Consider the following 57,671-nt stretch of genomic DNA (forward strand, 5'->3'; position numbering starts at 1 on the left):
TACGCAAATAAATATGAATGACATCACGAATCTCTCGGTCATCATCAACAACAAGAATGGTCATACTCATCGGAATCATCCCTCTCGGTCATTTCACAACATTCTTATTCTGTAATAATAAACCATATTCTGCCGAGGGAAGCAACCATTTATCCACCACAAGGGTCAGCAACTCCGATAATAGAATCGCGCCAATAAGATCAAGCAGAACATGCTGCTTCACAAACAAGGTCGATAGAATAATGGACCATGATGTTAAAGTAATTAGCCACTGCGATGTTCTAGATAACCCCGTACAGGCAGCCAATCCCTTAATCATCAAATAGCTGGTTAGTACGTGAATACTCGGGAAGCAATTATAGGGGCCGTCAGTGTTATAGATGAATTGAACAAGAGAGTCAAAGACACCTTGGCTAGTAATCACGGGACGCGGTACGGTAGTTTGAAAAAAGTAGTAAATGATATAACAGCCAATCAGACCCAGACAGAGTGTGAGAAGTGTTCGATAGTATGCGCGTCGACTCTTTACAAACAAGACAATCAATATCGTAAATATAAAGGGATACCAAATCACATAAGGAACGATAAAAGCAGGTACGAAGGGAATTTGTTTGTCCAAGTCTGTCATAAGACTAGCGACATCACTTCCCCCATGATTCAAGAGCCCATAACAGATATTCAAGATGGGGATCGCCAGCAGCCCTAACAAAGGCATCAAGCCTCTAACTGATATTCTCATGATCGTTCCACACTTTTCTTCTTTTTACAAACATAAACAAAAGCTGGTGGGACATTGAGAGGTACAAATTGAATGTCAATGACATCAAAATGTTCTTCCAGCTGCTTCTTCATTTGCTTAGAATATTGAAAGGCAATAAACCATCCCTCATCCTTCAGCGATTCAATGATCTGCTCCACTAGTTTATCGCGAATAGCTTGAGGAAAATTATAAAAGGGAAGTCCACTGATGATACAATCCACATGCGAGAGTTCTTCGAGCTTCAAGACTGTCTGCAGCTCCTGACAATCCTCATAGCACGAGAAATTTCTATATTGTTTTTGCAGCTCCTTGCGGAGATGGGTATCTTTCTCAAATAATAACACCCTTGTGTGGATCCGTTTGGCAGCATGAATGTACTTGGTTATAGCTCCTGTACCCGCACCTAATTCAGCCACACTATAGACTTCATTCCATGGTACGGCATCAACCATCTTCTTCGCCAGAAACTTTGAGCTGGGTGTTACACTCCCGATCTGTCCAGGTGTTTGCAAGAATCGATAAAGAAACAACAGCTTCTCCTGGAAGCCTGATTTTTTCGTCTTCGCTAACATATGAATCCCCTCCTTTAACTAACAAATCTAATCTTACCGAATAGATCTGATGATTAAGGTAGGGGAAATCTGAATTAATTCTGAAGAAATCGATGAACATAAAAATGACCCTCAACATGCAATAGTCGCAGAGACTATAAACATCCTGAAGGCCATTATTATTAAGAACGGGTCTGACGCTTAAAGAATCGAATTAGTTTAGAAAGTAGCTTAGTGCAATTTCTACCTCTTCAACCGAGACATCATTAATTCCTTTATCACTATTCGTCTTCCAAGTCTCGTACTCATCTTTCTCCATATAAACACAAATACTAAATTTCCCCATCTTGAACGACACCTTATAGCCTACGAATTTATCATTCAACATTTTATCCTCACAACCTCTTATATCTGTCTATTTTATCGATCTCATCTATAACCACTATAGCTCTGATTTGGGCGAAGGACAATGACTTATTTCACCATCGGCAGCTATAACACTATATGCGACAATTAGCGCTTTACGTTCTTTCTTATATGGAGCGCAATGACTTTCTTTCCAAACACCTTTCCACAGATTAAAGCTCGCATGCGGAAAATAAGGATGATGACAAGTCCTTTTTTTCTGTTTATTGCTTTTGGAAAATCCGTCCAACAGTTATAATGATTTATTGGAAAGGGGTACGAAAGATAAGATGACAAAAAAAATATTTGTTGTGTGTTCCATATTCGTTACTATATTATCGGCGGTCTTCATAACTTCTATTTGGATTAACAAAGAAGAAAAGGGGAATCTTGTGTATGTCTTCGATAAGAGTATATTAAATGACTATAAAATCGGAGCTGGACTTGTTTCGTTTAATTGTACCATTGTGGTGAAAAATAACTCAGATGATAAGCTGCACTTTTCAATGCATCCAGATTGGTCTAATGAAATAGGCTTAGTTTCGGAAGCTTATGAGCAGGAAACTATTAGCCGTTTTGAGAAGGTTCATATTATTGAACCCAATGCAGAATCAAGCTTTGCCGTCAATTTCACGGTTCCTTTCGGTGGTAATAAAACAAAGAAAGATAGATTGCCTCCAAAGAAAATTGATTTCATACTCTATGACTATAAAATACTTGAGAAGGATGCGGACGTCTTGAGAAAGGATCTGCAAGAACATACTTCTCCCCGTTTCCAATAACCAAATCTAACACTTGATCAAATGTAAATTGTGCACGCTTAACACGCTTTTTTAACCTCACAAAAAACGACCACATGTACGATATTAGCGGTCTAATATCGTACATGTGGTCGTTTTCCACAATCCTCCAACACCAATTCCGAACTGCTCATCACCTTAGCTATCGCAATAATCAAGAATAGTTAATCGCTGAGAAACATTGATACTACGCAGTTTCTTACAATTAACATTCCCCAGCTTCAGCCGGTTTCCCCGCATCCGCAGCTGTACGGAAGCTCGATCCACATCCGCATGTTGCAGATGCGTTCGGATTATTGATGGTGAAACCGCCGCCCATAGCCGACTCCTTGAAGTCGATTTCGAGGCCGTTCAAATATTTGATGCTGTCGGTATCAACGACAACCTTCAGTCCGTCAAATTCCAATGCTTGATCGGTATCATGCTGCTCATCATCAAAGCCCATACCGTAGGAAAATCCGCTGCAGCCGCCTTCTTTAACGCCAATGCGTAAAAATAAGTTCGGTGTATCCTCAGCATCAAGCATTTCTTTTATTTTCTCATTCGCGTTTTCGCTAATGTTAATCATACGTTCCCCTCCTAAAGGTTTTCGTAGAAAACTCCACTCATCACAAGCATTAAGACGTGTTACTTACTTTTTATTATACTCCACTTTATTCATTGTCTCAATACGTACGCCGACCTACCAAGGCAGAATGTACAGTAATATCGCAAAGAAATGCAGAATAGAGCCACCAAGGACGAATAAATGCCAGACCGCGTGATGATAAGGAAAGCTCCGCCACATGTAGAAAACGGTACCTAACGTATATAACAAACCGCCCGCGATAAGCAGCTGAAGACCATGCGGTGCAAGATGTGTACTGAGCGGCCCCCATGCGAACACGATCAGCCATCCCATAAGAATATAGAGAATCGTCGATGTGAATAAAAACTTGGATGCGAAGAATGACTTAAATATGACGCCGCAGACTGCAACTCCCCATACAATACCGAACAGTGTCCAACCCTCAGTACCTTGAACCATATGAAGAAGAATCGGCGTATACGTCCCTGCGATGAATAAGTAAATACAGGAATGATCCATAATTTCAAAAACATTCTTTGCTTTCCCTTCTGGGAAGCTGTGTACAAGTGTAGAACTGATATAGAGCAGCAGCATCATGGTTCCATAAATCGTGAAGCTTACCACATGAGAGGCATTTCCTTTTATCGTTGCAAAAACAATTAACAGCACGAGCGCAGCTACGCTGAGCACCGCTCCAATACCATGCGTAATGGCATTCGCCACTTCTTCCCTGCGTGTATACGTATGAGTATTCGCCATTGTTCACCTCATTATTTCAGCTTCATATGCACCAGTCAGACTTACTTCGTTTCTATTATACTTCAATTCGTTCTACGACAAAAGAAAACGAAGCCAAACGCTGCCCAAAATGAGCGTGCTCGACTTTACTCGACTTTTATGGTTGCCGCTCTCGGTACAGACGTTTATAATAAGGACAGTTCAATAGTTGTGATTGCCCAATACAGATCGATCAAGTTCCTTTTTTCACAAAGTTTGGAGCCGATTACTATTATTCGCGAAATCGGCTGTAATCTGGCTCATGCGCGACAACATTATACCATATAATCCGGACCCTATTTAGACAGTGCCCGGCGGACTAGGAGGAAGCCGTCATGAACATCGCAATACAAACCGAAGATATCCAAATGCAGCATATCGTTGAGAAAGTTCGCGCAGGCGAACGCTTAACCCAAGCAGACGGCGAGTTTCTATACCGTTCCGACGATCTGCTTACGATTGGACAGATGGCCAACGAAGCGAATCTGAAGAAGAATGGCCGCAAGGTTTATTTTATCGAGAACATGAGCTTATATTTCACGAACGTCTGTGAAGCCCACTGCGCATTCTGTAATTTCCGTAAAGACCAGGGTGAAGAAGGCTCCTACACACTATCAGGTCAAGAAATGATTGCTTATGTCGAGCAGCATATTCACCCAGGTGTCCGTGAGTTCCATATCGTTGGCGGTCACAATCAGCATGTTCCATTTCAATACTACGTCGATTCTCTAAAAGCGTTGCATGATAAATATCCCGATGTCGCGCTTAAAGCTTACACAGCGGCTGAAATTGATTTCTTTTCTCGGATCAGTGGGCTTTCTTATAAGGAAGTTATTCAAGAGCTGATGAAGGCGGGGTTACAAAGCCTTACTGGCGGAGGCGCCGAAATTTTGTCGGATGAGTATCGCAAAAAGATGAAGGTCGACAAAGCCGATGTTTCACAATATCTTGATGTTCACCGTACTGCACATAATTTGGGATTGCGTACCCACACTACGATGCTTTACGGTTCTGTTGAGAAACATGCGGATCGCATTCATCATATGGTTCAAATTCGCGAGCTTCAAGATGAGACGAATGGCTTCCAAGTATTCATTCCTCTTTCCATGCAGCCGATCAGCCCAAAAGCCGGTATTCGTCGACGCAATTCTGCATTCGAGGATCTCAAAACGATCGCGATAAGTCGCCTAATGCTTGATAATTTCCAACATATCAAGGCTTATTTCATTAACATTGGTACGCAATTGACCCAGGTTTCCCTTACTATGGGCGCATCTGATGTACACGGAACAATGGTCAAAGAACGAATTAGCCACTCAGCAGGCGCATTAACACCAGATGGCATTACGCGTGAGGACTTAATTTGGCTTATTAAAGGCGCAGGTCGAATTCCTGTTGAGCGTGATACGTTCTATAATGAAGTAAAGGTGTACGAATAATTTATTTTTCCAGCAAGACAACCAAGATCGGGCATCATGGCTGAGAAGTATTTCGCGCATACTACTCATATAAAATGACGAAGCACGGCACTATTTTAATGCATAAGAAGGTTGGGATTCTCCATGAAGCGTTTTGTCATTCTTGGCGGTGGCTACGGCGGACTTACAGTTGCGCAGCAGCTGCTCGAAGGTGATCTACCCGAAGACACAGTTATTGTTCTTATTGACCGCATGCCTTATCAAGGTTTAAAAACAGAATACTATTCATTAGTTGCAGGAACGGTAGCAGATATTGACCTCCGTGTTGCCTACCCTTCCGATCCGCGTCTTATTGTCACTTATGGTGAAGTAACCGACGTCGATCTACACACTAAGCAAGTTATCATGGCTGGTCAGGAACCGCTTGAATACGAATGGCTCGTTGTCGCACTTGGCTGTACGGACAAATACCACGGTATTGAAGGCGCAGAACTGTTCTCCAACAGTATTCAGACCTTCTCTGCCAGTCGAAAAACGTATCAAGCACTGAATGATGTGAAGCCATATGGACAAGTTACTATTGTTGGTGGCGGGCTAAGCGGTGTTGAGGTTGCTTCTGAGCTGCGGGAAGGACGTCCGGATCTTAATATTCGTATTATCGATCGTGGACCTAGTATATTATCCGCATTCCCGCCGAAGCTTCAGGCTTATGTCTCGTCGTGGTTTATCGAGCATGAGGTTGAAATGCGTGGACATGTCGCGTTGTCTCGACTTGAGGAAGGTGTTCTATATGACCAAAATAACCCAGCCTCCATCTTGACCGACGTAACTGTCTGGACTGCAGGTATTCAGCCTGTGGCCCTCGTGCAGCGGATGGACCTGCCTAAAGATAATCAAGGCCGTCTCATTATTAATGAATTCCATCAATTGCCTGATCATACTGATGTATTCATCGTTGGAGACTGTGCCTCCCTGCCCTTCTCCCCAAGCGCGCAAGCGGCTGAAGGACAAGGTAAGCAAGTGGCAGAGGTTATGCAAGCGATATGGAAAAACAAAACACCGAAGCTTGGTAAAATCAAGCTTAAAGGTGTACTCGGATCACTTGGTAAAAAATCCGGCTTTGGGTTAATGGGTCGCACCCCCCTTATGGGACGTGTACCACGCGTTCTCAAAAGCGGCGTACTTTGGATGTCCAAGCATCACCTTGGCTAACGTCCTTCTATAGGCCTCTTAGCTTGCTCTTATGATTAAGCTTTACATGTCGTCGATGAGGCGATCCAGCGCTTCACGTTCGGCTTGTTGTCTCTCTATGGCTTCCATAATGAGGGACTCCAGCTCTTCTACGGTTGAAGCGGCAATAATTTCACCATCAACAAGCCCAAAAGGCGCTAAATAACATTCTCCACAATTGCCTAAACACCCATATTCGATTACATCAAAGTCTGGGTTTTGCTCTAATTTTTTCATTAACGAACCAGTGCCATGATGCATATTACTTGCGCAAAATTCTATAATTGGCTTCAACATGTTGATTTCACCTAGCCTTGCGTATTGATATCCATTTTCAATTGCTGTACTTTGTACTATAATAGGGGAGAAAGGAGTGGATTGCAATGAGTGAACAAGTACAAAGCACGATGTATGATGAAGTGTTGGATGTTCTCGATAAACTGCGTCCCTTTCTACAACGCGATGGCGGCGACGTCGAGCTCGTAGATGTAGAGGATGGTATCGTGAAGCTTCGTTTAGTGGGCGCTTGCGGCAGCTGCCCAAGCTCGACAATTACACTTAAAGCAGGCATTGAACGCGCTCTGCTTGAAGAAGTCGAGGGCGTACAAGAAGTTATGCAAGTATTCTAAACAAAGCCGTTCAAGAATGGTTTTACAATAAAGAGTCTTACTGGAGTTCCGATGCCTCGAGGCAAGGAATCACCAGTAAGACTCTTTTTCTGTCCCCATGTACATGACTATGTAGGCATAATGCTTGTTTTAATGGGATCAAAGCCACCCGTCACATCAACGATATTGCCAGTTAAATAATCGGATTGCGGTAAACAAAGAAAAGTAATTACGCGTGCGATATCTTCGCCACTCCCAGGCCTGCTGCGCGGTGACTCATCGTCCCGCTCATCTTTCACCTCTGCAATGGAGCGTTCTTTATTATCGCCCCTTATATCACCAGGACAGACCATATGAACGGTAATGCCATTCCCCGCTTCCTCAACCGCTAATGTCTTCGTAAAGGAAACAAGACCGGTCTTAGCTGATGCATATACTGCTCTTTGCGGCCATGCTCTTCCTTCTCCGGCGTGTCCAAAGCCAAAATGTATAATCCGTCCCCATTGATGCTCACGCATCTGAGGGAGCAGCTTATGATCGAGCAGCATGACGCCAAGGAGGTTGCCATGTAAAAGGGTAATAATGTCCTCTACGTCGTAATCAGTAAATAATCTACGTTCTCTTATGAAAGGACCTGCATTATTGATGAGAATGTCTATTGTGCCGTTATGCGACCAAGCCTGTGCTTCAGCAGCAAGCCTGTCAACATGATCCCGTTTTGCGATGTCTGCACAGATGGCGGTTGCCCTTACACCGCTCTGCTGCTGAATCTCTTCCACAAGCTTGTTTGCTGCCTGCTCGCTAGTCACATAATTAATCACGATATCGCAGCCCATTCGTGCAAGCGCAAGTGCCGACATTTTCCCTAAACCTTTGGCACTGCCAGTAATTAAAGCCGTTTTCCCCTGTAGCTCCATTCGACCCTCCCAAAAGTTTTGCTATTTCCTTATCTGTCTAATCGCATGTTCAAAGGTGTGCAGCAGGATCTCCATCACCATCTGAATCCCCTGTGCCAAGTCATCGGTTTGTTGCGCTAAATTTTCTAATTTATGAAGCTCACCGTAAGCATCATGGTTCTGCTTCAGATCATCCTGCAATTCCGCATTCATATAATGAATCTCTGCATTCCGGCGTTTGCGCAGCCGAGCCATAGGCTCCTTGTAATCGTCCTTAAGCTTCGTTAACGCTCTCGTTAGCTCAGGATAAGCATTGCGTTGATACATGCTGCGCAGCACCGTAAAGTAAGAAAAATGTGCTTTTAACCGTTCCGTCTGCAAATGAAGTAAATCGTTCATCAAGGTTCCCAGCTTATCAAGGATAGAGAATACACGGATAAATGCATTTTTGTCATAATAAACATGCCTATGATAATTAAGTAGCTCTTCCGGAGACATGGCACCAACGGAGGCCGAGGTAACCATTGCCCCAAACTTGCGAGCAGCGTATTGGCTCTGCTCTAACTCATCAAGAGAATAAAGCAAACCTTGTGTCCAAACTTCATATTTACGCAGCTTATGATCCAAATCATGATTCTCAGCAATTTGTTTATGAACAATAGCAATCAATCGTTCCATCGTTTGCATGGTTTCAAGCAGCTTACCCTCCGGCTTACGCGGGGGTTCACCAAATAACATACGAAGCATCGTCTCATCCTCCCCGAACCATTACCTTATCTTAACTTATCTCCCTTAGGCTCGGCTATAAACTTTAGGATTCCCCATTAATCACTGGCTCAAGCGTCAGGTATCGGGCGGTTAAAGTTAGTCGGGTGGTCTAAAGTCCCGAGCAATTACGACTTTTCCCAAAAAGAAGCCGCATACGCTGTATTTTTAGCGTCTACGGCTACCCTTTATTTTGAAACAATGAATGAAAAAACGCAATCGGTTTAACAATTACTTACTTACGTTCGCCCTTCTCGCCTTTTCCAAGAACGAATCAACATATCCGCCAGCACCGCGAAGAAAGCAGAAACAATCATATTATGCAAAATGCTCGTAAATACGAGCCAATCTGAATTGTTCAATGTAGCCGTTAGAACCGCTCCGCTTAAAACTTGGCAGCAGATGAGGATAAAAGCCAAATTTGCCGATTTGCGAAGCTCAGGTACGTTCGAGCAATATCGTTTAATATGCAGCCAGATACCAGCTATAAAGAACAGAAGAACGGCTGCTGCTACTCGATGAATAAATACATAGAGCGTTGCCCCTTCCAAGCTCGGGACTAATTGTCCATTACACAGCGGCCATCCCATACATCCCCCGGATGAATGCGTATGACGGATAAACGCACCGATATAGATGACTATATACGTATAAACAAGGGCAATTAGCAGCAGTACAACAACTGAGCGAGGTATAGGCCTAGAAAGCCTGTCCTCCTTGCCTCCGCTTCGCCTCATCCGATCAGCCCAAAGCAGCAGCAGCAGCGTACTTGTGAATGCCAAGATTGAGATACCAAAGTGTAAAGCCAAAACTGCTGATGATTGTGGCCAAACGACAGCAATTGCGCCCAGCACAGCTTGCAGCACAGTAAAGAATCCAGCGCTTGCAGCATAAATAATCGCTTCACGATAACGACGGTAAGACACAATGGTCATAATAAAGGTAGCTAGAACAAGTAATCCAACAAGACCACTTATCAGCCGATGTGAATATTCAATTAACGATTCAACTGTATAAGCGGGAATAAATTTGCCATTGCATAGCGGAAAGTCATCTCCACAACCACGACCAGAATTGGTGTTTGTCACGAGTGCGCCGGCCAGCAGCACGAGAAGCATTCCGATGCACGTCGCTAAAGCGAGCGTACGATACCGGCTAGTTATCAAAGTCATCACCCTACTTCTTGGAATAATCAATCTCAATTATAACGAACAAGAACGACAAATACCATGTTGAAACTGTGAACACAACATGGTGTCCATTTGCACTTATCGTTCCACCACCTCCATACAGCAAAACACCCGCAAGCTGCCTCAAGGCCGCATACGGGTGTTTACATAGAATAAATTCAATCTTACAGCGCTTCTGATACTTCAAGAGCTCGATCTAGAAACTGCTCGATCTCCTCACGCGATTTGCGAAGCTTATTCACAAAACGTACAAGCTCACGTCCATCTCTAAAAGCAATGAAGCTTGGAATACCAAGAATATTCAGTTCACTACACAGGTCAGGAAGATCATCGCGATCCACCTGAATGAATTGAATTCGTCCCGAATAAGCCGCTTCTAGATCAGGCATAAAAGGCTCGATATAGTGACAATCTTTACACCAAGTTGTCTTAAAAACAGCGACTGTCATTTGATGAGAAGCAATTGTTTCGCGAAACGCCTCATCGGTTTGTATGATTCTCAAGCTTCAGCCACTCCTTTAGTCATCTACACATCTTCTTATGGTTCGCGGGAGATGACAATCCTATTAAAGTTCACGTCAAGATTCTCCCAAGCGACAGTGGCACCAAGCGCCTTGGCGAAATCACGAACAGGTACATAAGTCACTCCGCTGACTACTGTAGTCGGGAAAGACCAAGTTACTGTTTTGCCATTAATAACGGCTACCTTGCTGTTAACCTTCAAATTAACAGTCGTAGATGTAGCATCATCATACACGCTAATCGTACCCGATCCAGGCATTCTGGTCAAAGTAGCACCAAGTCTATCCGCTGCCTTGCGTAGAGGAATTAGCGTTACTCCTGCTGGTGTCAAGATCGGCTCGCTCTCTTCCTCATCCACATAAAAAGCTACAGATTGATGAGAGATGTGTGCTTGGTTACGAAGCAGGCCATACGCAACGGAATCGCTCTTGAATTGGCGAAGTATTTCGTACCCTTGCATATCCTGCAGTTTCTCTGTATCAACAGCCTGTTTAGGCTCAACCGCAGCTTCTGGTGTTATACTGCCATTCACGTTAGACATCTCATTCGTTAACTTTAACCAAATGCCTTCGATTGGAGAATCTGCAAGCATCTCTTCGTAACCGTAGCCACTCTCGTCATTGGTACTTGAAGTGGCAGCAGGCGTAGTTGCAAATTTTGGTTTAATTGTCGCTTCAATCGTTGATTTGCGAATATCAAGCTTGCTATCGACGAACACATTCGCTTTGATCGAAGTCTGATCATTGAAGATTTGATCAATCGACGCCTGATCTTCTTTCTCCGCTTGTTTCATTTGATCCCTATAATCCGTAAGCATTTTGATAAGGCTGTTTGTCGCCTCATTCACGGAATCCGCCTTATCATCTTCCTCTGGGATGGAGCCAAATATACTTTCTCCACCAACAGATTGGGCTAGGCCAGACTGACTTTGCATAATATCAAACAGTCCGGAAAGCATTGTTTTGAGTCCTGCTTTATCATTTATGAGTGCATCCAGATATGTTTTGATCCATGTCCATATTTCTTTACCGCTCAATTCAGCCTTAATATTCATACCCGTCACGGTTTCGCTGCCAACAGTTTCTTGACCTGCATCAACGGACAAGTGAGTCGGATTCGGCAAATTATTAATGGCAAACCCGCCAAATGTTTCTACTATTTGTCTTCCTGAATCCACTAGATTCGCATCACTAGAAGCTGCTGAATCTACAGCTCCCGATGGATCAATGGCTTCTTTGAGATGCAGCACAAATGGACTTTTCGCCCCTTCAAGCTCAACAACCGCAAGATCCTCATTCATTTTTAGTGAGAATCCGATGCTCTTCGCGCCAAGCTCTAGCTTGCCATTCATGGACATTTGGCCAGCTTTGGCTACTTTCATACTGCTTAATTGCAATTTGATATGCGAGAATAGATCCATGATTTCCGCTTCTTCTGCAGGGATATCCTTAAGTGCATCCTCTTTGAGCAGAAGCTTGAATTCCATAGTTTCATTGCCTTCAAAAGACGTCACTTTAATAGCCTGCTTGAGCATTTGATTGAAATCAACGCCCCCCATTGCTTGACAGCCCGCCATGATCACAAGCATCACCGCTAGCAGCAGCAAACCAGCTGTTCTCTTACTCCATCTCCATTGTTTCAAAACGAAAAAACCCCTCTCCTAGGCAAAAAGACTAGTGTCTATTCTACCATGAAGAGGGGAATTTTGGAAGATAAATGATTATCTAGAATCGCTCTTAGAGCGCATTGTTAAACGTATTAATGGGCTCAACAGCTTACGCAGAGGTCCCGGGAATTGACGTACATCTTCAGCCGTTACCACCTTGAGCAGGATCAATAGCGCCAAGTATAGCCCAAATGATACCATTCCTGCTGCTAAAGCGGAAATTAAAAAGCCAACTCTTGGTGTTAAGCCTTCCAGCCAGCCTCGGACTAGTATGTCTGTCATCCAGCCAGCACCTGCTGAGATAACAATCGTTACACCGTAACCAAGCCAGCGAGCGCCTAGGACGCTCAGGTTAACTTCCTTCTTTATGACTCGCAAATTTAACGAGGCAATGGTCACGAAGCACAGTGTCGAAGCTATAATCAGTCCATATACCCCAAGTAACGGAGCTAATGCTAAGCTCGCAATCACTTTTACAACTAAACCAATAAGGGTATGGCGCATGGGAACATTCGTCTGCCCAAGCCCGAACAGGATCGAGTTGCTTGTCATCATCGTAATTTGAAAAATTGTTCCTGCTGTAAGAGCTGCCACTATCCCGCTTCCGCCCGCATTAGCATCACCAAACAAAAATCCCGTAACCGATACTGCTGCGACCGTTAGCGTAAGTGCTGCTGGAACGCCTGTAAAGACGACAATACGCATGACAAGGGAGGTTTGTCTTTCTACTTCCTTCATGTTCCGAACCGAAAAGGCTGAGGATAGCACCGGTATAATGGATGTGCTCAACGCAATAGCAAGAATCGGAGGTATGCCAGCGATACCTTGCGCTCGAAATGCAAGCCAGTTATGAAATTGTTTGGCTGCTTCTTTCGTTTCATAAAAGGAACCTGTCAGACGATTAAACAGCATCGTATCAAAATTGTATACGAACTGAACCGTCATCGCAGCAATAACGATAGGAATCGAGATCGCAAACAATTCTTTGTAAATCGAACGATAGGATGATTTCACTTGTGAAGAAGCTTCCACTACAAGTTCACTTTCACCTGTCTGCATACTCGAAACTTGTCCAGACAGCGCAGCCTGCTCCTGCCGATCCTGCCTTTTGAGCTTCCTGGCATAGTAGAGCATGACGCCGAATGCGCCTATGCTGCCTAGGACACTGCCGAAGGTAGCAACTGCTGCCACTTTTCGATCTCCCATATCCCACGATACAACAAGCATGACTAACCCAACTGCTGTTATGACTCGTAATATTTGTTCAACAATCTGGGACAATCCGCCAGCCATCATCATCTGACGGCCTTGGAAGTACCCCCTCATCATCGCAATAATCGGGAACAATAATAGCGCAGGAGCAATTGCTCTTATCGAAGCATCTAATCCAGGTTCAATAGAAATATTCGTTGCGATAAAAGGAGCAAACACGAATAACAGAACCGATACAATAACACCGGTTACCGACCCAAACCAAAGTGCGGCCCTGTAAATACGCTGAGCTTCCTCTGGACGACCAAGGGCATACCGCTGTGAGATCATTTTACTGATCGCACTTGGTATGCCTCCTGTAGCAATAATTAAGAGCATGAGATAAATATTATTCGCATCATTGAAGTAAACGCCGCTTTGCGTAGACATCAGGTTATCCAGCGGTATACGCTGGAAGATCCCGAGGAACCGGGCTACCAGCGCAGCTGCCGCTAGAATAATCGTGCCTTTTATTAAAGAATCCTTTTTAACCATGAGCTAGCTTGATTCCCCTAGTCTGTCGCTTATTTCGCTTTGATTTCTTCCAGAGGCTGATGATTGCCGCGAACTGGCGCTGCGGCTCCCGATGGTGCTGCCCAGCGAATGCCGTTCTTAATAACTTGGAGCACATTCTCATTATAATAAGTTGGGTATGTTTCATGACCCGGACGGAAATAGAATACTTTACCTTGACCGCGGAAGAACGTACAACCGCTGCGGAATACCTCGCCGCCTTCAAACCAGCTAACGAAGATAAGCTCGTCCGGTGCAGGAATGTCAAAGTGCTCGCCATACATTTCTTCCCGTTCCAGCTCGAAGTACTCAGGGATACCCGCTGCGATTGGATGAGCAGGGTTAACCGTCCAAATCCGTTCCTTCTCGTCAGCTTCACGCCATTTGAGGTCGCAGCCTGTGCCCATCAGCTTCTTGAAGATCTTGGAGAAGTGAGCCGAGTGAAGCACAATCAGACCCATGCCATTCATGACTCGTGCATGCACACGTTCAACAATTGCTTCTTCTACTTGATCATGTCCCATATGTCCCCACCAGATCAGAACATCCGTATTAGCGAGCACCTCTTCTGTTAGTCCATGCTCGGGCTGATCAAGTGTAGCTATACGAACCTCGAATCCATCCGTGCCAATCCCTTTTGCAAGCGCGTTATGTATACCATCTGGATATACGTTACGTACTTCATCATCTTGTTTCTCATGCAAAAACTCATTCCATACCGTCACTTTAACCATTGTTTATCTGCCTCCTCAAATTAGATCCATATAAAGAATAGAACAATCATTGCAACCTGCAGAATGACCTTAACGACCATACTGGAGAATAGCCCAACTACGGAGCCTAATCCGACTTTCAGCGCCAGGTTCAAATTCGATCCGACCAACAATTCGCCGATAATCGCACCAAGCAGAGGGCCCAGAATGAGACCGAAAGCGGGAATCACAAATGGACCGATGATAATACCGATTGTGCTGCCTATGACAGATGCCCTGGATCCACCGTATTTCTTGACTCCCCAAGCACTTACGGCATAATCGGCTATGAATAACACGACTACAATAAGGGTCTGAATGGTCCAGAACCAGAATCCAAAGGGTTGGAAGGAAATAAAAAATCCATAGGCGAAAAATGCAGCATAGATGGCAAGCGCGCCCGGCAATATGGGAAATATAGCACCAGCTAGTCCAACGGCGAATAATAGGATAACGATAATCCAACCGGCTATCTCCACCTTCTACTCACCCTTTCAGAATATAATCCCGAATGAGATGAGCAACAGCATCCTCATTATTCGTGACTGTAACCGCATCGGCAGCCGCTTTGACCGCATCCTGCGCATTCCCCATTGCAACACCAAGTCCAGCTTCGCGAATCATCGCAATATCATTCAAGCTATCCCCCATGGCCGCAACCTGAGACATGTCAATATGCAGCAATTCACAAAGCTCACGAATGGCACTTGCCTTCGTTACCCCTTGCGGGTTCATCTCTAGGTTCCAAGGTGATGAGTTTGTGATCTCCATCCCGCCCCAACTGGCCGTTTCTTCCAAAATAAGACCACGAGTAACTTCATCCTCGGTGTAATAACCGAATTTTAGCCAATGATGCGCTTCATAGTCATCAACAGGCTCCAACCATTTCTCTTTGTTGTAAATATCTTCTACCGTATAAGCCCAGAACCAGCATTCCTCATGTTGAAGCGCCAGTTCATGAAGTCGCTTAATCGTTGCTGCCGGCATGAGTGAGCGTCTATGCAGCACGCTAGGGCGTCTCCAAATTTCACCGCCATTAACCGTAATCATAGGGGTATCTAGTTTCAGCTGCTCGGCATACGGCAATGCACTTTGATACCCTCTTCCGGTCGCAAAGCAAACGGTGATACCTGCATCCAAAGCTTTTTGAATCCATTTGGCATTCTCACTGCTAATCTCTTGTACTTCATTCAGCAGCGTGCCATCCATATCTAGCGCAATTAACTTAATCGATCCCATATGCAATTAGTGCCTCCTGCAAGCGTGGCTTTAACTCTGATAAAGCAATTTTAGCACATCTCAAGCTGAATCCAAACCCGCCGCAACTAGAAAGTAATTCATTGGGTACGATTCTCATTATAAAGAATTTTTCCTGCGCGTGCGCTTCTCATTCTTGTTCACTTTGTGTTGCATCTTGCTATTAAAGCAGTAAGGAAGCTGTCAAAAAGAAAAGGGTCCAAAACCATCGGCGAATAGATGCGCTTGTTCGATGACGCATAGACAATTCCCCCTTCATCAAGATGATTGCATGCACTTTCTTTATCGTATGCAAATATGTTTCCTTTGTGCAACTCAATCATTCTTGATTATTGCTTGATTAGTAGCGCATACTTCACCCTACACTCCTGTACAAATAAAGCTCCCCGTTAGGGGAGCTTCGCTTTATAAAAGAAAAATAATAACCGAGCTTATGGCGTTCCAGTTCCTGTAGTCCCAGTTCCCTTAGCCCCAGTTCCGATAGTTCCGGTAGTTCCGGTAGTTCCGGTAGTGCCGGCAGCTGTCGCATCTGTACCTGCTGTGCCTGTTGAAGATACCGGCTTCTTCGGTACCCCATTCAATCCGATGGCATCATCATAAGCATCGAATATTTTACGAGCGATCGGCGCTGCTCCGTTCGCACCAAAGCCGCCTTCAGGTACAACAACGGCCACTGCCAGTACAGGATCCTGTGCTGGTGCATAGGCAATAAATACCGCATTATCAACAGTTTTTCCGCTAACCTGCTGCTCAGACGTACCCGTCTTTCTTAACACTTTGTAAGAAGCACCATCAAATGCATTCACCTTTACATTAGCCATTCCCAGCTCAATCTCTTTCCAATAATTATCCGGAAAAGTTATTGAGTTGAGCACTTCCGGCTTGAAGGACTGCACGATATTCCCGTCTGAATCCTTGACTTCATTCACAAACTGCGGCTTCATCCGTTTGCCATGACTTGCAAGCGTCGCTGTATATTGTGCCAGCTGGAGCGTTGTATAACGTCCCATTTGACCAAATGACGCGAATATCAAGGCAGATTGGGAACTAGCTGCTTCTCTCTCATGGAAGTAGCCAATAACACCCTTGCTTTCATTTGGTAATCCACTTCCAGTGGACACACCCAGACCGAACTGCTTTACATAATTATCCCAGACATCGACACCTTTACTTCCATCTTTCAAGTAAAGCGCATTTCCCACCATCTTAGCCATAAAGGGGTTAGACGATCTGGTTATCGCTAGAGCGGGATCAAGTAAGCCATAAGCATGGCCTTTCGCGTTACCGATCTTACGGCGAGTGGATGAACCCTCTTTACCATAGTAAAAGGCTCCCGTATCATTCCATGTGCTTGAGGTCGTGAACAGATTCTCGTTCAAACCAATCAGAATCGACAATGGTTTCATCGTTGAGCCGAGAAACACCACTGAGGAAGGATGCTTACGCTGTTCCTTAGGATCTGTATAAGGCCCAATAACCGAGCTGATGGTTCCATTCTGCAAGACATTGGCGATGGAATTATAATCATCTGTACTGATTTTTCCACCTTCCCAAATATTGGGATCATAGTCTGGCATACTTGCCATTGCTACTACTTTTCCAGTCTTTACTTCCATAGCAACTGCATAACCAGTCTTCGCATTATCTTGACGTATACTTCGATCAGACGTTGTTCGAAGGAGATGAAGCTGATCCATGATCGCTTGCTGGGTCTTAGCCTGAACATCACGATTGATAGTCAGATACAGATTATCGCCCTTCTCGGGCTTCGTAATTACAGGCGGGCCAATGATACGGCTGGCCGCATTCACGGGATAGGTCTTAAGACCATTCTTCCCACGAAGAATATCCTGGTACATATACTCGATGCCATCGTACCCAACGTCTTCCTGCTGCAGATATTTAAGTCGTGGATCTTGAGTCTTCACACGGTCTTTATATAAATTATTCTCCGCACCGCCGCCATATTTCTTCAGATAGCCCACAAGCTGTACAGCAAGCGTGCTTTTATCATAATGCCGTATGCTTTCCTCCACGATATCGATACCTGGGTAGAGCGCCTCATTTTCCATGAAATACGCAATCTCTTTGGAGGATAGGCCGCTCTTGATTCGGCGAGGAACCGTTACGGTATTTTTTTTGTAGTCAAGATCCATGTTCTTAATGATATCAGCTAGAGATATCGCGACATTAGGATCTCCATTCTTCTGAAACACATCGAACAACTTCTTGGCTGTTGCAATCGAATCCGCTTTCTTCGTTCCTGGCTCAATGCTGTAAGTGAGCGTCTGCGTCGAGGTCGAATAGGCAAGTGCATGTTCGCTTGAATCATAGATATTCCCGCGTATCGGCGGAATTAGAACATCTGTATGCCCCCTTCTCGTCTCTTCATCGCGAAGCGAAGGTCCTTCAACAAACTGCAGAATAGCCAGCCTAACAATAAGCACACTAAATACGAAAAAAGTAACAAAAAAGAATAAGTTCAACCGGAACGAGAAATTCCTCCGATTCTTAATCTCCCGTTTCTGCGGGTCATCCTCCACAAACCATTCTCCTCGTATAGTATTTCTTGAAGCTATTTGAATGCCAGTTTCCAGCCCCCGAGGGGGCTGGAAGGCCACTTCAAAATTTCCAGCAAATCGCACCTTGAAAATTAAAAAGGGACTGGACTTTCCGGCATGCCTCTGGACAATGGAACTTAGGGTCCATTCGGGGAAATTCTTATTTCTCCTGTAGCACTGTCTACTCTCAAAGTCTGTTTCTCCGGTATTCGTTTGAACTTCTTACCCGCTGGCTGTTCCCTTCGGTAGCCCATGCCCGGTTTTAGCAGGTCCGGGGCAGCTCATGGACCGAAGCGTGTTCTTATATGCGAGGGTGATTGATCTGCGAGTGCGCCGGAGGCATCCCGGAGAGTCCGTTCCCTGGATCCCCTGTAGAAAGGAGGAGATTCCACTTGAAGCTATTTGTCGGTATTGACGTTAGCTCGCAAGAGCTAGAAGCGTGTTTTATGAACTCGGACGGCGATAAGCTGGAATCGTTCAAAGTGAAAAACGACTTGCAGGGGGCTTCCCATCTGCGTGATCGTATCGTCATTGCGGTGGACAAGCATTCGTCTTCGGAAATACACATTGGGCTAGAAGCCACCTCGGTCTACAGCTGGCATCCCGCCATGTACATGCATGAAGATCCAGCGCTGAAAGAGCGAAAGACCAAAGTCTTTACGATCAATCCGAAGCTCGTCAGCAAGTTCAGAGAGGCTTACCCCGACCTAGACAAGACCGACCGTCTCGACGCATGGGTCATTGCAGACCGGCTTCGCTTCGGCAGACTGACGACCACCATCGTCATGCAGGAGCAGTATGTCGCACTTCAGCGCCTAACCCGGATGCGGTTTCACATGGTTCACAACTTGACTCGTGAGAAGCAATACTTCCTGCAGAACTTGTTCTACAAATGCAATGCCTTTACTACCGAAGTGGATAGCTCCGTTTTCGGCCACGCTCTCATGGAAATGCTCTCAGAGAAGTTCAGTCTAGATGACATCGCAACGATGGACGTCACTGATTTGGCTGACTACTTGCGAGATAAGGGACGCAATCGCTTCCCAGACCCAGAGAATGTCGCTCGCTGTATCCAGAAAGCCGCAAGAGCTTCTTACCGACTCTCAAAGGTTGTCGAGGATTCTATTGATCTTGTGCTCGGCACATCCATTCAAGCTATACGGAGTATCCAAGCCCAGCTCAAAGATCTCGACAAGGCCATAGAACGCATTCTTGAAAGCATGCCGGAGTCTAAATGCTTGCGCTCCGTTCCTGGCATTGACCGCGTTTACGCCGCCGGTATCCTCGCTGAAATCGGCAACATAGACCGATTCAACGACCAAGCCGCTGTGGCCAAGTACGCCGGTCTCACATGGCGCAGACACCAGTCCGGCCCGTTTGAAGCAGAAGACACTAAACGCATTAAATCCGGCAACCGTTTCCTTCGCTATTACCTGGTTGAAGCTGCCAACTCGGTGAAAAACCGCGATGATGAATTCGGTGAGTATTACCGGAAGAAATACAAGGAAGTACCCAAGCACCAACACAAACGCGCCCTCGTCTTAACGGCAAGAAAACTTGTGCGTCTGGTCGATGTACTGCTACGCAACGGCCAACTCTACACGCCTAGAAGGAAGGTGAATAGCGCGAAGGATTAACGCCTCCTTTGCCAAGGTCCTTCATTAATTCCCAGTAAAAATATGGTAATTAGACGTTTTTTCTACTGGGTTAGGTTTGATGCGCCCATTTTTCCTGGCTGAAACGCTTTATAGCCAAGATAATTTCCAATTCGTAAGAATCATGGGCTTGACATCATACCGCTGGACTTTCCCATTTACAACCTTTACGTTTCCCGCAGGTGTGTACTAGAAAATCCACTCGGGTTAAACCAATTCCCTGAAGAAGCCCATGTGGCATCAAGCGGAATCCAGCCTCCGCCTTGATCAGCGAGTCTAACTTCATTCCATGCATGAGGACCGTAGTCGCCCTTACCTGTGGCTCCTAGCCCCGTTACCACACGTACCTCTAAACCTACCGAACGTGCCATCACAGCATATAATCGGGCTACATCTATACAGACGCCTTTATGGGTATTAAAAGTTTCAGCAGGGGTCTGTTCTTTCCAAACTCCATTGTCCTCATAATTATTTGCCTTATCCCAGTCGTAGGCAATACGTGTTCCTACCCAATCATAGAGGGCACGCGCTTTTTCCTCATCAGTACGCGCTTTTTTGGTCACTTTTATGGCTGCTTGTTCAATATTAGCCGGTACGGCAGAGTCGATCACTTCATACTTACGCTGCAGGACACGGCGGAATTCTGCTGCAACCGCGTCAGTAAATACAGGCCCGCGAGTTAGTACATCCCCTGCAACCGGGCTCAGCAGCTCACTGGCAGTCTTGGCATAGAAAGCTGAAGAACGAATCGATTCTGTTAAAGGTCCACTCGGCAGCATCGATACATAGACGAATAGAATAGCGATGACTACAAATGCACGGCCCGCTCCAAGAAGAGCACCTATCATAGCACCCGTCGCTCTGCTCGCTGTACCCGATAACAACTTGTCCCCTACTGATCTCCGATTCTCGCTGATTCGTAATACGGAATCATAGAACAAACCGAATAGCGGCTGCAGCCAGCCAAGCAAATATCGAAAAATCGTATAGGTAATTAGAAAGATAAGACCAAAGCGAAGCAAATCAAAATCTCTAAGACTCGTCACAATTGTGTACCAAATCTGCTTGAACGTGCTAAGCTCATGCTTGGGTACTTGAATATTCCGGCTGAGTAGCCAATCCCGCACAAGCGGTGAGAGCCGTTCCGCCGCACGACCAGCCAACAATAAAGAGAGTACGACAGAGACAGCCTGCCAAATAAAAAAGAAAAGGTGCTTCGCAGAACCCGATGCACCTCTTCTCACGCCTTGAATAAGCGAGCCAATTAAGATGAGCAGAACCATCACCGCAACCGGTTCTGGTCTTAACAGCGCCTGAACCCAAGTGTTCATAATAAAGCCTCCCAACCTAGCAACTAGCCTATTTGTGTAATGGCTTCATTAGACGTTCTTCTTTGCCTGATCAATTAAAAGCTGAATGGTGTCATCGATCTTCCATGTGCCAAGTGATGTCCCACGGAACGACACCTTTACTTCCTTATCGCCTGGGGCACCGACAAGCTCGAGATTCTTAGTTGTAATGGTGAAGGTACCATTGCCATTTGAGGTATATTTCGCATCCTTAGCTTCACCAGCCATAGCAGTAATCGCCTCTTGCTTGACGCTTTCCGCAACTTTCGTGCCGATGGTAGAGCCAATAGACTTCAAATCCTCAAGTGAGTAGCCACTATAAACGATCACACCAGCAAGAATAACTAGCACAACCAACCATTTGACAACAGTCTTGACGATGCGCATGACAATGAAAAGCACGATCAGCGCAATGATGAGAAAAAGCCATTTGTCCTTAAAAAACTGTACCCAAGTATCCATGTCATAATTGAAATCAAAGCTCATCCGATAATCTCCTCCATTATACCCGTTGAAAAGCCTGAATACAAAATATTATACCCTATGCACCTATTAGCGTAAACCTAGACTGATTGAGACATAACCCTGCTTATCCAAGCGTACAAGTAGTAACATACTGTTCAATCCATATGCTTCCTTAGGAGGGTTATAAATGAAGACCGCAATATGGTTGTATCTGTTTCTGTTCATCGCTTTTTTTGACCTGCATGCTCAATATCCCATCTTAACCCCTTTCGCCATATCACTTGGGGCTGCTCCCTCGTTTATCGGACTCATGATGGGGCTTTATTCGATCACGCATCTACCTGGTAACCTTATCGCCGGCTATGGCGTTGATCGCTTCGGCAGTCGTCTCTTTATCGTTTTCAGTCTAGCTGCAGCTGGTGTTATCCTTCTCTTGCAATCTAAAGTAACGGACCCTTGGCAGCTGCTAACGCTGCGCTCCATCAGTGGATTCGTACTCGCTTTCCTCTCTCCCGCTTGTATGTCCCTGCTTGCAAAGCTCACAACGGATCGAGTGCAGCAAGGGAAGCTAATGGCGGGCAATGGACTTGTCCATACGGTAGCTTCTGTAGTTTCTCCGGCTGCCGGGGCTTATTTGGTCGCCCAGATTGGTTTCACTACAGCCTTCTACGTGCTTGGCTGGATATTAATTGTCACTGCTGTCTGTGCGCTATTCTTTATTCGAGAAACTGTTTATGCTGCACGGGCTCGTGCCAAGACAATAAGCTCTGGCTCCCATTCACACCCTACCGCTCCCTTAGCCGAATCCAATGAAGCTTCTGGTCACACCCATGTTCCTTGGCTGGTCTACACGCTGCCCATCGCCATGAGCTGCGCACAAGGCATCCTATCCTTTGAGCTGCCTCTCATGTCAACAACCAAAGACGGCATGATGCAGACTGGCCTTCTCTTCTCTGTGGTCAGCTTCGGCGCGCTGATTACGCTAAGTATGCTTTTCTTAAACCGTATGTCGCCCTTCCTGCGTTCCTTATGGGGCGCCTTTATGCTGGCTCTCACTTACTTTGCTATCGCGTCGGGTGTCCCGGCTCCCTTTTTTATGATGCTCTTACTACTTGGTATGGCAAAAGGGGTGATCTTTCCCGCTCTTTCCTCACTCCTTATTGAGCTTAGCGGGGGAACAAGATATGGCCGAACCTTCTCGATTCTATCCATTGCCTTCTCAATTGGTGCCTTTATGGGGCCTATGCTCGCTGGTCAGCTCCGTAATGTGATATCACCCTATTACATCGCTTTTGTTGTCTTAATGCTTGCCGTTTCCATTCTCCCTTTTTACTCCATACGCAAGACAGGTGGCTCCAATGCCCATTTTTCCCGAACTGGGTGAAAACACAGGGCCATCATTTACCTAAGGCATAGGATACATTATGGCAGGGCTGCCATTCAGCATTTAAACTAGTATTTGTCCTCAATGAAAGGCGGAAGAGGGGTGACTTCATAATGTCTACACTCATTGAAAGCGAACGTCGTGGCTTCGGACACGGTTTTACTTCAGCTGGCGTTATTCTTGTTCTTTTTATCCTGCTTGTTATTGTTATAGGTGGTTGTTTCTGTTAATACCCATTCGCCAATGGCGGCTTGCTACCCAGCAGGCCGTCTTTTCGTTTGAACGGTCATTCGTTTACAATAGGCGTAAGAGGGAGGTGACCGCTTGTGAGAATCGCAATTATTGTAGAAGGCAAAAACGACCGAAGCCGACTCCGCCGCGTACTTTCTGATGATGTTCCCATTTATTGTACGTATGGAACACCTAGCACCGATAGGCTTGAGAAGCTGCGCGGAGAGGTTGGGGACAAGCATCCCTATTTATTTACCGACAATGATTCATCCGGCAAACGAATACGCGGCATGCTCAGAGATGCCTTCCCTGATGCCGATCACATTCATACACGTAAGGGCTACTCTGGCGTAGAGAAAACACCTGAAGTGTATTTAATCGAACAATTAGAAAAAGCAGGTCTCGAGGCGTACATCATGTACCCACCTCAAGATCCCGCTCCATGGAAGAAAGAAGATCAATTTTAATGATTGCTTATTCAAAAGGGTTTAAATATGTAAGAAGTAAATCACTACCGTGACCGTTATCATACTTAGGATCGTTGAAATCAAGACGGTCTGTGAAGCAAACTCGGGTTCATTGTCGAACTCAACCGCTAACAGAACACTAGACAGTGATGTCGGGACAGCAGAGGACACAATTAATGCCTTCGCCATCATGCTGTCCATTCCCATTGCCAGATCGATGCCCCACACAACGAATGCTGCAAGCAAGGGTCCTGCGATCAACCTCAGTCCAGTGGAGAGCGCTACATCCGTCAGCATGAAGCTGCGCACCGACCAGCTCATGCTGCCTAGCTGAACGCCAAGCGTAATGAGCGCGGTACCGAAGAAAGCATTCGCTACATAATCTACTGGTGTAGCCAAGAAAACAGGAAGCGGTAAATGGAAGCCACGCAGGAGAAGAGCAAGAGGAATCGCATAAATAACTGGCTGAGTCGCTATCTTACGCAGTACTTCTTTCCCACTGCTTTGATGGGCATTGACACTATAAATCCCATAAGTATTCGGTAAGAGCGACTGCATGACCATGATAATGAGCTGAACAGATAACGTGAATGGATTAGCTGCAAAAGCCAGTTGATTTAGTGGAATCCCATAATTCGCACTGTTATAAAACAATACGCTGTTACGCATTGTTGCTTTCATGCCAGCTTTGTAGCGGCGGATACGAATAACAGCCTCGACAGCGCCGAATAGTAAGGCCATGAATAGGACAAAAAATAACAGTACCTTGCCAACAATCTGAAGCGATAATTCCGTCGTATACAACAATCGAAAAATAACAGCTGGAGAAAATAAATAAAAATTAAGTTTGGACAGCGTCTTGATGTCCAAAGAAAAAGCCCGCTGCAGTGTGATGCCTATGGCGATCATAACCGACAGCGGGAGTACGTTGTTCAATAAGATTGACCAAAAAATTGTCATTGGCGGCCTACCTACTCATTCACTAATGTGTCAACGACTTTCACAATGTCGTCGGCTTTCGTATCTTGAATGGAGCCTGTCATATACTTGCGTATCTCACCTTCACGATCCACGATCGTAATGGTATCTGTGTGGCTGAAAAGCCCTGTCTTCTCATCTTTTATGAGATCAAGACCAAAATTATTCATAAGCTTCTTTGTTGCTTCTTCACTATCCTCGCGAAGGAACTTCCACCCGCTCGTATCGACATCGAATTTCCCCGCAAACTTACTCATAGCCGCGAGAGAATCACGCTTAGGATCAAAGGTAATGGACATGAACTCGACATCCTTGCCAAAGGTTCCTTCCTTCTTCAGCTGATCCTGCACTTGCGTCATCAGATAAGTAGTTGGCGGACAAATGTCCGGACAATTCGCATAGAAGAAATAGATAACTCTAACTTTCCCCTTCGAATCATCAAGCGTAACCTTGTTACCACCCAAATCGGTCAGCTCGAAGTTCGGCGCTGATTTAAGCTTATCCAGCTTTGGGGTATCGCTTTTCGAGTAGGTCATTAACAAATAAATGCCCATCGCCGCGCACAAAGCGAGCACAGCAATTTTGAATCCGTGTTTTCGTGCAAATCCCATCATTCGGTCCCTCCTGAAAGACAACTAGCCAATCCCATTGGTGTCCAGCACCATGACGAAGAAGACAACCATCAAATAATTAATCGAGATGATGAAGTTGGTTTTCGCCCACTTGTCATCGTCCTTAGCCTTCAAGCCCATAAGAGTATGAACCAGCCATAGAACGCCGCCAATCAAAGAAATAACGAGAAAGAAGTAGCCTACATAATCATAAGTAAACATCAAAATCCCTGTCGGGATCAGCAGTAGGATATACGGTATCATCTGAAGCTTCGTACGTCCTATTCCTTTAACTACCGGCAGAAGTGGATAGCCCGCTGCGCGATATTCCTCCACACGTCTAATCGCAAGCGACCAGAAATGCGCCGGCTGCCAAAGAAACAAGAGCGCGAACAATATCCAAGCTCCCGCATCAACATGTCCTGTAACAGCGCAATAGCCGATAACAGGAGGCATCGCCCCTGATACCCCGCCGATGGAGGTGCTCCAAGTCGAAGTACGCTTGAGCCACATCGTATACACCACGATATAGACGAACATCCCGAGCAAACCAAGCCAACCTGAAGGCTTGTTTACTAGAACGAAAAGCATGGTAATGCCGATGACACCAAGCACGATTCCATAAATAAGGACACCCGTCGGTTTCATACGATTCGTCGGCAATGCACGATTCTTCGTACGTTCCATCTTTTTATCTAGTTCGCGATCCCAATAATTGTTAATGACGCAAGCGGATGCCATCGTAAGCGCAGAGCCGATCAACATGTAGACAAGCAGCAACAAATCAATATGCCATTTGGAAGCGACCCAAAATCCCCCGAATGCCGCAAACGCATTAAGTCGTATGATGCCAGGTTTTGTCAGGGCCACGTAATCTTTAAGCACAGCCAGCCTCCCCGTTCCGATCCCGTATGGGCAAAATTGACCCATCTTCTATGTTTTAAAATCGTTCTTAATCATACCGAAAAAACAAGCTGTTGACAATGTTCGCTCTTTTTGTTCATTAATTTGACACGGCATTATAGGCGGAACGATGAACATATAAATAACTATTTCATAAGAAAAGGAACACTTTTGCCTCTATTTAAATACACTGTCATGTGGTTATTGGCCTATACGGAAGCGAAAGGGAGTGGTTGTTCAGAGATGGCAGTCGTAAAAGCAACTTCCGCAGATGTTAAAATACTTGCCAGACTACTGCGTGCGGAGGCAGAGGGTGAAGGCGATCTTGGCATGCTGATGGTGGGAAATGTCGGCATCAAATCTAATCCGTGGAAACTGCATTGATTTCAAAAACATACGCACCACGTGTGATCAATGGTGAACGGCAGCGTCCTGCTTCCAATTCTCTGTGGTACTTCCGGCCGGCGGGAAGCTGTCCGCCAACATGGTGGGATCAACAATTCATTGGTAAATATAAGGCGCATTGCTTCTACGCACCCTTTCAAAGTGATTGCCCGAACGTTTATTAAAGCTTAGTCTCTCTTCAGCATTGCATCATTTTTTGTGGATTGGTCAACTAATGAAAGCGAGGAATTCATATCATGTCGAACGGTTATGGCTTCAATAATGCGGTAAGTCCAGCTAGTACAGGAGGCTACCCAGGTTACGGCGGTTTTCCTTTCCCTCAAACACCTACTACACTGCCTGCTCAAGCACCTATGCAAATGCCTGCTACAATGCCTGCTCAAGCACCCATGCAAATGCCTATGCAAATGCCTATGCAGCCCACCTCCACAGCTGGCGCACAAGCAGGTCCACCAATGGTACCAAGCGGCTCCTTTGTAACACCTTCTGGCGGAACCATCGTTACAGTCCCGGCTGTTGAAGAATCATATATTGAGAATATTTTACGGATGAATCGCGGTAAAATGGCAACCTTCTACATGACTTATGAGAATAACCGCGAATGGAATGCAAAGATTTTTCGCGGCATTATTGAAGCAGCTGGGCGCGATCATATCATCATCAGTGATCCAGCTACCGGTATGCGCTACTTACTCCTGACCCTTAATCTGGATTACGTTACGTTTGAAGGACCGATTAATTACTCTTACACCTTCCAAGGTACAACGATTACGAACATGACACCCGTATCTACACCACCGATGATTACCACAGGTTCAGGCGCTGCTATGCTTGGAAGGTAATCGGACGAAAAGTCCATGCATGAATTTTGGGCGCTCCGCCGGGGACCCAAGCTGCCATTTGGCGCCAAGAAGAACGCTCACTGCAGCGTTCTTCTTTTATTGCCGTTGCGGAGGCTTCGCCCTGAGCTTCCCAGACCTCAACGAACAAATGAGGTTGGTCTGTTCCCTCATAAAGCTTAAATACGGGACCAGCTGCCATTTTCTCAGCGATCCAATTGCGATATAATGCTACAAATTCCTCGTTAATGTGGTATTCTACAAAACAGATATACATAAAATTTGCTCCTTCGTTATAAATGCCCAAGATTCAGAAAATACTAAAGCGTACATATAAGAGTATACACTACCCCATGTACAACAAAGTTTATGACTAGGAGGTACTCACACATGGACAGCGGAACGCATTTGGTGATGGGACTCGGACTTGCAGGCTTGGCTTCCATTGACCCTGTCATCGCTTCCGACCACTCTCTTTATGCGGCGGTACTGATCGGTACAGTGGTTGGATCACAAGCGCCGGACTTAGATGGCTTATTGCGATTAAAGAGTAATGCCGTTTATATTCGCAATCACCGCGGGGCTTCGCATTCTATACCTGCTATCGCGATTTGGACGATTTTAATTACTTTTCTGATTCAATCGGGCTTTGGCTTTCATTTACCTTGGCTGCATATTGGCGGCTGGGTGCTGCTAGCAGTAGTTCTTCACGTCTTTGTAGATTTGTTCAACACTTATGGGACACAAGCGATGAGACCTTTTACGGAAAAGTGGATTTCATGGAACATCATCCATATCTTCGATCCTGTTATTTTTATCACTCACGTTATTGCCATTCTGCTATGGGCCTTACAGCTAGGTGAGCCAACCTTAATTTTCCCTCTCCTTTATGGAGTGCTAGCTGCCTATTATATTTGGCGGACCATCGCTCATCGCATGCTAAGTCATCGCATTCAACGCTTAGATACGGATTACCATGAAGGGGTTCGTTATATCATCATACCCACGATATCCCTTTACGATTGGAATGTCGTGAGGAGGAATGCGGACGGCAGCTTCCTGATCGGTGATTTTAGACAAGGCAAGCTGCGGTGGATCGATAGGGCCAAATGTCAGGAGCATCCTGCAATTGATCAATCCAGGAACGATCCCTCCATCCAAGCCTTTTTATACTTCACCTCAACAGCTTGTGCTGAAGTAAAAGAGCATAGCTGGGGGTACGAGGTTCGCTGGTCTGACGTTCGCTATCGCCATCGGAAGCAGTATCCATTTGTCGGAGTACTCTTGATGGACAGTGATTATAAGACTTTAGGCTCTTATGTCGGTTGGCTAAGTGAAGACCGTTTACAGAAACGTCTGCGCATGAATACGTATTGACGGAGTAGGACCCCTTCTTGCACAATAGAAGGGGCCCTTTACTTATTTATAGGTAGACTTCCCTTAAACATAGTGAAGAGCTCAAGGATGACCTTGAGCTCTTGCTTGTATTGCTTTGGTTTATAGTGACGACGACTTAGCGGAACTGGGATTGACCGGACAGTTGTTGTTCAGCGATTTGAACGAGTTTACGCGTAATGTAGCCACCAAGTGAGCCAGCATCGCGAGTGGCAAAGTTACCGTAGTAGCCATCTGCCGGAATTTGAATTCCTAGCTCTTGAGCCGCCTCATATTTTAATTGGCTAAGTGCTGCACTTGCTTGTGGTACTACTAGTGTGTTGCTGCTGCGAGATTGTCCTGCCATGTGGAATTTCTCCTTTCGTCCCGAAGACGATGATGTAATGCAAGCTTGCAAGCTTATTATGATACGTTTATGAAAAGAATATGCTTAAGATTATGAAATTTATTTGAGATAAGGAGAATGACATCATGACGAAGTCCATGTCCCTGTTTTTTGCGATTCTTTCCGTCCTCCTTATGAGCGCAACAGCTATCTCCATCAGTTATAATGGCTGGGTTGCCGCCTTGTTCTTGCTGCTGACTCTATGCAGTATCGGCGGGGGTTTCATCGTGAAAGCGAGAATGAGAAGACGACAACAAGAATAGTTTCTAGCGTAAGAAGAAACGGCTTACGCCGTCCTCTGATATTCAAAAAGAACGGCACATGCTTGAAGCGCATGTGCCGTTCTTTTTGTCTACCCTTCTCTAGCGAGGAAGCAAGAAACCCATCCGTTCCTTGACTTCAAGCAGCGTTTTATTAGCTACCTCTGATACTTGCTCAGCACCTTGCTTAAGGATAGCATGGATTTCCCCTGAGCTGCGGATTTCATGATATTTGGTCTGAAGCGGCTCAAGTGTGGCGACAACATGCTCCGCAAGATCCTTCTTGAATGCCCCGTACCCTTGGCCCTCATAGCGAGCTGAGACCTCATCAAGCGTCAAACCTGCACAATGCGCATAAATGCTCATCAGGTTGCTCACCTCCGGCTTCTCAGCCGGATTGAAAATCACATCGCGACCAGAGTCCGTCGTTGCCCGGCTAATCTTCTTGCGAATAACATCCGGCGGATCAAGCAGCGCAATATAGCTGGCTGGATTAGGATTACTCTTACTCATCTTCTTCGTTCCATCATCGAGCGACATGATACGCGCTCCAACCTTCGGAATATAAGGCTCCGGTACTGTAAAATAATCGCCAAAACGCGAATTAAAGCGCTGTGCGATATCACGAGTCAGCTCCAAATGCTGTTTCTGATCGTCTCCTACCGGTACGAGATCCGCATTATAGAGCAGGATGTCAGCAGCCATAAGAGCTGGATATACGAAGAGTCCTGCTCCTACAGAATCTTTGCCCGAAGACTTATCTTTGAATTGTGTCATTCGTTCCAGCTCGCCCATATAAGCCAGCGTCGTTAACAACCAGCCTAGCTCCGCATGCGCAGTAACATGGGATTGAACGAAGATACTTGCTTTGGCTGGGTCGATACCCGAAGCAATGAAGAGTGCCGCTACTGCTTCTGTTTGTTCCCTAAGCGCAGCTGGATCCTGTGGTACAGTAATCGCATGAAGATCTACAACCATGAAATAGCACTCATGGGTTTCCTGCAGCTTAACGAAATTTTGAATAGCACCGATGTAGTTGCCTAGCGTCAATTGACCGCTTGGTTGAATACCTGATAATACGCGTGGCATAGCGCTGCCTCCTAATTTCATTTGTTTGATTGTTTGATTTCATTCCAGCCGACATTTTTGAACGCAAAAAAGGCCCTTCGTCATATAAGGGACGAAGGACCGTGGTGCCACCCTAATTCGTTCGTTATGCGGCAAAACCAAATCACCGACTTAAATAACGAACCTTCACATTCCCTAACGCGGAACGACACGTAGACATATACTTGCGGTGCTATGGCCGCTTTCCTCGTCTCAACTCCGGGATCCATTCGGTCTCAGACATCTGCACCGGTTTGCACCTACCACCGGCTCTCTGAAGCGTACGTCTGCGCTTACTTGTTCCCATCCTTGTATTTAGATCGATTATACTCCTAGAGGGGGATATGTCAAGGTGGAACGCCTTATTATTGGATCTGTTTGAGATAAGCGACTAGATTGCTTAGTTCTTTGGCGCTTAGGCTGCTGGTTTTACCATGCTTGTCACCAGCACGGGCTAAGACGTCTTCAAGCGTAGCTGCGCTACCGTCATGAAGGTAAGGTGCTGTTGCGTATATGCCTCGCAGCGTTGGTGTGTCATAAAAGCCGCGAGCTCGCTTGTTAGCGAATGCTCCACGTGCATCGCCGCCGTAATCGGTATCGGTCTTGCTGACCGTTCCTACGTCATGCAGATAGTCTGTATTATCCGTTGTCAGCTTACCTTGACTATCGACAGCCTTGACGCTGTCAGTCATCACATCCGTCGCATGGCAGGTAATACATTGGGCTTTACCTTCGAAGAGGATTTTGCCTTGCTCCGCTTCAGGTGTTAATTGACCATCCGCTGTTCGATAAGGACTCTCCGGCACTGGGAAAGCATCAGGCATCTTCATATAGGCTTCCAAGGCATCGAATATCTTCTGCTTATCTGCTGGCATTGGTTTACCCGGATCAACATCCGACATGCCGCCCATTTCACCTTGGATCGTATGAATATAGTCAACAAAGTCATCCCGGCTTCCATCCCACATGAACAATCCTGTCTCTAATGCCAGTACATTGCTTGGAATGTTACGAGGACCTCTCGAAGTAGTGAGTGTCAAGGTATCGACTTCTCCATCGGAATGACAAGAAACACAGCTCATCCAGTTATTCCCGGTAATTGGAAAGTCTTCTGTATTCGCACTATAAAAGATCGTCTTACCTAGTCTCTGCTCAGGCGTTAATCGATCTTTCGCGATGAGAGCAATCGGTTTCCCCTCTACCTTCGCCTGACCGCCTTCGCTCTCACTAGGAAGATTCACAACCGTCAAGTCATGTGAGCTGAGGTTATGAATATACAGCGTATCGCCAGCTGGAGACATGACCATCCCAATTGGAAAGTCACCTGGCAGATGTCGAATAATTTGACTTGCCCGTCCACCGCGTGCCAAATCGAACGTCAATAAATCCTCGCTCCCCCCCATAAGGGAATAAGCTTTGGTCCCATCAGGTGAGAAAACAATATCCGTTGGGTTCGAGACGATGGTTGTCTTGCCCAATTTATCCTTCACATCAATAGAGGCAAACAGCTCTTTGCGAGCGTTTAATTTCTCCTTAGTCGTTTTCACATCAAGAATAGATAAGGCCGGAAAGATAACTTCCTCAAATTGAATAGGGGTATCCGTATTCGTTAGAAGATGGGCTTCCCAAATATTGCTGCCGTCGGGTGTCAGCCGCAGCTGTTCAACGGTATTTGGGGTTCCTTGGCTCTTCTTACGGTCCGGTAAATCAGGCGATGGAGCCAGCTTAGTGGAAGTCGTCTTCCGAAGCGACACCGTGTCAAAAACAAGCGTATCCGTGTTTAAATAATCCGATACATACAGACTGGCTCCATCTGCTGAGATAGCAATGGCTCTAGGATTAGTCCCCGCATCCAATTGCTTGATAATGGTGCGTTTCTCTGCATCGATGACAGTCACCGTGCCAGAGCGATAATTAGTTACATAGAGTCGCTCCCCACCCGGACTGCTTACAATGCCAAAAGGCTCAATTCCTGTTTTCACCGTACCCAGCACCTTACCAGCCTTAATGTCTACCCATTCTACGCTGTCCGCATAGCGGCATGTAACATAGAGGGTCTTGCCATCATTTGATAAGGATAGCTCTCGCGGTTCTTTCCCAACTGCTATTTCTTTGAGAACTTTACGACTCTTCGCATCGATTATAGAAACGCTATTCGTGTCTCCATTAGCTACGTAGAGGGTATCCCCGTCTGGGTTGATAATAATGCTGCTCCCAGATTGAGGTCCTTGCGGGGCTTTCTCATCCGTGAGAGAGCAGCCTGCCATTAAAGCCAAAACGGCGAGCGCAAATGCACCCGCCGCCAGCTTAAAAGCAAGCGAAGTTTTATTTTTCAATTGTGACTGGAAGAAGTACTGGAGCAATCCCATTCTCACCATGTCCTTTCTGGATTTGTGGCACGGTGTCACCGTCGGTATTACCAGAGTTATCGCCTTCTTTGTAGAAGTCGCCCGTATCCCAGAACTCACTAGCCTGCATACCTTCGTCAAGAGTCGGTCCGTTTATAACTTGGCGGTAGAAGCTGACGTACCTTGCTTGAATTGCACTCTGCTCGAGTGATTTGGGAGCATCACTGTCACTGCTCGTATTCTTCAAATGCTGCAGCGCCATACGCAGAACGGATGATACGCCACCCGCAGTGAAAGCATCATAGGAAGCATTATCGCCATTCGTTTTGTACGCTTTAATACTGTCGTCCCATAACTTGCTATCCATGGCTGCGTAGACTTTACGCGCTGCATCACGATACTTCTCATCTTCAGTCAATAAGAAAGCTGACGTTAACCCGCGAATTGCGCCAATTTGTGCCATCAGCGTCGTATCCTCTGTCGCTTTTCCTTTATCAACATCATAACCGCTAACCGCTAGCCCATCTTTGGTCAAAAGAGAGTTAATAATGAAATCGGCCTGCTTCGCGATCATCTCTTTGGCTTGTTTACCGAGCTCTGTCTTCAACCCTTGAGCAGCATCGCCGCTTGCATAACCTACTGGCAAGCCATCGATTGCGCGTTCGAACATACGCAGCGCCTCAATGGTATAGCCTGCTTGGAAAGTATCTACTTGAGTGCCCTGCTTATCGCCATCCGCTTCCGTGACGAAGGCACCAACTTTATCATTCCAATGACGATCCTTGATGTTATTAAATACAGATAACAGTACATCACGCGTGACTGTGTAGGGATCATTCGATGCGATATCATTAGTCGGGTCGCTATCAACGTTCACGGCTGGTGCAGCTGGGAACGGATCACCATCGAAGACACGGGCGAACGCCGGGTTGCGGTTGGGATTGTCCGTACGTTGATCCGTCATACCGAAGAATTCAGAGGTCGGCCAAAGCATCAGCCATTGATCCTGAAGGCTGCTCTTGCCATCGTTTACCTTTAAGCTCTTAGCATTGGCATAGTTAGCATCGCTGCTCTCTTCAACGTCGATTGCATGCGGCAGGTAAGCGCCGCTTCCAGCTGCTGACAGCGAGCCGATCGTTTTGGAAGACGGATTGTAGAATAAGTTATCACGGACGTAGAGCAGCTTGTTCCATACTTCCTCTGTAAGGATCATACCCTGCATGCCATCGACTGAGCTAACGCCAAGTCGGAGACCTTGATCCGCCTCAGGGCCACTCTTTGCAGTTGAAGCATCGACTTCCTCATCTGATTCGGTGTTATGTAGATTCCCTAGGAAGTCTCCTGCCCAAAGCGATTGCTTGAGCATGGTTGCTCCGTAAGCAGAAGGAACGAGCTGCTTGGTCATTTTATCGCGGTTCCAACGAAGCGAGCTGAAATTGACTTGAAAATTAGGAATATAAGTACCATTCTTACCATCTGCGTACTTGGCCGTATCTATCTTCTGCGAATAATGCGGATCACCTGATACATATTCAATGAAAGTTGGATACATATTTTGTTGAATTTGGTCTGCAGGCTGCCCTACACTCTCTGCCATCTTCAAGAAACGTGATGCTAGAACTTCATTGGCCGTTTTGCCAGACTTCTTAGCTTCTTCGAGCATAGCAGGCCCATTCACAAGGTGAAGCCCCATGCCGGATTTCTCAACGACCTCATACATTCCTTCCTCAGAATACTCGTAGGATTCGATTCCAGCGATATAGTCAAAGGCTGTAGGTGAATCTATCTTTGCAGCGTCCAGAACATCTAGATCAAGCCCAAGAGATTCAGCAAGCGGCTCTCCGGACAATTCGAATTCCGCGTAAGCGAACATATTACCTGCCGTATCGAAATTATAATCCTTTACTTTCACATGTACATTACTGGTACAGCCGGTCACTGCTACAGAACAAGCAAGTGCTGCCGCAGCCAAAGCATAACCCTTTTTCCGTCTTTTATTTCCCCGAGACATTATCTTCTCTCCCCGTTACATCTATATTTTAAATAATAATTAATATTAATAATGAGAATCATTATCATATTGTCACAGTTGAGATTGTACCCTTTTTCTGAAGCGTTGGCAATGCTTTTCTGAATAAATGTTTTTTGAAGAAAATCGACTCTCGTGCCACAAAGACAGCATAAAAACATACATGTGAATTTCAAGATGACAGTTCGTCCGGATTAAGTAGGGAAGCGTTGGGGAGCGTTTCTTCTTAGAAGCTTCTTAAAATTGTTGGAAATGGTTGTCCTGCCGAATATCAAAAGCGCATATCATAGAGTAGGAAGCAAATCCAGCGTTTATTGGTTGCTGGTTACGGAGAGGAGTCTTCAGATTGAACTTCATATATCGTCTCGGCATGCCATTGTTGGCCGCTGGATGTTTGATTATGTTAGCCCAAATTCTCAATATGGGCGGAATGACAGATATGATCGTTAGCAACCCCTCGGTGCAATCCTTCAAGATCTTGTTTATAAGCATTATATTAGAAGCTTTTCCTTTCATTCTTCTTGGTGTATTCGTCTCAGCGATTCTGCAGGTATTCGTCTCGGACGCAACAATCGCCAGAATCACGCCTAAGAACCCCATTATCGGGGTGCTGTTCGGAAGCTTACTTGGGTTATTGCTTCCCCTATGTGAATGCGGCATGATTCCAGTGGTAAGAAGGCTCATTCGCAAAGGCATGCCCGCTTATATAGGTATCGTGTTTATTTTTGCAGGACCGATTATTAATCCTGTCGTCTTCACTTCCACCTTTACGGCTTTCCGTTCGCAGCCCGTAATGGCCTATACCCGCATGGGACTGGCATTGGCAGTCTGTATCGCTCTTGGTCTTGTCCTATATCGATTCATGAAGAAAAGTCCGCTTAAGCTGGACGCCTTATCTCTAGCTGCAGCGAATAACAAGGATCTAACTGATCTGGATAGCTACGGACATACGCATAACAGCCATGGGACGGGATTCCGGGGACGTATTGTAGCCACATTATCGCATGCTTCAGATGAATTTTTTGATATCGGAAAATATTTGATTATGGGCTCCTTTATCACTGCCGTTGTGCAAACCCTGCTTGACCGCAGCTTGTTGGCAACGATTAGCAGTGAGCCTGTCATTTCTAATATGTTCATGATGGGATTTGCTTTTGCATTATCACTTTGTTCCACATCGGATGCTTTTGTAGCTTCTTCCTTTAATGGCATTTTTGGTCCAGGCGCGCTCTTAGCCTTCCTGGTTTTCGGGCCGATGGTTGATATGAAGAGTATGCTGATGTTGCTGGCCTCCTTCCGTACGAAAGTGGTTATTGCCATCATTCTCTTCTTGTTTGTTGCTATTCTCTGCGGTTCAATTATTGCGGAGAAGCTCGTTTTCCACACCTAACTTCACCATCTCCACGATCCCTCTCTTATAGAAAGGAGAATATACATGATGTTGTCTTCTGCAGACCGCAGACGTTTGTTTCATCAACTTTTACGTGCTGCCATACTAAGCGGCTTTGCTATGTATATTATCTACCTTGTTCGTACAGACAGTCTAACCTTATACATTGCTCCGCGTATGGTCATTTATGTAAAACTCTCCGCTATGGGACTTTATGCGACCGCCATTTATCAGGTGTATACCGCCTTTCAAACCTGGAAAGGTAAAGACATAATAAATTGTGATTGCAATCATGAGCCTTCTTCCTCCGTAACGAAGAACACGCTCATCTATGGATTATTCATCCTCCCGATTGCGCTTGGCTTCCTGCTTCCAGATGGCATGCTTGGCAATAATATCGTCTCAAAAAAAGGGATCCATCTTTCTGGCCCTGAGTCACTGATGCCAATTGCCTCGATGTCACCCGCTTCGAAGCAGCCACAAACCGAGGCGGAATGGAAGGCTTTATTCCCATTCGATGAATCGACTAAGGCTAACGCTAAATTAGGCCGGCAGCTATACCAGCAAGCTACCATCCGCATTCCTGAGAAGGATTATGTCGAGACGCTCACAACAATTGATTTGTATCGCAGCAACTTTATTGGTAAAACCGTAGAAATCAGCGGATTTGTTTTTCGCGAGGAGGGAATGAGCAACAATCAATTTGTCGTAAGTCGATTCGTGATGAATTGCTGCTCGGCTGACTCTGTTCCTTATGGTATCGTTATTAACTTCCCTCATGCTGCGGCCTTCAAGGATGATGCTTGGGTCAAGGTAAGCGGGATTCTCAATGAGAGTACCTTCGATGGGAAGAAAATCTCCGTACTGGACGCGCAGCATCTCCAGATCATTGAAGCTCCGGATTCGCCTTACGTATATCCGGACTATGATTTTGATTTATAACCCACCTCTTGATTTGCTGTTAGGCGCTCTCCAATGGAATTAATTACCTCATTTTTGTGCAAACCCTCCCGCATAAATGGTTCCAATTCAACCATACTAAGGGTACACAAGGAGGTGATTACGATGGCATCTAACCGAAGCAGTAATTCGCTGGTCGTCCCACAAGCTAATGCAGCGCTTGATCAAATGAAATACGAAGTGGCGCAGGAACTAGGCATTCAAATTCCCCAAGATGGCTATTATGGTTATATGGCTACTCGCGATGCGGGGGCACTTGGCGGATACATTACACGCAAATTAGTTCAAATCGCAGAGCAACAGCTTGCAGGCAAGTCTTCTCGCTAAAATTGCTCCATCTACATAAAAATGCTGCCCAGCATAGTAGGCAGCATTTTTTGTTGCGATTTATTATTATTAGGGCGTATCTTTAAGCGCTTGCTGTGCGTATTTTGGTTGATAGCGGAACATTCCATTCGCTAAATTATAATTAGACTCGAAGGAGATGCTGGCTGACCAAGCACCCGTTCCAGTACGGACGGAGAAATCATATAGAATCTCGCCGTGCGTCCAACTACGTTTAAGCTTAATAGAATCTATCGCCATTTGACGGAACGCCTGCACCTGCTGCGGTGTCATTCCCTGCTCTGCTTGTCCAATTTGACCATTCTTACTCTCGATTGGATTATGCCGAACCCCAAACTTGCCAACCACGTTGTTGCGAACTTGTATGATGACGGTTCCAGCTGTAGTGTGCAAAAGCTCTTCTTCCAATTGCTTAAAGACATAATCCACTTGACGAGCTAACGGCATCGCATCCAAATTCACAACCAAACCCCTCCAATATTCTATTTTTCATGAAGTAATATCAATATCCTCCGTAAGGCCCATTATATGACAATGTTTTCGTTCATTCAACACTTATTTTACAAAAACCTTACAGAAATATAGTCCATTCGACATTGTATGCCATATTCACATCGGTCTTTCGACTTGAATCGATTGCATTAGACGATTGTAGACAAATGTAAAGGCGATGATATAATAAGATTATTCCATAAAAAGGGGAGCCTTCCATCATGCAATGGTATAATTCATTATCGATTCGAAATAAGCTGCTCGTTGGCTGTTATTCCATCGTTACCATTTTTTCAATTGCTTTATTGCTTGGCTTGCTTATTACGGGAAGCAGTCTTGGACTAGGTATCGTTATTATTGTTCTTGCAGCAGTAGTTACATTCCCCCTCGTCCGAGTCATTGAGACAGCGCTTACATCTTCAATTGATGATATGTCATCAATCGCTTTCAGCATTGCAAAAGGTGATTTCACGCACAAGGTTGATGTATCTTCTTCTGCATCACTTGGTGAATTAGGTCACTCCTTCAACAGCATGATAGACAAACTTAGAGATATTCTGAAGGAAACTGGTAATATCGCTCGGATCGTCAATGACACCAGCCGCAGCATTTACGACAAGAATAACGATCTCAAGCAGGTAATGGAGCAGGTCGCTCTCTCAGCAGGAGAGCTTGCTACGGGAGCTAACCAGATCTCAGAGGATGTTGGGGATATGGCTGAGTCCATTCGTGAAATCGAAGATAAGGTAGAATCCTATGCAACTGCTACGAAGGAAATGAATGAGCGCTCTGAGCAGACACTCTCGCTTGTTGAGAAAGGTCGCCATGCGGTCGAGAGTCAGTCAGCAGGTATGCAGCGCAATATTGAAGCTACTTCCAACGTTGCTGCAACGATTGAGGATTTGGCACGTAAAGCAGAAGGAATCTCAGCCATTACACGTACGATCTCTGACTTGGCCGAGCAAACAAACCTTCTCTCCTTGAATGCTTCGATCGAAGCAGCAAGAGCCGGTGAGCATGGTCGGGGCTTCGCGGTCGTTGCACAAGAGGTGCGTAAGCTAGCAGAAGAATCAACCTCCTCCACAAAAGAGGTATTTACCCTTGTTCGCAGCATCAATCAAGGTGTGCAGCAAGCGATTCAGAATATTCAAGTCAATGAAGAGGTTGTTCAGCTGCAGACGAAGATGATTCGTGAATCAGAGCATATCTTTAGCGAGCTCGTCGCTAGTGTAGAATTTATTACAAGTCAAATCGCTCAGTTCTCCAATGAAAGCGATCAAATGCTGGAGAGTTCTCGTAAAATCTCTGGTGCCATTCAGAGTATATCAGCAATTACGCAGGAATCCGCTGCTGGTACGGAGCAAGTATCTGCTTCGATGAACGAACAGATTAGTTCCGTTCAAGCTGTCGTTTCGGAGACAGAGAAAATGCAGCAGATTGTTATGCAGTTACAACGGACCATTTCGATCTTCAAAGTTTAGCTTACATAAGCAACAAGCAAACAACCCTCACGCCTTATGGCTTGGGGGTTGTTTGCTTGTACTTGTTTTGTTGCGGCTATTCAGGATCCTTCGTATAGTCAAAGCCAACGGACTTAAGAAATGAGCGCGCAATAATAGCATGTCCCGCTTGCGTTGGATGAACACGATCCCAAGCTAAGGTAGCGGAGTACAGATGCTTCAATACTTTATCAAATGCAGCTTGCGTATCAACAAGAATGGCGCCATGCTTAGCTGCTAATCGCTTCACTACCTCGCCATATTGATCCATTGTCGCTCTCATACGATCCGCTTTATTAGGCTCGATGAAGAAGGGTGTCATTAGGACAAGGCCCTTCAATTTTGGTTTGGATTGAAGGATTGTTTGGAGAATGAGTTCCTCAAGCGTTGCTTCATATTCTTCGATGTAGACATGATTCTCTGTCATCGTTGGAACATCGTACTGCCGCCAAATATCATTCGTACCTATCATAATAGCAAGCCAGTCCGGCTTCAGATCGATAACATCGGTTTGCCAACGTTCCTTGAGGTCACGTACACGATGTCCGCTTGTCCCCATGTTTACGACACGAATGCCAAGCTCAGGGTAAGTTGATGTTAACAAAGCCTCAACTAGTCCTACATACCCTTTACCTATCGCATCGAATAAGCCTTCTCCTACAGGTCTAGCTCTATTGCAATCCGTGATGGAATCACCGATAAAAACAAGCTTGTCATTCTTCTCAAATTGAAGCATGTAAAGTTCCTCCCTTATACGTTATGAAACTTAATAGTTGCCTAAGAAAAATTGAAAGATTTTATCATTTAAGCCTGGTAGTCCTTCATGCCCATAGTCCGGATAAATTTCCGTTCGCTTGATGGATGTGATCTTATTGTAGGCGGCGTACTGGGTAGAAGGCGGGCAGACGGTATCCATTAGCCCAACTCCAAGCAAGACCTCTCCCTTTATTCGAGCGGCCAAATGTTGAATATCGATATAGCCAAGTGTTGTGAAAATTTCATCCTCGCGCTCATGCTGCGGGTCAAAAAAACGGAAATAAGTACGCAGCTCCGCATAGGCATCCTTCGCCAAATCCATCTCCCAAACCCGGCGATAGTCACTTAGAAAAGGATATACCGGTGCTAGCTTACGAACCCTCGGTTCAAGCGCCGCACATGCTAGGGTCAAAGCGCCACCCTGAGACCAACCTGTGGCATACAGCTGCTCAGGATCAATTCCAGGCATTGTTAATGCAATTGAAGCCAGTTGAGCCGTGTCGAGGAAGATATGCCTGAATAACAGATGATCAGGGTGACCTTCCAGCCCACGAATAATATGACCATTTAACGTATTGCCTTTCACGCCTCCAATATCCTCGGAGTAGCCTCCCTGACCTCGGCAATCTAAGGCAAATACAGAAAAACCAAGGGCAACAAACCCAAGAAGATCATTCCAATCGCCAGCATTCCCAGAATAACCATGGAATCTCAAGACCGCAGGCTGCAGCTGTTTGGAATCACGAGGACGGGCATATTTGGCATGAATGCGAGCGCCCCTCACACCGGTAAAATAAAGGTCTAAGCATTCCACGGTTGACGTTTGAAATGCGCTCGGAATAAGCTCAACTTGTGAATCTGTTTCCCGCATCTCTTGGAGAGCTCGCTCCCAATATTCATCAAAGTCAGTCGGCCGCGGATTAATTCCTGAATACGCTTGCAATTGTGATAAAGGCATGTCGATTGTTGGCATCTATGTACTCCTTTATAAGGTTATTTATTCCTATGTTACGTGTTTTACTCATCAGAAGTAAAGCTTATTCTTCTTGCTAATGATGCATGTTACCGATCAGTCAGGGAACAATGAAGACACGAAGCGTAAATCAGTAACGAACATGCAGCGAGGCGAAATGGAGGGAATCTTGATGTTATCGAATCGAAGGCTGCGACAAACCATTTTATTACTTCTCGCTTGGAGCCTCCTCTCTATCTCACCCCATGCTGCTGTTGCTGATGGAAAGGTAGAACCATCCGGCCATAAGCTATCTTCTCATGCCGACAGCCTCGATTCAGAGCCTTCCTTTACGGCAAAGCAGAAGAAGAAGAAACGTCAGAAAAGGAGCCGCAGCCGCAAGCAGTCCAACTCTTGGGTGAACCTACAGACTCAGTTCCCAGGTATATTTGTTATGGGTGGCCCTCGTAACCAAAGGAAGGTAGCTCTCACCTTTGATGATGTGCCTGACCCTCGTTTTACACCACAGGTGCTAGAAATTCTTGCTCGTTACAAGGTTAGAGCGACGTTCTTCGTAGTTGGCTCGCGAGCAGCCCGTCATCCAGATATCGTACGGCGCATGCAAAGAGAAGGACATATCATTGGCAATCATTCATATAACCATGCGCTATTTTCTCGTCTGAGCATGACAGCTTTTCAGCAGCAGATCATGAAGACAGAACGCATTATTAGACCTTTAGCTGGTTATAGCCCGAAGATGATTCGTCCGCCTTATGGTGAAATATTACCAAAGCAAGTCGAGTGGCTTAAACAAAATGGATATATCGTTGTCAATTGGGATGTGGATTCTGCCGATTGGCGGGGACTAGATAGCAATCGGATTCTAATCAATATTAAGCGGACGCTTCAGCCGGGATCTATTATCCTACAGCATGCCGGCGGCGGAAAAGGCCAAGAGTTAAATGGGACGATCGCAGCATTGCCTAAGCTCATTCAGCTGCTCCGGAGTAAAGGGTACACCATTGTAACACTGCCTGAGCTTCTAGGTACGCCTCAGTCACGCCAAACTAACCGTTCCTCTAAATAGAAAAACGGAAGGAGAACCTTATCAGCAGGTCCCTCTTTCCAAAAATAAAACAAGCTGTCCCTTAGTCGCTGCTTTACGACTTTTGGGACAGCCCAAATTATGATTCTTAACTAATAGATGCGGTTTAACAGTCTTTCCATAAATACAGCAACTTCTGCCCTAGTTGCATTCGCTTTGGGATGAAGAGAGTTGCCCTCACCTTCAATCAACCCTTCTTGAATCAACCCTGCTATGCTGTCGACAGCATATTCGGCAACGCTGCCATGATCAATGAAGCTAGATAACTGTTCCATGTTCCCTTTTGTTTGTAATTTTTCGAGCTTCGTTAGTGCACGGGCTGCGATGGTGAACATTTCTTGACGGGAAATTTCACTTTTTGGATTAAAGCTACCGTTGCCTGTTCCTGAAATGATGTTCAGTTGCTTAGCCATTCCTATCGCCTCGTAATAATAATCGCTGCCAAATACATCATTGAAATTTTTATTATCTTGTACAGCCCCGTTCACATTTAAGACTCCTTTTAAATCCAAAGCTCTGACTAACATCGTGACAAAATCTGCTCGTGTAATATTCTGTGCCGGTCCAAATGTATCGATCCCAATCCCTTGGATGACTTCTCTTGCCGCCAATGCTTCGATCGCTGCCTTAGCCCATGTGTGGTTTCCAAGATCGGAAAAGGTCTTATTGACAAACATAACGACAAACGAACCGAAATGGTTTACTTTAAAGCGTACGCTTTTTGTCGTTGGATCGTATTTTCCATTGGAAACCACAACCGCTTCGCCTGCCTCATTAATGGACCATATGACGATATGATTCGGCTTTTCGGCTTCCTTTGCTGATGGCACATAAGGTATTTCAATTTCAACATGTGTATTTGGATGGCTCCAAGCGTATTCTTTGCCATCTATTTTTGTTGTGAAATTGATTGCTGGATGATCGCCGATTTGATCGATCAGATGCTGAGGCCATTTCATTTTGCCTGCATCTGCATCTCCTATGACAAAGGTAACGATCTTGGCATTCGTTGCTGCCTTTTCTTGAAAGAAATTAGAAGACAATGTCATACGTGCGCGTTGTGTAATAAGTTCGATTTTCTGCTTAGAGTTAAGTTTGGTAATGGCCTCTGCAGGAACTGAAATTTCCGTCCTTTTTTCACCTTGCTCTCCCTTGACTTCAATTTGAATCACTGCCAGCCCCGAGCTATCCACATGGGTACTCTTCCATGCTTTCTCTAAAGCTTCTATGTTCACTTCGGCTGTCGCAGTCAATCCATCACCGTCAACTTTAGTGTTCACTGTAATCGTACCGTTCTCCACTTTAAGAACATCTGGTCGTATACCCCCAGCTGATCCATTGCCAGAACCACCAGGAACACCAGGTATATCGATTGCTTTTACAGTCAAGTTGAATTCGGCAAATTTCGTTGCATCCACCTTGCTGGTGGCGCGAAGCACAGCAGTTCCTGGAGCTTTTGCAGAAACCAATCCAGTCGCCGTAATTTGGGCCACACCCACCGGCTGTTCGCCATATACGGACCAAATGACCGTTTTATTACTGGCATCCTCTGGAAGTACGATCGCATTCAGCTGCATCGTATCCCCCACTTTCAATATTCCTTTTGTGTGATCGAGACGAACTTCATCCACGGTCACTTCCTGAAGCCTATTGACCGTAATATGACTTTCTGCATAAACATTTTCTGAAATCGTGGAAGCTCTGATCACAGCAGTACCCAAATTTTCAGCAGTAACCACACCGTCCGCACTTACTTTAACCACGTTATCGGAAGATTGATTCATTACAGTCCATGTCACATTTTTATCATAGGCGTTCTTTGGTAGTACAGTAGCATTTAATTTCACACTTTCTCCTACCGCGAGCATGACTTCCGGTTGATCTAACGAAATGCTTTTTGGCTGCTCTAACTTAGGAGGGCCCACAAGCTGAAATGCCAAATAATTCGCTGTATTTGCCCCATCCATAATACCATCCTCTGTCAAACCGAGTACGCCAATGTCTGGATTATCGTTATCATTGATATGGGCGGTAAGGCCAATCCATTGATTTTCTGCTGCTGTGATGCCAATCGTTTCCCAAGGTATCGCCATTTCCACGCTGTATCCTGTATCCGTTTTTACGGATTTTTGAATAATCCCTTTTGTTAATTCGCTCGGAAAACCTTCCAAGTATACCGTATCGTCTCCAAATCTGAACAAATAATGGGGTGCATGATCACCCGTACGCGGCCCTTGTAGGAAATCCCCGTCAATAAAAAGCTCCACGCCGTCTTCCTCCCAAACAGGGCGTTCCTTTGGCGCATGAATCACATCATCTTTCACATCATAGGCGGCATATAAGTATTTCGCATCCCATTTCAAACCCATTTTTGCCGTATTATTTGTTTGTCCAAAGGTAGAGAACCCTAAGTTGTAATTTATATCCCAGGTCGATTCATTTAGCTTGCCATCGATCAAGATTTCATCTTTCAAGCTTTTAGCGATTGTAAAACTGGCATTTTTTTTCGCAAACACTCTGTCTTCCCAACTAAGAGATGAAACCGTATCTTTGGAAGTATCTTGCGTTAAACTTAGCTTTCCTTGTGCATAGCCACTAGCATCATTAACATTCTTATCGTTGACATGGATGTTAAAACCAATGACATTCTCACTTCCTGGAGTCACTCCGATTACACGCCATGGGATCGCTACTTCCAACGAATACCCATCGTCTGTTTTAACCGTATGCTGTTTAATGCCATCCGTTTCTTTATGTTTTGTGCCATAAGCATATACCTGATTATCCTGATATCGAAACACATATCTTACGGTATGATCGGTGTACTCTCCCTTCATGCCGTCGCCGTCGATATAGATTTCCACAGAATCATCATCCCACGGCTTTGCTGCATTCGAATTTACAACATGATCATCCTTCACGTTAACTCCGACATACAAGTATTGATCATTATACAGGAGATTATATTTTGCCTCGTTATTCGTAACCCCCGATTTGTAAGACAACTCCTTATTGACGTTCCATATCGCATCATCTAAAACACCATCAATATGAGGTAAGATCGGACTATAATTGATCTCCATTTGCTTTATCGCTTCCTCATCGGGCTCTATAAAATAAAAATGATCAAAATACAATGTTATTTCCGAAATGCCCGGGTAAGTCCAAACCATAATAGATGAAATATTATTCTTATCAACACCTGTCAATTCCGAAATAGGAAAAGTAATATGGTGAGCGCCAGGGGTAATTCCACCTAGTGCGTGATCAGAGGCATGGCCAGATTTGTCAAAAACCTTAACAAAAAGCTGCAGGGCAGATTGCGAATCATTAAACACGTCGAATTCCAAGGTTTTAGCCTTTGAAATATCTTTGTTTTTCGAGCTTACAGGCAAAATCATAGCAGGCCACGATCCACCCGTCATATCGGGAATCTTAACTTTCAGCGATTTAATACCGCTAGTCGCATGTTCCTCCGACAAGCCTTCTTGAGTTGCCCCATCAGTCATCACAATTCCGTTCAACGACAATTCATCTTCAAAATCATTAAAATCGATCTTTTTCATTATGGGTTCCATCGTTCTCGAGTTCTGAATAAAGTGTCTAGTGATAACTTCGTGCTGAGCATCCTTATTCAGTGTGATTGTAACCTCATTCACACCCACTTTTGATGGAATACGCGCAGCATATTTATGTGCAACATTGTTTCCGCTAACAGTTGTGCCTAAAATTGTCGTACCGTTAATAGTCACATTTGTACCTATCTCAGCATAAACCGTTACTTCTTTTTCCATCGTTCCAGTGAGAGGGTTACCAATTACAATAAGCGAAGCAGGATTCTGATCCAATTGTTCTATCATATCCGCCACTTCACTGCGTACATCTTGGAGATCCTTCGGATTTAATGTGAAGGATTTTACATTTTTAAACAGCGAATCATAATACAATTTCATGATATCGTCTACAGATACATCAACTTTTAAATATTGTGCTGCTTCTTTAACTTTTTGCTCTAGCAGCCATAAATACTCATAGTCTTCATTGCCATCTCGAATAGCTTGTAGTCTTAATGTAGGAATAGCCCCGTTAATTCCGTATTTATCGCCCGGATATAACAGCGAGCCTTCACCATTTGCCCCTTGAAATGACACCGGATCATTCCATATATCTCGATTCACATATTCAATTCCATTATATTTCTTGTAAATATTAACCGCCCAGTACAGATTGCCTTCAATTCCGTATGACTTTTGCATCCAAGACAACAATCGCGCGCTGATCAAATTATCGTCAATATGGTACGTAGGGTAAGGATTTTGGTTTGCAATACATCCGTACCACCATACATGACCCCCATTGGATTGATGTTCCCTAACCATTTCCAAATCTTGCTGCGTTGTAAATTCACTAAATAGTGGGGAAAACGTATTTACATACGGAGCTAAAGCTGGTTTTATTCCGCTTGTTACAATATGCCGCAATGACGGGTCAATAGCTTTGATCTTATTGCTAAAATCAATGACTTTCTGATACAGCGCCGGAGTCGGCTCATCAATATCTCTACCCAGATAATAATAGGCTTTATCAAGAAGTCCTGATTTATCCAAATCATTAACTAGCTTTGCCGCTTTTCCATCATCAAAATCTGAAGCCTCATAAGGAATCCGATAGGCCGAGACGCGAGGATCCTTTACATATTGTGCGGCATCCTTCACAAATTTATCGTAATTGTCAGACGGTATAGGTAAATCCATTGCTGTAATATGATAGTCAAGCATAAGATCATAGTAATTCCTCATTAGTTCCCAATATTCCGGGGTATTAATCGTAATTCCAGGGTGACCTGCCAGCAGCATGTCTCCGCCCCAGATTGTAAATGCGGTCTCTGCATGATTTTCCTCTGGAAGCGCAAAGTTTCTAACCTTTACGTTAATTGGGACTCTATTTTCCTTTCCATTAACAATTAAGCTAATTGAGCCTGAATAAACGCCTGAAGGTGTGCCTGCATCCGTTTGGACAGTAAACCAAAATGCCTGATTCTCTCCTGCCTTCACATCGACTTTACCATTAAGTCCCATATAGGAGGCCAGAGGAATCAACGCATCTGGATACCAGCCAATTGGTAAAGCTCCTGTTGTGCCTTTGGTTACATTCACGTAATGCTGGACATAAATTTGTACGTTTTGAGAAGAAATGATTGCGTTTTCATAAGTGAGATCTGAGATGCTCACCCCCGTCACCTCAGCCCCGCCCTCCCCAGCAGTAACGAACGCTTGGCCGCTCTCATATTCTCTTTTTGCCATATCCAGATTAATACTATTGCCGTCAAGCGGGGCTTGATTTTTTAATATATTCATCGTGTTGGGAGCCGTCCAAATTTGATACGAATCCAACCCTGAGTCAAGTTCAAGACCTGTATTCGCAAATAAATGGTCAGGTTTAGCAGCCTGGGCGCTCGCAGCCGATTCACCCATTAAAATATAAGGGACAGTTAAACATAAAATGAGAACTCGAACCAATATACTCCAACTCATTCTTTTCATTCGAACCATGATTATTTCTCTCCTTTATAATTGTTTTAAATTACAACAACTGCCTTTTGGCATTCGCATCTGCACCAGTCAGTTTCAACCAAAATCATGAAAGCGTTAACATTTTTATCAATGTTTAATAAGTCTCGACAGCCCCCCTTTTTTACTTGCCTGTCGGGAACTGCCAAGGAGTGAATCCATGAGTTGGCAACCACATTTCCGGCTCTTCCGCAGTTATCGACCCTAGCGGAAGAGCTATAAATTTCATTCAGGTAAACTTGTTTGCACTCGCAATAAGATGATAGGACACAAAATAGTCCGCTTCCGCTCCCTCATGTCCAAGCCTATCATCAAAATAAAGTCTTCTCTCTTCCAGCTCCTCAATCCGCTCGATAATACCGGCTAAATAATCAGTTATGCGGTCTTGTGCGGACTTTAATCTTGCTGATAGACCACCATAGCGAATATCTAATATTTCCCATCCTTGAGGTTTATTCGTTCTCATCCACTGTTCACGGTGCGAAATTCTTAAAGCTTCCACCTTTAATAGCAATTCTGGCAGCACTCCTCCGGCAATATGCTCTAATAGGCTATGATCCCCGCCAACGTAGGCATTTCTTAGGCGCAATCCCAAATCCGCCTTTAATTTAAGCACATCACCCAAGCACGCAAGAAAACCGAATAGATGATTGGCAGTATCCCTAGCGTCAGCTTGCTCCCGATATAATTCTGCAAGTCGTCCATAGTGCCCAGCAAGATCTACATTCTCAATATGTTTGTCGAAAAGACCTAACAGCACATCCTGCCACAACAAATACTTGGATGGATTGGAGAAATCACCATGCTGCTCCGTCAGCAAACCTGGTATATGATCCAACAACTCGAGATTCATAAAATGTTCATAAGGAATCCCCGTGCAGAAGCTCGTTCTTTGTTGCAGCTTCTGTTCGTCCATTACTTTGGCATAAGCGTGTTCAGCATATAACTGCATCCCTGGAAGCATGGACCATATATTATTCTCAGCTCCATTATCCCCCCAAGCTGTTACGAATACTTCCCTTACGCCTTCCTGCTTGCAGGCCTGCAAAGCCGCATTGGAGCACTTCAGCGTACGAGTATAATGCGTGCACATGCCAAGCCAAGTCCATATGCCGCCAGCGAATACCGGAACGGAACCTAGCTCTTGGTGTCTTCTTATCATGGCCTCGTAAAACTCCTGCTCATAATGATAATAGTCCCAATAAACGAGCTGTGTTCCCTGGGGAATACGGTTAGCATGAGCATCATCGATAACAGCTTCGAGATCATAATAGTCATGCGTCTCGGAGCCGATTCGAAAATACATGTCACTCCAGATCAATGGCTGCAGGCCGTAATTCGCCGTTATTTCCTTTACCTTGGACAAATGCTCATTCATTAGCTCAAAACGGTTTTTGTATCCGTAGAGATCCAGTGCACGTCCTCGCCCCAATCCTTGAGCCTCATCCATCCCGATATGTATGCGGCGGCTGCGAAAGGTACGCGACACACTGTCAACCATTCGATCGATCAATTGATAGGTTTGATCTTGCCCTACCAAAAGAACATCATGTGAATCTCTTAAATTAGCCGCTGCCTGCCACTTTAAGAAGGATTCGAGATGTGCGAGTGTCTGGATACATGGTATCATCTCGATGCCGAGCTCCGCCGCATAGGCATCACACTCCTGCAATTCTCCAATCGTGTATCTGCCGCGCATGTAACCGAAATACGGCTCTTCTTCTACTGTATAGGTATCCTCGGTATACAGCATAAGTGTATTCATGCCCATCAGAGCCATATATCTCAGCAATTCCTTGACACTCTCGATTGTTGGTACAGCATTCCGCGAGCAATCGAGCATTATTCCTATCGTATCGAATTGCGGTTCCTCCCGGATCTCAGTAAGCCGGTCCGATCTTATGGATTCGACTACTAATCCAATCGCTCGAAACAGGTGATTACTGTCACGATAAACAATCCTCGCACCTGCTCCCTTGAATGTCACAATTAGCTCGGGATTTTCCGTTCGTTCCAGTGTTATCGGCAAGCCTCCACTGATTGTACGTTTCAAACCAAGCATGCCGCATATTATATCTATCCCAGTATCCAATCCGCTAAGCTCACCGTAGAACGAAAATTGTTGCTGTTTCACGCTCATGCTCATGCCCATGCTCATCCTTTCATCGACCCCATCGTTGCACCCTCCATAATTCTTTTCTGGAATAACATATAAAAAATGATTAAAGGAATCATGACAATAATAACGCCTGCGAACATCGTCACCCAATCCGACGTATATTGCATCTTCATATTTGCCTGATACATGTTAACCCCGATCGTATATTTAGACGGATCTCCCAAATAAATAAACGGTCCCAGAAAGTTATTGTACAGCCCGAGAAACTTAAAGATGGCAACCGTTACGATTCCGGGTGTAGACAAGGGCACGATAATCCGCCAGAACATCTGGAAGATCGAAGCACCGTCCATAAAAGCGCTCTCCTCCAAATCTTTAGGAAGCGAGGACATAAACCCACCAAGCAGCATGAGAAAGAACACGTTCTCCCCAAAGCTATCTAGTATAACCAAACCTGTTAGACTGTTCGTTAGATGCAGTGTCTTCATCAGAATGTATTGGGGCACCAATGCGTTGATTCCCGGCAAAAACAGTGAAAGCATAATCAAACCCCAGATCAGTTTCCTGCCGCGAAAATTCATTCGTGTTAACGCATAGGCGTTAAGCGTCGTTAAAAAAGTGCCCAACACCAAGCTCACACCAACATAATAAAACGTATTTGCTAATGATTTGCCGATGTTATAATCATTCCATGCCTTTGAATAATTGTCCCACCGCAGTTCCGTAGGTAAAGCCCATATATCTTGAAAGAACGCAGCATTCGTTCTAAAAGATTGATACAGTATCCATATGACCGGAAAAATGATGGATATCGCCCACAGAAGAAGTAGAAGCCTCCATACTCCATCCATTAAAGTTCGCCGTTCTGCCATGCCTTGCTACCTCCTTGATTACCTGTGCTAGAACTCGACATTATCCTCCGGAAATAATTTATCAATAATCAACTTTGCCCCGACAAGAATGACGAACAAGAACATTCCTATGGCGGAAGCGTACCCGTAGTTGTGATATTCTCTTCCAAATGCGAGATTAAACATATACAGCCCAATGACGTCTGTCGAACCTTCCGGTCCGCCGTTTGTCAAAATCATGATAATCTCAAAGCCCTTAATCGAACCGAGAATGACAAACACGACACAGACCCGGATAACTCCGCGTAGGAGCGGAATCGTAATGCGGAACAGAATTGTCATCGGACGCGCTCCTTCCAGAACGGCCGCTTCGTACAGAGATTTAGGAATAGCACTCATCGCATTGATGAAAATCACGACATATAGGCCAACTCCACCCCATACCATCGGTAATACCAATACCCAAAAGGCTGTTCTCGAATCCCCAAGCCAGTAAAAGTCATCCATAGTCAAACCGAAGAGCTCCAGCATGCCATTAAGCAGCCCAAAGCTTCCATCGAAGATAAACGACCACAGCAATGCAATAACAACGGTAGAAAGTACATTCGTAAAGAAAAAGAGAACCTTATAAATGGCATTTTCCTTATACGATTTATTGTTCAGTAAATAGGCTAGCAATAATGAAATAAAGACGATAAGCGCAGGCACGACGATCATATAGAGCAGGTTGTGGTACAAAGCACGCCAGACGAATTGATCTTTAACCATGTTTACATAGTTGTCGAATCCGACATACTTGGCAGCTGTTAATCCGTCCCAATCCAATAGGGAGTAATAAACCGACATCACGTTCGGGTACAAGGTGAACAAAAAATAACCAATCAATGACGGGGCAACCGCAAGGAATAAAAAGACGGCTCGCTGTCTTTTAGCCTTATCGGTCCCCTGCCGCTTCCGCACAACCGGTTGATTTCCGTTTATCCCGGCATTCAAAGCGTCTCCCCCTTACATAAGTAAAACGGCTTCGCCGTCCTAAGACGGCGGCGCAATTTTGTATCGAGCAATCAGATAAACCTTTTACTTTTTTGGACGGTCTTTCTCGATTGCGATTTGCTTAAGCTTCTCTGCTTCTTCCAACACCGGTGAAGGATCTTTCTTCCCTGTTGCTGCTGCTGTTATTAGTTCGCTCAGCAGCTTGTCCGCTTGTCCATGCTCAGGACTTGTAAGTCCAAATTCGCGACGATAAGAAATATACTGTACTTTATGTTTTGTTGCATATTCCATTACGGCTGCCTGAGTAGGCTGCAGCTTCGCGATACGGGCAGGATCATCACCAAAGTCAAGTCTTGCTGGAAAGGCTCCAGCATCTGCAGCAATCGACTCCTGAATTTTAAAATCGTACAAGCTCAGGATGAATTCCTTCGCCCACTTTTTGTTTTGATCAGGCTTGTTTTTCCAGATTACAAATGCAGTATCGCCCACCCCGGAATTAACGAATACGGTTTGGTTAGCATCGTTGGAAGCCGGTACGGCCATGAATCCCCAAGTGAAGCCTTCCGGCGTACTTTCTTTCATCTCATTGCCAACCCAATCTCCGGTTGAAACAAGCGCAGCTTTATGCTGAAGCACTTGCATTTGCGATTGTGTATGGTTCAGTGCCGCTACACCCGCAGGGAAATAGCCTTTCTTTCCAAATTCGTATAATCGATTCCATGCTTCTTTGTTTTCTGCTGTTGTAAGCTGCGGCCCTGTAAAGCTACGGAAATTTTTGATGTAAGTATCAAAAGTTCCATTGGCTTTAGCTAAATCGAACTGAATCGTATTGAAGACATAATCGGTAAGGTAACCGGCATATACGCCTGGGAATGTAATCGGGATGATACCATCTGCTTTAATTTGATCCAGAAGCGCTACAAACTCGTCCCATGTAGCCGGATTTTTATTCCAGCCCTTCTCATCAAACAGCTTCTGATCATAGAATAGGCCTGCCGTATATCCGGCAATCGGTACCCTGGCCGTAAAACCCATACTAAGAGATGTGTCGTATGCATCATCGGAAATAACCGATCTCAGTTTTTTGCCCGTCTCTCCCGGTATGTCGCGATCCCACAAATCGTCTTGCGGCTCCAGCTTGCCGGCGTTAGCCAAACGTTCCAGTTGGCCTGCCGCCGAGAAGTTCGGAATAAACAAATCGAACATGTCATTGTCGTCGCCAGCTGCGATCTTTGGTTCGAGTATTGTCGACAGCGTTGGAGTTGAGGTAATGTCGAAATTGACATTCGGATATTTCTCGGAAAACTTCTTAACCGCCAGATCCATCCAGGTACGACCCGAACCCGCCTCCCAGAATCCCATCTTCAGCGTTACTTTCTCATCCTTAGACAGGCCGTTCTCCGGGTACACGTTAGCTTCATTTGTCGGGTTTGTGGTGCTCGTGCCCGGATCGGCATTCGCCGGTTCTTTGTTTTTATTCCCTGCGCATCCTGCTAGCAGCACAGCTACCATGACAAGAGATAATAATAATGCGGTTACATTTTTCATTCATTTGACCCCCTATTAGTTTTTTTCAGTTGATATTATCAGTTGATGTTATATGAAGCTGCTGAAAACTCAGCTCAACTGCAAACGGAATGGCCATGCTGTTCGCTCAATCCTTGGATCTCGACAGAGCTTCCGCCCGCCAGTCTGGATTGTTCCGCCGCAAAGGCCATCAAATGGCTTTGCAAGGAAGCTTCAGCCGATGTCAGCCCCTGACCTCCGTTGTTGTTCTCATTCCGAACTTGCTTCAGAAATTCCCGCATCAGGCCTTCATCGCCGCCCCCATGGCCTCCTTCTTCAGCGGTCACGAGAATATCGATCGCTTCTTTTCCGAAAGGGTATAAAACAATCTCGTTCTTCTCCATGTAACCTCTGATTTCGCCCAGAGTCCCCATAATTTGAACAGTTCTAGAAACATCATGCGAGAAGCCTGACATCGTAAATGATGCGGTAGCGCCACTTTCAAACATCATATTGACCACCTGGTGGTCGACCACATTATTATCGCAATGATAAACACAGCGACCGAACGGACCTTTCTGAATCGCTTCTTTGATACCCTCTGGGGTTAAATCGTTCGTGATAAAACGGGACCACTCGTGTGTATCCGCCTCTTCATAGATTCGGATTGCTGAATAAGGACATTCCCTTTCGACCGCGCACCCCTCTGAGCAACGAAGCGCTGCACCCTCTGGAGCATTCTCCGAACGGAAATGCAGAAGCGAGCCGTATGAACTGATTCCCGTACACTTCTCGTCAATCAACCAGGATAGAATGTCCATATCATGGCAAGACTTCTGTAAAATCATCGGACTCGTTTCTTCGGACTTGTTCCAATTCCCCCGAACAAAACTATGTGCCATATGGAAATAACCCACATTTTCGCTTAATTGTACGGATGCGATTGTACCAATGATACCGCTTTCGATAACCTCCTTGATCTTCGACCAAAAAGGGGTATATCGCAATACATGACTAACCGACAACAAACGATTATGCTTGCGAGAAGCGTGTGCCATGGCGATGACTTCATCTACTGATGGAGACATCGGCTTCTCAAGCAACACATCGTATCCCAACTCGAGAGCTCTCATGGTCGGTGCATAATGCATTTTGTCTTGCGTGGAAATCACGACAATATCGGCAACTTTACGATTAGATAGGACCTGTTCCCAACTCTCGAACACTTGTCCTGGCATTAGTTGATGTTCCGCGGCCGCAAGCTGTCTTCGTTCTTCATTCGGTTCTGCGATAGCGACAATTTTCAGTTCATCCGGATACTTATTCGCATATGCACCATATACGAATCTTCCTCTCGCGCCGGCTCCTACGAGTACTGCAGTGATCTGTTTCACTAGGTTGATAGATCCCACCTTTCCATACATACATCGATAAACTCTGTCTCACCGGAATCATAACACCCGTTATATTTGATTGTCAATTCCTTTTTTTTCGCATTAAAACTCTATTGTAAGTGCTATCATTTCTACTGTTTTTGAAATTTATTATACGTAAATTGACGTTTCAGACCCTTTCGGGCTATAATATAACCATCGTTATGTATATATTCTATTAGAAGGAGATTGCCCTATGGTAACGAAAAAAGAGATCGCAGAGCACCTCGGTATTTCGCGAACTGCCGTTTCTCTTGTATTGAACAACACTCCAAGCAGTACGATTTCACTTGAAACACGAAGTAAAATACTCCAAGCAGCTAAAGACCTTGGCTACCGGGACGTGGAAGTCTCTCCCAAGCTTTGCTATATACTCTACGATCGGGATGCGAATGATCCACGTTATATGACAGATCTACAAATCATGGAAGCAGCAGCCAGTCGTTTCAATTACGGATTGGTTTTTATGAATATCACCCATGCCCCCGAGTCATTGAGCAAATTGCAAAGGTCTCTAGAAAATCAGGAGATTGAAGGCTTTATCGTATCTGGAGACGTAGACGAAAAGCTCGTTGATATGTTTAGCCACTCGAATACCCCATATATCTTTTATGGTCTGCCTGTTCGTGACAAAGAAAACGATCTCAATTTTGTCGCCTTTGACAACGGGAAGCTGGCATTTGATGCCACCCAATATTTAATCTCGCTCGGTCATACCCGTATCGCATTGTTTATGGGAAGCATGGATTACCATATCCATCAATTGACCTTGGAAGGCTACAGTCAAGCGCATAAAGAAAACGGCATTCCCCTGGATAAGTCCCTAATTCAAATTAGTAACGATGAGAATGGTTATGAGCTCGGTAAAAGAGCCGAAATGCTGCAATTGGATTATTCGGCTGCCTTCTGCGCAAATACCGTTATTCAATTTGGCGTCCTCCAGTATCTTCAGAGCAAGGGCGTATCCGTGCCGAGCGACATCAGCCTCATTGGATCAGGTTTAACTGAGCTTGTGAAAATCAGCGTCCCTCAACTGACAACCTACTACGTTTCCACAGCGGACAAAGAAAGGACAGTGTCCCTCCTGCTTGAGATTATAAATAATCGAAATTCGGCGGGTGCATTCTCGTCGCGGGTAACGGAATTCGATCGTTTCGAGGGCGGTACGGCTTCATCTTGGAAGCCGAAGGGAAAACAGTAATCCGCATGGTTGCGTCATGAATCAGTTACCCTGCTATATCATGATATAAAGGAGATTTTGACAAATGAAGGCTATTACAGCGTTATTACTAGGCGCCGGCAGCAGAGGCAATTTTATCTACGGCCCCTATGCGGAGAAATATCCGAACGACCTTACGTTCGTGGCCGTTGCAGAACCCGACCCGCATAGAAGAGCGGCATTCGCCACTCTTCACGGGATTGCTTCAGAGCAATCCTTCGTATCGTGGGAGCAAGCACTGGCTCTAGGAAAAATAGCCGACGCAGTTATCGTCAGCACGCAGGACCGCATGCATTTCGAACCGGCGATGAAGGCGCTTGAGCTTGGCTATCACGTTATTTTAGAAAAACCGATGTCTACTTTGCCCGAAGAGTGTATAAGTCTGGAGGCAGCCGCCAGCAAATATGGTCGACTGCTTATGGTGAGTCATGTGCTGCGGTACTCCCCCTTCTGGGCGGGCATCAAGAATGTAATCGCCGAAGGGAAGATCGGACAGATTACTTCCATTCAACTAACGGAGAATGTCGGACATCAACACATGGCCCACAGCTACGTACGTGGACATTGGCGCAATACAGCTCTATCCAGCCCGATCATTCTAGCCAAATCTTGTCACGATTTGGATCTGATATCTTGGCTCATGGATCAGGATTGTACCCGAGTCAGTTCCTTCGGCAGCCTGATGCATTTCCGGGAAGATCAAGCGCCAGCCGGCTCTGCTGCCCGATGTACGGATGGTTGCTCCGTGGAGAAGAATTGCCCATACTCTGCGATCAAAATCTATTTGGAGACGACAGAACCCAACTATGCACGTTATATCTCTAACGAACCAACTCCAGCCAATATTTTGCAAGCGTTAAAAGATGGGCCCTATGGCCGCTGTGTATATCATTGTGATAATGATGTCGTCGATCATCAGATCGTTAATATGGAATTTGAAGACGGCGCTAACGCCACATTCACACTATCGGGTTTTACCCGTCATATCGCTCGTACAGTTCAAATTATGGGTACTCATGGCGAGATTCAAGGAAATATGGAAGAAGGATGCTTTCGGACCTATCATTTCGCATCTGGACAGTGCATCAGCCATCAATTCGATATTACACATGACGGACACGGTGGCGGGGACAATCACTTCGTCAGCTCCTTCGTGGATGAGATACGCCGCTTTAATACG

At 45.3% G+C, this 57,671-nt stretch carries 55 protein-coding genes, 1 pseudogene and 1 other annotated feature (2 of these 57 running past the window's edge); of the genes and pseudogenes, 19 read left to right on the forward strand and 37 right to left on the reverse strand.

Annotation, left to right across the window (positions count from 1 at the left end):
- The 4 genes from EKN16_RS14810 to EKN16_RS32235 form a co-directional block, all read right to left on the reverse strand.
- Nucleotides 1–70, reverse strand: partial view of a response regulator transcription factor gene (locus tag EKN16_RS14810; protein WP_125658512.1) — the beginning only. Its footprint begins 626 nt before the window's first position; only the first 70 of its 696 coding nucleotides appear in the window; the start codon lies at nt 68–70; the stop codon falls past the left edge of the window.
- An 18-nt stretch (nt 71–88) separates the two neighbouring features.
- Entirely contained in the window at nt 89–739 is a 651-nt protein-coding gene (locus EKN16_RS14815; protein WP_125658515.1) for a phosphatase PAP2 family protein, read from the reverse strand.
- Nucleotides 736–1,332 carry a class I SAM-dependent methyltransferase gene (locus EKN16_RS14820; protein ID WP_125658518.1) on the reverse strand — a complete coding sequence of 199 codons (597 nt, stop codon included), beginning with the start codon at nt 1,330–1,332 and terminating at the stop codon, nt 736–738. Before EKN16_RS14820 ends, EKN16_RS14815 begins: the two co-directional genes overlap by 4 nt.
- Before the next feature lie 193 nt (nt 1,333–1,525).
- Nucleotides 1,526–1,699, reverse strand: a complete 174-nt coding sequence (locus tag EKN16_RS32235) for a hypothetical protein (RefSeq protein ID WP_164522802.1) — start codon at nt 1,697–1,699, stop codon at nt 1,526–1,528.
- A 307-nt stretch (nt 1,700–2,006) separates the two neighbouring features.
- Here EKN16_RS32235 and EKN16_RS14825 point away from each other — a divergent pair, with 307 nt between their 5' ends.
- A complete protein-coding gene (locus EKN16_RS14825) occupies nt 2,007–2,498 on the forward strand; it encodes a hypothetical protein (RefSeq protein WP_125658521.1) in 492 nt (163 codons plus the stop codon).
- A 223-nt stretch (nt 2,499–2,721) separates the two neighbouring features.
- On the opposite strand, the gene erpA is transcribed toward EKN16_RS14825, so the two are convergent.
- On the reverse strand, nt 2,722–3,084 hold the full coding sequence (gene erpA / locus EKN16_RS14830; protein ID WP_125658524.1) for an iron-sulfur cluster insertion protein ErpA: 363 nt from the start codon (nt 3,082–3,084) through the stop codon (nt 2,722–2,724).
- 114 nt (nt 3,085–3,198) lie between these two features.
- Nucleotides 3,199–3,843, reverse strand: coding sequence for a PAQR family membrane homeostasis protein TrhA (gene trhA, locus EKN16_RS14835; RefSeq protein ID WP_125658527.1), 645 nt, complete (start codon nt 3,841–3,843; stop codon nt 3,199–3,201).
- 353 nt (nt 3,844–4,196) lie between these two features.
- Between trhA and mqnE the strand changes: the two genes are divergently transcribed.
- On the forward strand, nt 4,197–5,300 hold the full coding sequence (gene mqnE, locus EKN16_RS14840) for an aminofutalosine synthase MqnE (protein ID WP_125658530.1): 1,104 nt from the start codon (nt 4,197–4,199) through the stop codon (nt 5,298–5,300).
- Nucleotides 5,301–5,423: 123 nt separating this feature from the next.
- Nucleotides 5,424–6,491: an NAD(P)/FAD-dependent oxidoreductase gene (locus EKN16_RS14845; protein ID WP_125658533.1), complete on the forward strand. Its 1,068-nt coding sequence runs from the start codon at nt 5,424–5,426 to the stop codon at nt 6,489–6,491.
- 42 nt (nt 6,492–6,533) lie between these two features.
- Here the strand turns inward: EKN16_RS14845 and EKN16_RS14850 are convergent, their stop codons facing one another.
- On the reverse strand, nt 6,534–6,803 hold the full coding sequence (locus tag EKN16_RS14850) for a YuzB family protein (protein WP_125666290.1): 270 nt from the start codon (nt 6,801–6,803) through the stop codon (nt 6,534–6,536).
- Between the two features lie 89 nt (nt 6,804–6,892).
- On the opposite strand from EKN16_RS14850, the gene EKN16_RS14855 reads away from it, so the two are divergent.
- Nucleotides 6,893–7,138 (forward strand): NifU family protein, encoded by a 246-nt coding sequence (locus tag EKN16_RS14855; RefSeq protein ID WP_125658536.1) that lies wholly within the window; start codon nt 6,893–6,895, stop codon nt 7,136–7,138.
- A gap of 107 nt (nt 7,139–7,245) precedes the next feature.
- Here the strand turns inward: EKN16_RS14855 and EKN16_RS14860 are convergent, their stop codons facing one another.
- The 11 genes from EKN16_RS14860 to EKN16_RS14910 form a co-directional block, all read right to left on the reverse strand.
- Entirely contained in the window at nt 7,246–8,034 is a 789-nt protein-coding gene (locus EKN16_RS14860) for an SDR family oxidoreductase (RefSeq protein ID WP_125658539.1), read from the reverse strand.
- A 21-nt stretch (nt 8,035–8,055) separates the two neighbouring features.
- The gene (locus EKN16_RS14865) at nt 8,056–8,760 is read right to left on the reverse strand and encodes a Cthe_2314 family HEPN domain-containing protein (RefSeq protein WP_125658542.1); all 705 of its coding nucleotides are present in this window, start codon (nt 8,758–8,760) and stop codon (nt 8,056–8,058) included.
- Nucleotides 8,761–9,017: 257 nt separating this feature from the next.
- Nucleotides 9,018–9,950, reverse strand: a complete 933-nt coding sequence (locus EKN16_RS14870) for a COX15/CtaA family protein (protein ID WP_311547319.1) — start codon at nt 9,948–9,950, stop codon at nt 9,018–9,020.
- Nucleotides 9,951–9,954: 4 nt separating this feature from the next.
- On the reverse strand, nt 9,955–10,155 hold the full coding sequence (locus EKN16_RS33035) for a hypothetical protein (RefSeq protein WP_125658546.1): 201 nt from the start codon (nt 10,153–10,155) through the stop codon (nt 9,955–9,957).
- Nucleotides 10,133–10,471 (reverse strand): thioredoxin family protein, encoded by a 339-nt coding sequence (locus EKN16_RS14880; RefSeq protein WP_125658549.1) that lies wholly within the window; start codon nt 10,469–10,471, stop codon nt 10,133–10,135. The genes EKN16_RS33035 and EKN16_RS14880 overlap by 23 nt, the downstream gene beginning before the upstream one ends.
- 35 nt (nt 10,472–10,506) lie before the next feature.
- Nucleotides 10,507–12,132, reverse strand: a complete 1,626-nt coding sequence (locus tag EKN16_RS14885) for a copper amine oxidase N-terminal domain-containing protein (protein WP_125658551.1) — start codon at nt 12,130–12,132, stop codon at nt 10,507–10,509.
- A 78-nt stretch (nt 12,133–12,210) separates the two neighbouring features.
- Nucleotides 12,211–13,902: a putative polysaccharide biosynthesis protein gene (locus EKN16_RS14890; protein ID WP_125658554.1), complete on the reverse strand. Its 1,692-nt coding sequence runs from the start codon at nt 13,900–13,902 to the stop codon at nt 12,211–12,213.
- 29 nt (nt 13,903–13,931) lie between these two features.
- Nucleotides 13,932–14,654, reverse strand: coding sequence for a ThuA domain-containing protein (locus EKN16_RS14895; protein WP_125658556.1), 723 nt, complete (start codon nt 14,652–14,654; stop codon nt 13,932–13,934).
- Between the two features lie 20 nt (nt 14,655–14,674).
- On the reverse strand, nt 14,675–15,151 hold the full coding sequence (locus EKN16_RS14900; RefSeq protein WP_125658559.1) for a DUF456 domain-containing protein: 477 nt from the start codon (nt 15,149–15,151) through the stop codon (nt 14,675–14,677).
- Between the two features lie 7 nt (nt 15,152–15,158).
- Nucleotides 15,159–15,911: a Cof-type HAD-IIB family hydrolase gene (locus EKN16_RS14905; protein ID WP_125658562.1), complete on the reverse strand. Its 753-nt coding sequence runs from the start codon at nt 15,909–15,911 to the stop codon at nt 15,159–15,161.
- A 449-nt stretch (nt 15,912–16,360) separates the two neighbouring features.
- The gene (locus tag EKN16_RS14910) at nt 16,361–18,472 is read right to left on the reverse strand and encodes a peptidoglycan D,D-transpeptidase FtsI family protein (protein WP_125658565.1); all 2,112 of its coding nucleotides are present in this window, start codon (nt 18,470–18,472) and stop codon (nt 16,361–16,363) included.
- Nucleotides 18,473–18,882: 410 nt separating this feature from the next.
- Between EKN16_RS14910 and EKN16_RS14915 the strand changes: the two genes are divergently transcribed.
- Nucleotides 18,883–20,127 (forward strand): IS110 family RNA-guided transposase, encoded by a 1,245-nt coding sequence (locus EKN16_RS14915; protein WP_125654929.1) that lies wholly within the window; start codon nt 18,883–18,885, stop codon nt 20,125–20,127.
- 185 nt (nt 20,128–20,312) lie between these two features.
- Here the strand turns inward: EKN16_RS14915 and EKN16_RS14920 are convergent, their stop codons facing one another.
- Both EKN16_RS14920 and EKN16_RS14925 read right to left on the reverse strand, forming a co-directional pair.
- Nucleotides 20,313–21,476, reverse strand: a complete 1,164-nt coding sequence (locus tag EKN16_RS14920; protein ID WP_125658567.1) for a transglutaminase domain-containing protein — start codon at nt 21,474–21,476, stop codon at nt 20,313–20,315.
- Between the two features lie 48 nt (nt 21,477–21,524).
- Nucleotides 21,525–21,980, reverse strand: coding sequence for a hypothetical protein (locus tag EKN16_RS14925; protein WP_125658570.1), 456 nt, complete (start codon nt 21,978–21,980; stop codon nt 21,525–21,527).
- Between the two features lie 166 nt (nt 21,981–22,146).
- On the opposite strand from EKN16_RS14925, the gene EKN16_RS14930 reads away from it, so the two are divergent.
- The 3 genes from EKN16_RS14930 (at nt 22,147) to EKN16_RS14940 (ending at nt 24,041) form a co-directional block, all read left to right on the forward strand.
- Entirely contained in the window at nt 22,147–23,343 is a 1,197-nt protein-coding gene (locus tag EKN16_RS14930; RefSeq protein WP_125658573.1) for an MFS transporter, read from the forward strand.
- Nucleotides 23,344–23,456: 113 nt separating this feature from the next.
- Nucleotides 23,457–23,573: a dihydroorotate dehydrogenase gene (locus EKN16_RS33040; protein ID WP_125658576.1), complete on the forward strand. Its 117-nt coding sequence runs from the start codon at nt 23,457–23,459 to the stop codon at nt 23,571–23,573.
- Between the two features lie 96 nt (nt 23,574–23,669).
- Nucleotides 23,670–24,041: a DNA primase gene (locus EKN16_RS14940; protein ID WP_125658579.1), complete on the forward strand. Its 372-nt coding sequence runs from the start codon at nt 23,670–23,672 to the stop codon at nt 24,039–24,041.
- 21 nt (nt 24,042–24,062) lie between these two features.
- Here the strand turns inward: EKN16_RS14940 and EKN16_RS14945 are convergent, their stop codons facing one another.
- From EKN16_RS14945 to cyoE, 3 genes are read right to left on the reverse strand one after another with little or no spacing between them, the layout of a single operon-like run.
- Complete coding sequence (locus EKN16_RS14945) at nt 24,063–25,001, reverse strand: AEC family transporter (protein WP_125658582.1); 939 nt, start codon at nt 24,999–25,001, stop codon at nt 24,063–24,065.
- A gap of 11 nt (nt 25,002–25,012) precedes the next feature.
- Complete coding sequence (locus EKN16_RS14950; RefSeq protein WP_125658585.1) at nt 25,013–25,633, reverse strand: SCO family protein; 621 nt, start codon at nt 25,631–25,633, stop codon at nt 25,013–25,015.
- Nucleotides 25,634–25,654: 21 nt separating this feature from the next.
- Complete coding sequence (gene cyoE, locus EKN16_RS14955; protein WP_125658588.1) at nt 25,655–26,515, reverse strand: heme o synthase; 861 nt, start codon at nt 26,513–26,515, stop codon at nt 25,655–25,657.
- A gap of 261 nt (nt 26,516–26,776) precedes the next feature.
- On the opposite strand from cyoE, the pseudogene EKN16_RS14960 reads away from it, so the two are divergent.
- Nucleotides 26,777–27,102 (forward strand): annotated as a pseudogene (locus tag EKN16_RS14960) (cell wall hydrolase).
- 72 nt (nt 27,103–27,174) lie between these two features.
- Nucleotides 27,175–27,780: a spore coat protein GerQ gene (gerQ, locus tag EKN16_RS14965; RefSeq protein WP_125658591.1), complete on the forward strand. Its 606-nt coding sequence runs from the start codon at nt 27,175–27,177 to the stop codon at nt 27,778–27,780.
- Here the strand turns inward: gerQ and EKN16_RS14970 are convergent.
- A complete protein-coding gene (locus EKN16_RS14970; RefSeq protein ID WP_125658594.1) occupies nt 27,764–28,054 on the reverse strand; it encodes a hypothetical protein in 291 nt (96 codons plus the stop codon). The genes gerQ and EKN16_RS14970 overlap by 17 nt on opposite strands.
- 113 nt (nt 28,055–28,167) lie before the next feature.
- Here EKN16_RS14970 and EKN16_RS14975 point away from each other — a divergent pair, with 113 nt between their 5' ends.
- Nucleotides 28,168–29,154 carry a metal-dependent hydrolase gene (locus EKN16_RS14975; protein ID WP_125658597.1) on the forward strand — a complete coding sequence of 329 codons (987 nt, stop codon included), beginning with the start codon at nt 28,168–28,170 and terminating at the stop codon, nt 29,152–29,154.
- A 136-nt stretch (nt 29,155–29,290) separates the two neighbouring features.
- Here EKN16_RS14975 and EKN16_RS14980 read toward each other — a convergent pair whose 3' ends face one another.
- The gene (locus EKN16_RS14980) at nt 29,291–29,518 is read right to left on the reverse strand and encodes an alpha/beta-type small acid-soluble spore protein (protein ID WP_125658600.1); all 228 of its coding nucleotides are present in this window, start codon (nt 29,516–29,518) and stop codon (nt 29,291–29,293) included.
- 125 nt (nt 29,519–29,643) lie between these two features.
- Here EKN16_RS14980 and EKN16_RS32240 point away from each other — a divergent pair, with 125 nt between their 5' ends.
- Nucleotides 29,644–29,820 carry a DUF5325 family protein gene (locus EKN16_RS32240; protein ID WP_164522803.1) on the forward strand — a complete coding sequence of 59 codons (177 nt, stop codon included), beginning with the start codon at nt 29,644–29,646 and terminating at the stop codon, nt 29,818–29,820.
- A gap of 99 nt (nt 29,821–29,919) precedes the next feature.
- On the opposite strand, the gene trpS is transcribed toward EKN16_RS32240, so the two are convergent.
- The 3 genes from trpS to EKN16_RS14995 all read right to left on the reverse strand — a co-directional run bounded on the left by trpS (nt 29,920) and on the right by EKN16_RS14995 (nt 35,283).
- A complete protein-coding gene (trpS, locus tag EKN16_RS14985) occupies nt 29,920–30,906 on the reverse strand; it encodes a tryptophan--tRNA ligase (protein ID WP_125658603.1) in 987 nt (328 codons plus the stop codon).
- Between the two features lie 84 nt (nt 30,907–30,990).
- Nucleotides 30,991–31,243 (reverse strand) — a binding site (T-box leader).
- Nucleotides 31,244–31,289: 46 nt separating this feature from the next.
- Nucleotides 31,290–33,260: a beta-propeller fold lactonase family protein gene (locus EKN16_RS14990; RefSeq protein ID WP_232016434.1), complete on the reverse strand. Its 1,971-nt coding sequence runs from the start codon at nt 33,258–33,260 to the stop codon at nt 31,290–31,292.
- The gene (locus tag EKN16_RS14995) at nt 33,250–35,283 is read right to left on the reverse strand and encodes a hypothetical protein (RefSeq protein WP_125658609.1); all 2,034 of its coding nucleotides are present in this window, start codon (nt 35,281–35,283) and stop codon (nt 33,250–33,252) included. Before EKN16_RS14995 ends, EKN16_RS14990 begins: the two co-directional genes overlap by 11 nt.
- Nucleotides 35,284–35,647: 364 nt before the next feature.
- Here EKN16_RS14995 and EKN16_RS15000 point away from each other — a divergent pair, with 364 nt between their 5' ends.
- From EKN16_RS15000 to EKN16_RS15010, 3 genes are all read left to right on the forward strand, one after another.
- Entirely contained in the window at nt 35,648–36,691 is a 1,044-nt protein-coding gene (locus tag EKN16_RS15000; RefSeq protein WP_232016436.1) for a permease, read from the forward strand.
- A gap of 45 nt (nt 36,692–36,736) precedes the next feature.
- Entirely contained in the window at nt 36,737–37,633 is an 897-nt protein-coding gene (locus EKN16_RS15005; RefSeq protein ID WP_125658613.1) for a TIGR03943 family putative permease subunit, read from the forward strand.
- A gap of 123 nt (nt 37,634–37,756) precedes the next feature.
- Nucleotides 37,757–37,978, forward strand: a complete 222-nt coding sequence (locus EKN16_RS15010; protein ID WP_125658616.1) for an alpha/beta-type small acid-soluble spore protein — start codon at nt 37,757–37,759, stop codon at nt 37,976–37,978.
- Between the two features lie 69 nt (nt 37,979–38,047).
- Here EKN16_RS15010 and EKN16_RS15015 read toward each other — a convergent pair whose 3' ends face one another.
- Nucleotides 38,048–38,458: an O-methyltransferase gene (locus EKN16_RS15015; protein WP_232016438.1), complete on the reverse strand. Its 411-nt coding sequence runs from the start codon at nt 38,456–38,458 to the stop codon at nt 38,048–38,050.
- Between the two features lie 251 nt (nt 38,459–38,709).
- Between EKN16_RS15015 and EKN16_RS15020 the strand changes: the two genes are divergently transcribed.
- Nucleotides 38,710–39,969 (forward strand): methyl-accepting chemotaxis protein, encoded by a 1,260-nt coding sequence (locus EKN16_RS15020; RefSeq protein WP_125658619.1) that lies wholly within the window; start codon nt 38,710–38,712, stop codon nt 39,967–39,969.
- A gap of 76 nt (nt 39,970–40,045) precedes the next feature.
- On the opposite strand, the gene EKN16_RS15025 is transcribed toward EKN16_RS15020, so the two are convergent.
- Nucleotides 40,046–40,723, reverse strand: a complete 678-nt coding sequence (locus EKN16_RS15025; RefSeq protein ID WP_125658622.1) for an SGNH/GDSL hydrolase family protein — start codon at nt 40,721–40,723, stop codon at nt 40,046–40,048.
- Between the two features lie 30 nt (nt 40,724–40,753).
- Nucleotides 40,754–41,716 carry an alpha/beta fold hydrolase gene (locus tag EKN16_RS15030; protein ID WP_125658625.1) on the reverse strand — a complete coding sequence of 321 codons (963 nt, stop codon included), beginning with the start codon at nt 41,714–41,716 and terminating at the stop codon, nt 40,754–40,756.
- Between the two features lie 79 nt (nt 41,717–41,795).
- Between EKN16_RS15030 and EKN16_RS15035 the strand changes: the two genes are divergently transcribed.
- Nucleotides 41,796–42,782 carry a polysaccharide deacetylase family protein gene (locus EKN16_RS15035; protein WP_232016440.1) on the forward strand — a complete coding sequence of 329 codons (987 nt, stop codon included), beginning with the start codon at nt 41,796–41,798 and terminating at the stop codon, nt 42,780–42,782.
- A 110-nt stretch (nt 42,783–42,892) separates the two neighbouring features.
- Here the strand turns inward: EKN16_RS15035 and EKN16_RS15040 are convergent, their stop codons facing one another.
- The 6 genes from EKN16_RS15040 to EKN16_RS15065 all read right to left on the reverse strand — a co-directional run bounded on the left by EKN16_RS15040 (nt 42,893) and on the right by EKN16_RS15065 (nt 55,233).
- Entirely contained in the window at nt 42,893–48,352 is a 5,460-nt protein-coding gene (locus tag EKN16_RS15040; RefSeq protein ID WP_125658628.1) for a sugar-binding protein, read from the reverse strand.
- Between the two features lie 247 nt (nt 48,353–48,599).
- Nucleotides 48,600–50,516, reverse strand: coding sequence for a beta-N-acetylhexosaminidase (locus EKN16_RS15045; protein ID WP_183530842.1), 1,917 nt, complete (start codon nt 50,514–50,516; stop codon nt 48,600–48,602).
- 8 nt (nt 50,517–50,524) lie between these two features.
- Nucleotides 50,525–51,361 (reverse strand): carbohydrate ABC transporter permease, encoded by an 837-nt coding sequence (locus EKN16_RS15050; RefSeq protein ID WP_125658633.1) that lies wholly within the window; start codon nt 51,359–51,361, stop codon nt 50,525–50,527.
- Between the two features lie 27 nt (nt 51,362–51,388).
- Nucleotides 51,389–52,333, reverse strand: coding sequence for a carbohydrate ABC transporter permease (locus EKN16_RS15055; RefSeq protein WP_221226904.1), 945 nt, complete (start codon nt 52,331–52,333; stop codon nt 51,389–51,391).
- Between the two features lie 84 nt (nt 52,334–52,417).
- Nucleotides 52,418–53,881 carry an ABC transporter substrate-binding protein gene (locus EKN16_RS15060; RefSeq protein ID WP_125658635.1) on the reverse strand — a complete coding sequence of 488 codons (1,464 nt, stop codon included), beginning with the start codon at nt 53,879–53,881 and terminating at the stop codon, nt 52,418–52,420.
- A gap of 74 nt (nt 53,882–53,955) precedes the next feature.
- Nucleotides 53,956–55,233, reverse strand: coding sequence for a Gfo/Idh/MocA family protein (locus EKN16_RS15065; RefSeq protein WP_125658638.1), 1,278 nt, complete (start codon nt 55,231–55,233; stop codon nt 53,956–53,958).
- Between the two features lie 235 nt (nt 55,234–55,468).
- On the opposite strand from EKN16_RS15065, the gene EKN16_RS15070 reads away from it, so the two are divergent.
- Both EKN16_RS15070 and EKN16_RS15075 read left to right on the forward strand, forming a co-directional pair.
- Complete coding sequence (locus EKN16_RS15070) at nt 55,469–56,473, forward strand: LacI family DNA-binding transcriptional regulator (RefSeq protein ID WP_125658641.1); 1,005 nt, start codon at nt 55,469–55,471, stop codon at nt 56,471–56,473.
- Between the two features lie 64 nt (nt 56,474–56,537).
- Nucleotides 56,538–57,671 carry the 5' portion of a Gfo/Idh/MocA family protein gene (locus EKN16_RS15075; protein WP_125658644.1) on the forward strand. Its footprint extends 135 nt past the window's final position, so the window shows 1,134 of its 1,269 coding nt (coding positions 1–1,134); the start codon lies at nt 56,538–56,540; the stop codon falls past the right edge of the window.

Source organism: Paenibacillus baekrokdamisoli, assembly GCF_003945345.1.
GTDB classification, from domain to species: Bacteria; Bacillota; Bacilli; order Paenibacillales; family Paenibacillaceae; genus Paenibacillus_Z; species Paenibacillus_Z baekrokdamisoli.

Coding starts and splice junctions, on each gene's coding strand:
- EKN16_RS32235 (WP_164522802.1), bottom strand. CDS start 1,699: ATGTTGAATGATAAATTCGTAGGCTATAAGGTGTCGTTCAAGATGGGG.
- trpS (WP_125658603.1), bottom strand. CDS start 30,906: ATGCCACGCGTATTATCAGGTATTCAACCAAGCGGTCAATTGACGCTA.
- EKN16_RS14820 (WP_125658518.1), bottom strand. CDS start 1,332: ATGTTAGCGAAGACGAAAAAATCAGGCTTCCAGGAGAAGCTGTTGTTT.
- EKN16_RS14945 (WP_125658582.1), bottom strand. CDS start 25,001: ATGACAATTTTTTGGTCAATCTTATTGAACAACGTACTCCCGCTGTCG.
- erpA (WP_125658524.1), bottom strand. CDS start 3,084: ATGATTAACATTAGCGAAAACGCGAATGAGAAAATAAAAGAAATGCTT.
- EKN16_RS15010 (WP_125658616.1), top strand. CDS start 37,757: ATGGCATCTAACCGAAGCAGTAATTCGCTGGTCGTCCCACAAGCTAAT.
- EKN16_RS14825 (WP_125658521.1), top strand. CDS start 2,007: ATGACAAAAAAAATATTTGTTGTGTGTTCCATATTCGTTACTATATTA.
- EKN16_RS14870 (WP_311547319.1), bottom strand. CDS start 9,950: ATGACTTTGATAACTAGCCGGTATCGTACGCTCGCTTTAGCGACGTGC.
- EKN16_RS14950 (WP_125658585.1), bottom strand. CDS start 25,633: ATGATGGGATTTGCACGAAAACACGGATTCAAAATTGCTGTGCTCGCT.
- trhA (WP_125658527.1), bottom strand. CDS start 3,843: ATGGCGAATACTCATACGTATACACGCAGGGAAGAAGTGGCGAATGCC.
- EKN16_RS15060 (WP_125658635.1), bottom strand. CDS start 53,881: ATGAAAAATGTAACCGCATTATTATTATCTCTTGTCATGGTAGCTGTG.
- EKN16_RS15035 (WP_232016440.1), top strand. CDS start 41,796: ATGATGCATGTTACCGATCAGTCAGGGAACAATGAAGACACGAAGCGT.
- EKN16_RS14970 (WP_125658594.1), bottom strand. CDS start 28,054: ATGTATATCTGTTTTGTAGAATACCACATTAACGAGGAATTTGTAGCA.
- EKN16_RS14860 (WP_125658539.1), bottom strand. CDS start 8,034: ATGGAGCTACAGGGGAAAACGGCTTTAATTACTGGCAGTGCCAAAGGT.
- EKN16_RS15050 (WP_125658633.1), bottom strand. CDS start 51,361: ATGGCAGAACGGCGAACTTTAATGGATGGAGTATGGAGGCTTCTACTT.
- EKN16_RS15045 (WP_183530842.1), bottom strand. CDS start 50,516: ATGAGCATGAGCGTGAAACAGCAACAATTTTCGTTCTACGGTGAGCTT.
- EKN16_RS32240 (WP_164522803.1), top strand. CDS start 29,644: ATGACGAAGTCCATGTCCCTGTTTTTTGCGATTCTTTCCGTCCTCCTT.
- EKN16_RS14895 (WP_125658556.1), bottom strand. CDS start 14,654: ATGGTTAAAGTGACGGTATGGAATGAGTTTTTGCATGAGAAACAAGAT.
- EKN16_RS14865 (WP_125658542.1), bottom strand. CDS start 8,760: ATGCTTCGTATGTTATTTGGTGAACCCCCGCGTAAGCCGGAGGGTAAG.
- gerQ (WP_125658591.1), top strand. CDS start 27,175: ATGTCGAACGGTTATGGCTTCAATAATGCGGTAAGTCCAGCTAGTACA.
- EKN16_RS14920 (WP_125658567.1), bottom strand. CDS start 21,476: ATGAACACTTGGGTTCAGGCGCTGTTAAGACCAGAACCGGTTGCGGTG.
- mqnE (WP_125658530.1), top strand. CDS start 4,197: ATGAACATCGCAATACAAACCGAAGATATCCAAATGCAGCATATCGTT.
- EKN16_RS33040 (WP_125658576.1), top strand. CDS start 23,457: ATGTCTACACTCATTGAAAGCGAACGTCGTGGCTTCGGACACGGTTTT.
- EKN16_RS14815 (WP_125658515.1), bottom strand. CDS start 739: ATGAGAATATCAGTTAGAGGCTTGATGCCTTTGTTAGGGCTGCTGGCG.
- EKN16_RS14905 (WP_125658562.1), bottom strand. CDS start 15,911: ATGGGATCGATTAAGTTAATTGCGCTAGATATGGATGGCACGCTGCTG.
- EKN16_RS15030 (WP_125658625.1), bottom strand. CDS start 41,716: ATGCCAACAATCGACATGCCTTTATCACAATTGCAAGCGTATTCAGGA.
- EKN16_RS15025 (WP_125658622.1), bottom strand. CDS start 40,723: ATGCTTCAATTTGAGAAGAATGACAAGCTTGTTTTTATCGGTGATTCC.
- EKN16_RS14980 (WP_125658600.1), bottom strand. CDS start 29,518: ATGGCAGGACAATCTCGCAGCAGCAACACACTAGTAGTACCACAAGCA.
- EKN16_RS15070 (WP_125658641.1), top strand. CDS start 55,469: ATGGTAACGAAAAAAGAGATCGCAGAGCACCTCGGTATTTCGCGAACT.
- EKN16_RS15040 (WP_125658628.1), bottom strand. CDS start 48,352: ATGGTTCGAATGAAAAGAATGAGTTGGAGTATATTGGTTCGAGTTCTC.
- EKN16_RS14930 (WP_125658573.1), top strand. CDS start 22,147: ATGAAGACCGCAATATGGTTGTATCTGTTTCTGTTCATCGCTTTTTTT.
- EKN16_RS14890 (WP_125658554.1), bottom strand. CDS start 13,902: ATGGTTAAAAAGGATTCTTTAATAAAAGGCACGATTATTCTAGCGGCA.
- EKN16_RS14975 (WP_125658597.1), top strand. CDS start 28,168: ATGGACAGCGGAACGCATTTGGTGATGGGACTCGGACTTGCAGGCTTG.
- EKN16_RS14855 (WP_125658536.1), top strand. CDS start 6,893: ATGAGTGAACAAGTACAAAGCACGATGTATGATGAAGTGTTGGATGTT.
- EKN16_RS14995 (WP_125658609.1), bottom strand. CDS start 35,283: ATGTCTCGGGGAAATAAAAGACGGAAAAAGGGTTATGCTTTGGCTGCG.
- EKN16_RS15020 (WP_125658619.1), top strand. CDS start 38,710: ATGCAATGGTATAATTCATTATCGATTCGAAATAAGCTGCTCGTTGGC.
- EKN16_RS14925 (WP_125658570.1), bottom strand. CDS start 21,980: ATGAGCTTTGATTTCAATTATGACATGGATACTTGGGTACAGTTTTTT.
- EKN16_RS14845 (WP_125658533.1), top strand. CDS start 5,424: ATGAAGCGTTTTGTCATTCTTGGCGGTGGCTACGGCGGACTTACAGTT.
- EKN16_RS15005 (WP_125658613.1), top strand. CDS start 36,737: ATGATGTTGTCTTCTGCAGACCGCAGACGTTTGTTTCATCAACTTTTA.